This window comes from Streptomyces sp. NPDC001153 (assembly GCF_053598315.1).
Genome location: NZ_JBSFJZ010000039.1, coordinates 60,651 through 101,392, shown reverse-complemented (window position 1 = coordinate 101,392; position 40,742 = coordinate 60,651). Strand labels below are relative to the sequence as shown.

The 40,742-nt window shown below is 72.1% G+C and carries 37 protein-coding genes and 2 pseudogenes; 21 read left to right on the top strand and 18 right to left on the bottom strand.

Going from position 1 to position 40,742, the window contains the following annotated elements; all coding sequences use genetic code 11:
* Positions 1-140 precede the first annotated feature (140 nt).
* Positions 141-2,120: a Xaa-Pro dipeptidyl-peptidase gene (locus tag ACWDEN_RS35480; RefSeq protein WP_450862017.1), complete on the bottom strand. Its 1,980-nt coding sequence runs from the start codon at positions 2,118-2,120 to the stop codon at positions 141-143.
* A gap of 199 nt (positions 2,121-2,319) precedes the next feature.
* On the opposite strand from ACWDEN_RS35480, the gene ACWDEN_RS35475 reads away from it, so the two are divergent.
* On the top strand, positions 2,320-3,822 hold the full coding sequence (locus ACWDEN_RS35475; protein ID WP_450862015.1) for a M1 family metallopeptidase: 1,503 nt from the start codon (positions 2,320-2,322) through the stop codon (positions 3,820-3,822).
* A 267-nt stretch (positions 3,823-4,089) separates the two neighbouring features.
* On the opposite strand, the gene ACWDEN_RS35470 is transcribed toward ACWDEN_RS35475, so the two are convergent.
* From ACWDEN_RS35470 to ACWDEN_RS35460, 3 genes are read right to left on the bottom strand one after another with little or no spacing between them, the layout of a single operon-like run.
* Positions 4,090-5,007 (bottom strand): PfkB family carbohydrate kinase, encoded by a 918-nt coding sequence (locus ACWDEN_RS35470; RefSeq protein WP_351622038.1) that lies wholly within the window; start codon positions 5,005-5,007, stop codon positions 4,090-4,092.
* Entirely contained in the window at positions 5,004-5,492 is a 489-nt protein-coding gene (locus tag ACWDEN_RS35465; protein WP_450862013.1) for a macro domain-containing protein, read from the bottom strand. The genes ACWDEN_RS35470 and ACWDEN_RS35465 overlap by 4 nt, the downstream gene beginning before the upstream one ends.
* Positions 5,493-5,534: 42 nt before the next feature.
* A complete protein-coding gene (locus ACWDEN_RS35460; RefSeq protein ID WP_351622033.1) occupies positions 5,535-7,010 on the bottom strand; it encodes an amino acid permease in 1,476 nt (491 codons plus the stop codon).
* A gap of 233 nt (positions 7,011-7,243) precedes the next feature.
* On the opposite strand from ACWDEN_RS35460, the gene ACWDEN_RS35455 reads away from it, so the two are divergent.
* A complete protein-coding gene (locus ACWDEN_RS35455) occupies positions 7,244-7,960 on the top strand; it encodes a MerR family transcriptional regulator (RefSeq protein ID WP_351622030.1) in 717 nt (238 codons plus the stop codon).
* Here ACWDEN_RS35455 and ACWDEN_RS35450 read toward each other — a convergent pair.
* From ACWDEN_RS35450 to ACWDEN_RS35440, 3 genes are read right to left on the bottom strand one after another with little or no spacing between them, the layout of a single operon-like run.
* The gene (locus ACWDEN_RS35450) at positions 7,946-10,129 is read right to left on the bottom strand and encodes a 3-hydroxyacyl-CoA dehydrogenase NAD-binding domain-containing protein (RefSeq protein WP_450862010.1); all 2,184 of its coding nucleotides are present in this window, start codon (positions 10,127-10,129) and stop codon (positions 7,946-7,948) included. The two genes, ACWDEN_RS35455 and ACWDEN_RS35450, sit on opposite strands and share 15 nt — an antisense overlap.
* 50 nt (positions 10,130-10,179) lie before the next feature.
* Positions 10,180-11,394: an acetyl-CoA C-acetyltransferase gene (locus ACWDEN_RS35445; RefSeq protein WP_450862008.1), complete on the bottom strand. Its 1,215-nt coding sequence runs from the start codon at positions 11,392-11,394 to the stop codon at positions 10,180-10,182.
* A 43-nt stretch (positions 11,395-11,437) separates the two neighbouring features.
* Positions 11,438-12,598 carry a CaiB/BaiF CoA transferase family protein gene (locus ACWDEN_RS35440; RefSeq protein ID WP_450862006.1) on the bottom strand — a complete coding sequence of 387 codons (1,161 nt, stop codon included), beginning with the start codon at positions 12,596-12,598 and terminating at the stop codon, positions 11,438-11,440.
* Positions 12,599-12,968: 370 nt separating this feature from the next.
* Between ACWDEN_RS35440 and ACWDEN_RS35435 the strand changes: the two genes are divergently transcribed.
* Together ACWDEN_RS35435 and ACWDEN_RS35430 are read left to right on the top strand one after the other, a co-directional pair.
* Positions 12,969-14,168 (top strand): saccharopine dehydrogenase family protein, encoded by a 1,200-nt coding sequence (locus tag ACWDEN_RS35435; protein ID WP_450862004.1) that lies wholly within the window; start codon positions 12,969-12,971, stop codon positions 14,166-14,168.
* A 115-nt stretch (positions 14,169-14,283) separates the two neighbouring features.
* Positions 14,284-14,472: a hypothetical protein gene (locus ACWDEN_RS35430; RefSeq protein WP_351603316.1), complete on the top strand. Its 189-nt coding sequence runs from the start codon at positions 14,284-14,286 to the stop codon at positions 14,470-14,472.
* On the opposite strand, the gene ACWDEN_RS35425 is transcribed toward ACWDEN_RS35430, so the two are convergent.
* Positions 14,436-15,176, bottom strand: coding sequence for an endonuclease V (locus tag ACWDEN_RS35425; RefSeq protein ID WP_450862002.1), 741 nt, complete (start codon positions 15,174-15,176; stop codon positions 14,436-14,438). The genes ACWDEN_RS35430 and ACWDEN_RS35425 overlap by 37 nt on opposite strands.
* A 59-nt stretch (positions 15,177-15,235) precedes the next feature.
* On the opposite strand from ACWDEN_RS35425, the gene ACWDEN_RS35420 reads away from it, so the two are divergent.
* On the top strand, positions 15,236-15,532 hold the full coding sequence (locus ACWDEN_RS35420) for a YciI family protein (protein ID WP_351603312.1): 297 nt from the start codon (positions 15,236-15,238) through the stop codon (positions 15,530-15,532).
* Between the two features lie 10 nt (positions 15,533-15,542).
* Here ACWDEN_RS35420 and ACWDEN_RS35415 read toward each other — a convergent pair whose 3' ends face one another.
* Both ACWDEN_RS35415 and ACWDEN_RS35410 read right to left on the bottom strand, forming a co-directional pair.
* Positions 15,543-15,881, bottom strand: coding sequence for a plasmid stabilization protein (locus ACWDEN_RS35415; RefSeq protein ID WP_450862000.1), 339 nt, complete (start codon positions 15,879-15,881; stop codon positions 15,543-15,545).
* 59 nt (positions 15,882-15,940) lie between these two features.
* Entirely contained in the window at positions 15,941-17,044 is a 1,104-nt protein-coding gene (locus tag ACWDEN_RS35410; RefSeq protein ID WP_450861998.1) for a WD40/YVTN/BNR-like repeat-containing protein, read from the bottom strand.
* Positions 17,045-17,251: 207 nt separating this feature from the next.
* On the opposite strand from ACWDEN_RS35410, the gene ACWDEN_RS35405 reads away from it, so the two are divergent.
* The gene (locus ACWDEN_RS35405) at positions 17,252-17,668 is read left to right on the top strand and encodes a spore wall synthesis regulator SsgD (protein ID WP_351603307.1); all 417 of its coding nucleotides are present in this window, start codon (positions 17,252-17,254) and stop codon (positions 17,666-17,668) included.
* 59 nt (positions 17,669-17,727) lie between these two features.
* Here the strand turns inward: ACWDEN_RS35405 and ACWDEN_RS35400 are convergent, their stop codons facing one another.
* Complete coding sequence (locus tag ACWDEN_RS35400) at positions 17,728-17,961, bottom strand: hypothetical protein (RefSeq protein WP_450861996.1); 234 nt, start codon at positions 17,959-17,961, stop codon at positions 17,728-17,730.
* Positions 17,962-18,321: 360 nt separating this feature from the next.
* Here ACWDEN_RS35400 and ACWDEN_RS35395 point away from each other — a divergent pair, with 360 nt between their 5' ends.
* The 3 genes from ACWDEN_RS35395 to ACWDEN_RS35385 all read left to right on the top strand — a co-directional run bounded on the left by ACWDEN_RS35395 (position 18,322) and on the right by ACWDEN_RS35385 (position 22,023).
* Positions 18,322-19,947: an ABC-F family ATP-binding cassette domain-containing protein gene (locus ACWDEN_RS35395; RefSeq protein ID WP_450861995.1), complete on the top strand. Its 1,626-nt coding sequence runs from the start codon at positions 18,322-18,324 to the stop codon at positions 19,945-19,947.
* 131 nt (positions 19,948-20,078) lie between these two features.
* Positions 20,079-20,855: a dimethylargininase gene (gene ddaH, locus ACWDEN_RS35390; RefSeq protein WP_351603301.1), complete on the top strand. Its 777-nt coding sequence runs from the start codon at positions 20,079-20,081 to the stop codon at positions 20,853-20,855.
* 193 nt (positions 20,856-21,048) lie between these two features.
* Positions 21,049-22,023 carry an acyl-ACP desaturase gene (locus tag ACWDEN_RS35385; protein ID WP_351603299.1) on the top strand — a complete coding sequence of 325 codons (975 nt, stop codon included), beginning with the start codon at positions 21,049-21,051 and terminating at the stop codon, positions 22,021-22,023.
* Between the two features lie 91 nt (positions 22,024-22,114).
* Here the strand turns inward: ACWDEN_RS35385 and ACWDEN_RS35380 are convergent, their stop codons facing one another.
* Positions 22,115-22,360: a WhiB family transcriptional regulator gene (locus ACWDEN_RS35380; RefSeq protein WP_055709873.1), complete on the bottom strand. Its 246-nt coding sequence runs from the start codon at positions 22,358-22,360 to the stop codon at positions 22,115-22,117.
* Positions 22,361-22,629: 269 nt separating this feature from the next.
* Between ACWDEN_RS35380 and ACWDEN_RS35375 the strand changes: the two genes are divergently transcribed.
* Entirely contained in the window at positions 22,630-23,421 is a 792-nt protein-coding gene (locus ACWDEN_RS35375) for a VOC family protein (protein WP_450861992.1), read from the top strand.
* A gap of 41 nt (positions 23,422-23,462) precedes the next feature.
* Here the strand turns inward: ACWDEN_RS35375 and ACWDEN_RS35370 are convergent, their stop codons facing one another.
* Both ACWDEN_RS35370 and ACWDEN_RS35365 read right to left on the bottom strand, forming a co-directional pair.
* Positions 23,463-24,575, bottom strand: coding sequence for a LacI family DNA-binding transcriptional regulator (locus tag ACWDEN_RS35370; RefSeq protein ID WP_351603294.1), 1,113 nt, complete (start codon positions 24,573-24,575; stop codon positions 23,463-23,465).
* Between the two features lie 247 nt (positions 24,576-24,822).
* Positions 24,823-25,761: an ornithine cyclodeaminase family protein gene (locus ACWDEN_RS35365; RefSeq protein ID WP_351603292.1), complete on the bottom strand. Its 939-nt coding sequence runs from the start codon at positions 25,759-25,761 to the stop codon at positions 24,823-24,825.
* A 95-nt stretch (positions 25,762-25,856) separates the two neighbouring features.
* On the opposite strand from ACWDEN_RS35365, the gene ACWDEN_RS35360 reads away from it, so the two are divergent.
* Entirely contained in the window at positions 25,857-27,971 is a 2,115-nt protein-coding gene (locus ACWDEN_RS35360) for a HEAT repeat domain-containing protein (protein WP_450861990.1), read from the top strand.
* Between the two features lie 48 nt (positions 27,972-28,019).
* Here ACWDEN_RS35360 and ligD read toward each other — a convergent pair whose 3' ends face one another.
* Positions 28,020-29,039, bottom strand: coding sequence for a non-homologous end-joining DNA ligase (gene ligD, locus ACWDEN_RS35355; protein ID WP_450861988.1), 1,020 nt, complete (start codon positions 29,037-29,039; stop codon positions 28,020-28,022).
* 74 nt (positions 29,040-29,113) lie between these two features.
* Here ligD and ACWDEN_RS35350 point away from each other — a divergent pair, with 74 nt between their 5' ends.
* Entirely contained in the window at positions 29,114-30,190 is a 1,077-nt protein-coding gene (locus ACWDEN_RS35350) for an ATP-dependent DNA ligase (protein ID WP_351603286.1), read from the top strand.
* Positions 30,191-30,198: 8 nt separating this feature from the next.
* On the opposite strand, the gene ACWDEN_RS35345 is transcribed toward ACWDEN_RS35350, so the two are convergent.
* Entirely contained in the window at positions 30,199-31,389 is a 1,191-nt protein-coding gene (locus ACWDEN_RS35345; protein ID WP_351603284.1) for a zinc-dependent alcohol dehydrogenase, read from the bottom strand.
* A 233-nt stretch (positions 31,390-31,622) separates the two neighbouring features.
* On the opposite strand from ACWDEN_RS35345, the gene ACWDEN_RS35340 reads away from it, so the two are divergent.
* Positions 31,623-32,618, top strand: a complete 996-nt coding sequence (locus ACWDEN_RS35340; protein WP_450861986.1) for a DUF3048 domain-containing protein — start codon at positions 31,623-31,625, stop codon at positions 32,616-32,618.
* 39 nt (positions 32,619-32,657) lie between these two features.
* Here the strand turns inward: ACWDEN_RS35340 and ACWDEN_RS35335 are convergent, their stop codons facing one another.
* Positions 32,658-33,122, bottom strand: a complete 465-nt coding sequence (locus ACWDEN_RS35335; RefSeq protein ID WP_450861984.1) for a MarR family winged helix-turn-helix transcriptional regulator — start codon at positions 33,120-33,122, stop codon at positions 32,658-32,660.
* 182 nt (positions 33,123-33,304) lie between these two features.
* On the opposite strand from ACWDEN_RS35335, the gene ACWDEN_RS35330 reads away from it, so the two are divergent.
* The 8 genes and pseudogenes from ACWDEN_RS35330 to ACWDEN_RS35295 all read left to right on the top strand — a co-directional run bounded on the left by ACWDEN_RS35330 (position 33,305) and on the right by ACWDEN_RS35295 (position 39,608).
* Complete coding sequence (locus ACWDEN_RS35330) at positions 33,305-34,060, top strand: CoA transferase subunit A (protein WP_351603278.1); 756 nt, start codon at positions 33,305-33,307, stop codon at positions 34,058-34,060.
* On the top strand, positions 34,060-34,704 hold the full coding sequence (locus tag ACWDEN_RS35325) for a CoA transferase subunit B (protein ID WP_450861982.1): 645 nt from the start codon (positions 34,060-34,062) through the stop codon (positions 34,702-34,704). The genes ACWDEN_RS35330 and ACWDEN_RS35325 overlap by 1 nt, the downstream gene beginning before the upstream one ends.
* Positions 34,701-34,871 (top strand): annotated as a pseudogene (locus ACWDEN_RS35320) (3-oxoadipyl-CoA thiolase); the annotation flags it as partial. The gene ACWDEN_RS35325 and the pseudogene ACWDEN_RS35320, both read left to right, overlap by 4 nt.
* Positions 34,872-34,885: 14 nt before the next feature.
* Complete coding sequence (gene pcaH, locus ACWDEN_RS35315) at positions 34,886-35,659, top strand: protocatechuate 3,4-dioxygenase subunit beta (RefSeq protein WP_351603274.1); 774 nt, start codon at positions 34,886-34,888, stop codon at positions 35,657-35,659.
* Positions 35,660-35,664: 5 nt separating this feature from the next.
* On the top strand, positions 35,665-36,267 hold the full coding sequence (gene pcaG, locus ACWDEN_RS35310) for a protocatechuate 3,4-dioxygenase subunit alpha (protein WP_351603272.1): 603 nt from the start codon (positions 35,665-35,667) through the stop codon (positions 36,265-36,267).
* On the top strand, positions 36,264-37,604 hold the full coding sequence (pcaB, locus tag ACWDEN_RS35305) for a 3-carboxy-cis,cis-muconate cycloisomerase (RefSeq protein ID WP_450861980.1): 1,341 nt from the start codon (positions 36,264-36,266) through the stop codon (positions 37,602-37,604). Before pcaG ends, pcaB begins: the two co-directional genes overlap by 4 nt.
* Positions 37,601-38,752, top strand: coding sequence for a bifunctional 3-oxoadipate enol-lactonase/4-carboxymuconolactone decarboxylase PcaDC (gene pcaDC, locus ACWDEN_RS35300; protein WP_450861978.1), 1,152 nt, complete (start codon positions 37,601-37,603; stop codon positions 38,750-38,752). The genes pcaB and pcaDC overlap by 4 nt, the downstream gene beginning before the upstream one ends.
* A gap of 64 nt (positions 38,753-38,816) precedes the next feature.
* Positions 38,817-39,608 carry an SDR family NAD(P)-dependent oxidoreductase gene (locus ACWDEN_RS35295; protein ID WP_450861976.1) on the top strand — a complete coding sequence of 264 codons (792 nt, stop codon included), beginning with the start codon at positions 38,817-38,819 and terminating at the stop codon, positions 39,606-39,608.
* Between the two features lie 15 nt (positions 39,609-39,623).
* Here the strand turns inward: ACWDEN_RS35295 and ACWDEN_RS35290 are convergent.
* Positions 39,624-40,742, bottom strand: a pseudogene (locus ACWDEN_RS35290) (tetratricopeptide repeat protein); the annotation flags it as partial.

The following is a 40,742-nucleotide window of genomic DNA, read 5'->3' as shown; positions in this document are numbered from 1 at the left end:
ACCCAGCCGCGGGCCGCCGCCCCCGCCCCCCTGCGGCCGGGGGCCCCCGCGGCGATATGCGGCTCCGCCGCGTGGGCGCGACCGGCCACGACGGAGCCGCGGCCGCCGGACGGCCCAAGCCACGCAGTGACCGGGGTCGGTCAGTTCGCCGGAACGTGCTGGGCGGCGTGCGGTGCGCGGACGCCGATCAGCCGTGCCGGGGCGGGGGCCATGGCCGTCGTACCACCGGTGGCCCGGGCGAACGCCGCCGCCCCACCGACCAGCGGGAGCCCGGCCGTCGTACCCGACAGGGACACCGTGAGCGTCGGTTTCGTGGCGGGCGGGTCGATGAGGTCCTTGTCCGTGCCCGCGATGATCAGGGCCAGCCGGTGGCCCGCGGGAACGACGTGGTCGGTCGCGGCGAGGCGGAGAGTCATCGTGTACGCCTTGCCCGGGGTGAGCGGGACGCCCTTGTCGAGCGAGGCGTAGTGGCCGAGGTCGGCCCAGCCGCGGCTGAACACGGTGTAGTCGACCTTGGCCGTCCTGGCCGCCGTCTCCTTGAAACAGGCGCTGTCCCCGGCCGTGCTCTCGCCCCAGCAGGTGCGGTTGGTGAGGGTGGTGATGCCCTCGGCGGCGTCGGCGTAGTCGCGGATGGTGTCCGGGCCGAGGTCGACCAGGACGGCGGACAGGTGGGCCGAGGTGGTGGTCGGTGTCGCGGTCACCGTCACGGTGGACGAGCCGGACAGGCGCAGATCATGGCTGAGCGGCGCGGTGAGGAAGCCGGCCTTCTCCGGGGTCGGCGTGGTGAGGTGCGCCGCCCAGTCGGTCTCGCTCAGCTTCGGGTCGTCGGTGAGGGTCTCGGTGCCGGTGGCCGGGCGCAGGCCGAGCGTGCCGACGCCCGCCTGGGTGCCGGGAGCCGGGTGCAGAACGGTGATGCGGGTGGTCTGCGGGGGCCATACGCGGGAGGTGACCCACTGGTCGGGGTGGCGTTCGATGTCGGCCATCGGCTCGCGGTCGATGCCGTTGTCGTAGCCGAGGAGTTCATGGTCGAACCAGCGGTGCAGGGTGTCCACCCAGGCGCCGCGCCGGTAGTCGAAGGGGTCGACATGGCCGGTCTGGGACAGCCAGATCTTGCGCTCGACGCCGTGCTTCGCCAGCGCGTCCCACCACTGGCCGAAGTGCTTGGTGCGGACGTTGAGGTCCTGCATGCCGTGCACCAGGAACACGCTGGCGCGCACCTTGGCCGCGTCCTGGACGTAGTCCCGCTCGGTCCACAGCGGTGTCCAGTCGCCGCTGCGCGGGCTGCCGTCGGCGAGTTTCTTCTGTACGGCGGCGCAGTGGGCGTGCGCGGCGTCGCTCTCGACGTAACCGGCCAGTTCGCCGGGGCCGCCGTCGTACAGCGGGGCGCCCTGCGCGAAGTAGTAGTCGTACCAGGAGGAGATGCCGCTGATCGGGACGATGGTCTTCAGGCCGTTCACGCCGGTGGCGGCGACGCCGTTGGCGATCGTGGCGTCCCAGCTCTTGCCGATCATGCCGGTGCGGCCGTTGGTCCAGGTCGCTCGGACGGTCTTGGTCCCGGTCCGGCTGGTGTACGCCTTGGCGCGGCCGTTCAGCCAGTCGATGACGGCCTTCGCGGACTGGATGTCGGAGCGGCCGCCGACGTCGACGCAGCCGTCGGAGCGGTTGGTGCCGGCGAGGTCGACGCCGACGAACGCGTAGCCGCGGGGCACGAAGTAGTTGTCGTAGAACAGCGGCATCTGCACGACGTGGCCCTGCGCGTCGTACGTCTTGACCTGGCTCTCGTTGCCGCGTCCGCAGCAGGAGTAGTAGGGGCTGGCGTCCATGATGACGGGCACCTTGCGGCCCTGGCGGGCTGGTTCGGCGGGCCGGACGATGTCGGCGGCGACGCGGTCGGTGTGGCCGTCGCCGTCCCCGTCGAGCCCCGTGTCCACCCAGACGGACTCGCGGACGGCATGGGCGTAGGAGTAGACGGGCCGGCTCTCGCGCGGGGCCCGGCTCGCGCCGGTGGCGGCGTGTGCGGCGGACGGGGTGAGGAAGGCGGCCGTCAGGATGGCGACGACCGCGGTCGCGAGCGCTCTCCAGATCGTGAAGCGCGTGCGGAGGAGGGTGCGTATCGGCATGCACGGACGCTACTCCGGTGAACTCCCGTCGCAGAAGAGGGCTTTGCGGCACTCCGTGGGCACGTGACGGCTGAATGGCGATCGTGTGACAGCGGGGGCCATGGACAGGGCAGGGGCCACAGGGACTGAATAGGCTCCGAACAGTGATCCCTGACGGATTTCCCCAACGGACTTGCAGTCCAGACGACTTGGAGCTGACGTGCACCGCAGAATCATCGCGCCGGGCGCACTCGCGGCGGCCTCCCTCCTGCTGGCGATCCCGGCATCGGCCGCGAGCTTCTCCCCCGGCGCGCCGGGCATCGGCGACCCCTACTACCCCGACTACGGCAACGGCGGCTACGACGTCTCGCACTACGACCTGAGGCTGCAGTACCAGCCGAAGACGGACGCGCTGCAGGGCACGGCGACGATCCTGGCGCGGACCACCCAGGACCTGTCCAGCTTCGACCTGGACTTCCTGCTGGACGTGAGCGAGGTACGGGTCAACGGAGCGAAGGCCGCCTTCACCACCTCGGGGCAGCACGAGCTGGTGATCACGCCGAAGACGCCGCTGGCCAAGGGCACGCCGATCACGGTGGTGGTCCGCTACAGCGGGGTGCCGTCGACGAAGAGCGCCTACGGCTTCAACACCTGGCACCGCACGCCCGACGGCGCCGTCGCGGCCGACGAGCCCGAGGCCGCCTGGTGGTGGTTCCCGAGCAACGACCACCCGAGCGACAAGGCCACCTACGACGTGTCGGTGGCCGTGCCGGACGGCACCCAGGTCCTCTCCAACGGCACCCTCCAGTCGACCAGTTCGAAACTGGGCTGGACCCGCTACAACTGGCGGCAGAACAAGCCGCAGGCGACTTATCTGGCCACCCTCGCCATCGGCAAGTTCGACATCACGACCAGCACCTCCGACGGCGGAGTGCCGGTCATCAACGCCTACAGCCAGGACCTCGGCGACAACGACGGGGCCGCACGGGCGAGCGTGGAGCGCACCGGGGAGATCGTCGACTGGCTCAGCGGCTATTTCGGGCCGTATCCGTTCAGCACGGCCGGCGGATACGTGCCGAACACCACCACCGGGTACGCGCTGGAGACCCAGACCCGCGTCTACTACAGCCCGAAGCAGTTCGCGAACGGCTCCAACACCTCCGTGGTCGTGCACGAGCTGGCCCACCAGTGGTACGGCGACGACGTGTCGCTGAAGGGCTGGAAGGACATCTGGATCAACGAGGGATTCGCCCGGTACGCGCAGTGGCTGTGGTCGGAGCACGAGGGCGAGGGCACCACGCAGGAACTCGCCGACTATGTGTACGCCTCCCATCCGGCCACCGACGCGTTCTGGACGGTCAAGCCCGGCGACCCCGGCCCGGACGACCAGTTCGACATCGCCGTGTACGACCGTGGAGCGCTCGCCATCCAGGCGCTGCGCGACGCGATCGGTGACGACGCGTTCTTCCGCATCCTCAAGGGCTGGCCGCAGGAGCACGCGTACGGCAACGCCTCGGTGGCCGACTTCCAGAAGTACGCCGAGCAGGTGTCCGGCAAGCCCCTCGCGGCACTGTTCGACACCTGGCTGTTCCAGCCGTCGAAACCGGCCGCGCCGGCGGCAGGCGGCGCCTCCCCGGCGAAGGCGGGCACGGCGGTGGCCCAGCCGAAGTCGTGGAAGAAGATCGAGGCGACGAACGACATCCACGACACGCGCGGGCACTGACCCGGACCGGGCCGGTGCCGCCTCGGCTCTGCCGTCGGGCCGGCGCACGGCGCAGGGGCTCGGTTCCGCCGCCGGGCTGGTGCAGGGTCCCGATTCCGCCGTCCGGCGGGCACAGGGGCTCGGCTCTGACATCCGGGTGGCGCAGTGAACTGACACTGACCCGCTGTGCGGCCGGTTCGGGGGCTGGGCCCTGGCACTCCGGCCGATGCCGGAGCCCGGCCCTGCTGTCCGGCTGCTGCAGGCGCCCGGCCCTGTTGTCCGGTCGGTTCAGGGTCTCGGTTCCGCCGCCCGTTTGAGCAGTTCGGCCCGGTCCATCGACTCCGCTCGGGAGGCCGGGACCGTGCAGGCGTACGCACCCGCGACCGCGCCGTAGCGGGCGCAGGTCTCGGGCGGCTCGCCGGCGAGGCGGCCGTAGAGGAACGCGGCGGCGAAGGCGTCGCCCGCGCCGTTGGAGTCCACCACCGGCGCGGGCGGCGACTCCGCGGGCACGCGGATCAGCTCGCCGTCGGCCAGCAGAAGGGAGCCCTCCGCTCCGGCGGTGGCGACGACCACGACGGCCCTCCCCCGCTCGGCGATGCGCCGCATCGTCCGCTCGGGGTCGGTCAGCGCGGCGGCCGACAGGAAGACGACGTCCGCCGTGTGAGCGAAGGGCTCGTGGTACGGGTTCTCCCCGTCCCAGTCGTGCAGGTCCGTGGACAGGGGCACGCCCGTCGCGGTCAGCACCGGCAGCGCCTCGGCGCAGGGCTGGGTGATGGTCACGTGCACATGGCGGCTCGCCCCGGCCAGCGTGTGCAGCAGCTCCGGCGGGAAGCGGTCGCCGGGGCGGGCTCGGCTGGTGTCGTACAGGGACAGGCGGCGGCCGTCCGGGCCGACGAGATTCACGGCCCGTCTGGTGCCGGCGGGCTGCGGCAGCGCGGTCAGTCCGATGCCGTGCTCGCGGTGCAGGGCGCGCACGAGGTCGCCCTCGGGGTCGTCGCCGAGCAGGTCGAGGTGGTGGGTGCGCAGGCCGAGTGCGGCGAGGCCCAGCGCGACGAAGTCGCCGGTCTGCCCGGCGCGGGTGCGGATCCCGGAGTCGATCATGTAGCTGTCGGCGTACGGAAGGGGCAGCTCGGGGACGTGGATGATCGTGTCCACGCCGGCCCCGCCCAGCACCAGGACGTCCGTCGCAGGAGTGTGTGAGCTCATCCGCCGCCCTCTCCATGGTCGTACACCGTGACCGCGATGCCGCGTTTCACCAGCCGCTCGGTGATGAGCGGCTCTATGCGGGACCAGGTGCCGCCCGCCAGGCCGCAGCCTATGCGTGGCATGTGCACGGACGCGCCCAGTTCGGTCACTTCGCCGGCGAGCCGGTCGAGGGCGGTGTCGATCGCCTCGTAGCGGACGGGGACGCCCTTGCTGCCCCTCCTGATGCCGCGCTGGCCGATCATGTTGGCCACCCACACATAAGGCTCGACCCGGACCAGCTGGACCGCGCCCAGCCCGAAGTCGCTGTGTGCGCGGTCCCGGTGCCAGGCGCGGTACGCGGCCTCCGGCTCCGGCCAGCGTCGCGAGAGTGCGAGCACGAAGCCCTTCCCCCAGCCGCCGATGTCGTTGCAGACATGGGCGATCACCTTGACGCCCTTGACCGACGGCACGGTGGCGTCACCCCGGACATACGTGATCTCCGACATGACGCCACCGTAGGCGATGCCACTGACAGTGGCGCTGAGCTGCTACTTTGTGAGCTCGGAGAGCTCCCGGTCGGTGTTCTTCGACACCCGGCGGCGTACGCCGAACCAGCCGGCGACCAGCATGACGGCGATCACCGGAATCAGCAGGATGGTCTTCCGGCCGACGTCGGGGTCGTTCCACATCATGCCGAGGCAGATCAGCAGGAACACGATCGTCGCGATCTCGGTGACCGGGCTGAACTTCAACTGGAAGTGCGGGCGGGTCGCGAGGCCGGCGCGGGCGCGGCGGACGAAGATCATGTGGCAGAGCATGATGATCACCCAGGTGCTGATGATGCCGAGGGAGGCGACGTTCAGCACGATCTCGAAGGCCTGGCTGGGCATCAGGTAGTTCAGGCCGACGCCCAGCACGCAGACCGCGCAGGTCAGCAGGATGCCGCCGTAGGGGACCTGGCGGCGGTTCATGCGGGCGGTGAACTTCGGGGCGGAGCCCGCCATGGCCATGGAGCGCAGGATGCGGCCGGTGGAGTACAGGCCGGAGTTCAGCGAGGACATGGCGGCGGTCAGGACGACCAGGTTCATCACGTCACCGGCCGCCGGAACGCCGATCTTCGACAGGACGGTGACGAACGGGCTCTCGCCGGCGGAGTACACCGAGCCGGGCAGCAGCAGAGCGAGCAGCACGACCGAACCGACGTAGAACAGGCCCACACGCCACATGATCGAGTTCACGGCGCGGGGGACGACCTTCTCCGGCTCGGCGGTCTCGCCGGCGGCGACACCGACCAGTTCCAGGGCGGCGTAGGCGAAGATCACGCCCTGCATGACCAGGACGACCGGCATCGCGCCGTGCGGGAAGAGTCCGCCGTGGTCGGTGATGACGCTCAGGCCGGGGGTGTGCCCGCCGACCTTGTGCTGGGTGGCGAGCAGGAAAATGCTGATCAGCATGAAGCCGACGATGGTGGCGACCTTGATGATCGCGAACCAGAACTCCATCTCGCCGAAGATCTTCACCGAGATCAGGTTCACGGCCAGGACCACCGCGAGGGCGATCAGGGCGAGCACCCACTGGGGAATGCTGGTGAACATGCTCCAGTAGTGCGTGTAGAGCGCGATCGCGGTGATGTCGGCGATGCCGGTGGTCGACCAGTTCAGGAAGTACATCCAGCCGGCGACGTAGGCGCCCTTCTCGCCGAGGAACTCACGCGCGTAGGACACGAAGGACCCGGAGGACGGCCGGTACAGGACCAGCTCGCCCAGGGCCCGGACGACGAAGAAGGCGAAGACGCCGCAGACCAGGTAGGCCAGGGCGAGTGCCGGGCCCGCGTTGTGCAGGCGGCCGCCGGCGCCCAGGAGGAGTCCGGTGCCGATGGCGCCGCCGATGGCGATCATGTTGACGTGGCGGGCCTTGAGGTCCTTGCTGTAACCGGCGTCGCCCGCGTCCGCGGGCGTCTGGGCCGCATGGGCCGCATGGGTACGGGCGGCGGCCGGTGCCGATTCCACGGCGTCCTTGCTCACGGGTGGTTCACTTCCTGGTGCGCCCGGACCTCGTGGGCCGGGGGACGTGCAGGGCTTGGTCCGCACCACCCTGTTGAGTCGCGGCACAGACCAAGCCAGCAGCTTCCCAGAAAGAATCACCTCTACGCGGTGGCCCATGTCACACAGCGTTACTTCTCACATGATCAACCCATGGTTCACCTGCCGTTCACCCGAGGTTTCACACCATTGGTGAGACAGCGATACTGCTGCACATGACGACCGATGCCGGGGACACGCCCCTCACCATCGACGAGCTGGCCGCCCGCGCGGGCGTCACGGTGCGTACCGTCCGCTTCTACGGCAGCAAGGGTCTGTTGCCGCCGCCGGTGATCGGCCCGCGCCGGGTGGGGCACTACGGGCCGCAGCACCTGGCCCGGCTGGCCCTGATCGAGGAGTTGCAGCAGCAGGGCATGACCCTGTCGGCGATCGAGCGCTACCTCCGGCAGCTGCCCGCCGACCTCTCCCCGCACGACCTGGCCATCCACCGTGCGGTGGTCGCGTCCTGGGCGCCGGACGCGGTCGACACGGTGTCGCGGGAGGAGCTGGAGCGGCGGGCCGGACGGCCGCTCACCGCCGAGGACGTGGAGCGGCTGGCGGCGATGAACGTCGTCATGGCGGCGGAGGGCGCGGAGGGTGACGTCTTCCGGGTGGACTCCGGGCTGCTGCGGCTCGGGGTGCAGCTGCTCGACGTACCGCTGTCGCAGGAGGTGATCCTCGCGGCGCGCAAGGTGCTCATCGAGCACTCGCGCGCCGCGGCCCATGAACTCTCCCAGCTTTTCCGCGGCGAGGTGGCCGAGCGTGACGCCCGGGACGTGAAGTCCCTGTCGGCGCACATGCACCCTCTGGTGGTGCAGGCGCTGCTGACGACGTTCCAGCGCTCGCTGCGGGAAGAGCTGAGCGAGTGGGTCACCGGGTCAGGAACGGACTGAGTCGCTGAACGGCTCCCCCTGCTCGGCCTTCTCCACGAGCAGCGCGGGCGGGGTGAAACGCTCGCCGTAACGCTCTGCCAGCTCACGCGCGCGTGCCACGAATCCGGGCAGGCCCCCTTCGTAGCCGTTGATGTACTGGAGCACACCGCCGGTCCAGCCCGGGAAGCCGATGCCGAAGATCGAGCCGATGTTGGCGTCGGCGACCGAGGTCAGGACGCCCTCCTCCAGGAGGCGTACGGTGTCCAGCGCCTCGGAGAAGAGCATCCGCTCCTGCATGTCCCGGAACGGGATCTCGTACCCGGACTTGCCGAAGTGCTCGCGCAGACCCGGCCAGAGTCCGGCCCGCTTGCCGTCCTCGGTGTAGTCGTAGAAGCCGGCGCCGCCGCTGCGTCCGGTGCGGCCGAACTCGTCGACCATGCGGTCGATGACCGCCTCGGCCGGGTGCGCGGTCCAGGTGCCGCCCGCCTCCTCCACGGCCCGCCTGGTCTCGTTGCGGATCTTGCGCGGGAGGGTGAGGGTCAGCTCGTCCATGAGGGAGAGCACCTTGGCCGGGTAGCCGGCCTGGGCGGCGGCCTGCTCCACGGAGGCGGGCTCGATGCCCTCGCCGACCATGGCGACGCCCTCGTTGATGAAGTGGCCGATCACGCGGGAGGTGAAGAAGCCGCGCGAGTCGTTCACCACGATCGGCGTCTTGTTGATCTGCCGGACCAGGTCGAAGGCCCGGGCCAGGGCCTCGTCGCCGGTGCGCTCGCCCTTGATGATCTCCACCAGCGGCATCTTGTCGACCGGGGAGAAGAAGTGCAGCCCGATGAAGTCGGCCTGGCGCTCCACGCCCTCGGCGAGCGTGGTGATGGGCAGGGTGGAGGTGTTGGAGCACAGCAGCGCGTCGGGCGCGACCATGGACTCGATCTCCTGGAACACCTTGTGCTTGAGCGCGGTGTCCTCGAAGACGGCCTCGATCACGGCGTCGCAGCCCGCGAGGTCGGCGGCCTCGGCGGTGGGCGTGATCAGGGCGAGCAGCGCGTCCGCCTTCTCCTGGCTGGTACGGCCCTTGGCGACGGCCTTGGCGCACAGCTTCTCGGAGTAGGCCTTGCCCTTGGCCGCCGCCTCCAGGGAGACGTCCTTCAGGACGACGTCGATGCCGGCGCGGGCACAGGAGTAGGCGATGCCGGCGCCCATCATGCCGGCGCCGAGGACGGCGACCTTGCGGACCTTGCGGGCCTCGATGCCCTTCGGGCGGTTGGCGCCGGAGTTGACCGCCTGGAGGTCGAAGAAGAACGCCTGGATCATGTTCTTGGCGGTCTGCCCGGTGACCAGCTCGGTGAAGTAGCGGGTCTCGATGGTGATCGCGGTCTCGAAGTCGACCTGGGACCCCTCGACGGCGGCGGCCATGATGTTGCGCGGCGCCGGGTAGGGGGCGCCGTTCGTCTGCTTGCGCAGACTGGCCGGGAACGCGGGCAGGTTCGCGGCGAACTTCGGGTTGGCGGGGGTGCCACCCGGGATCTTGTAGCCGGGGACGTCCCAGGGCTGGCGCGACTCGGGGTGGGCGTCGATGAAGGCGCGGGCCTTGGCCAGCATCTCCTCCTCGGTGGCGGCCACCTCGTGGACCAGGCCGTTCTCCAGGGCGCGGCGGGGGTTGTACTGGGTGCCCTGCAGCAGCACCTTCAGCAGCGCGTCGGTGATGCCCATCAGGCGCACCGTGCGGGTGACGCCGCCGCCCGCGGGCAGCAGGCCGAGCGTGACCTCGGGCAGGCCGATCTTGGAGCCGGGGGCGTCCAGGGCGATGCGGTGGTGGGAGGCGAGCGCGATCTCGTAACCGCCGCCCAGGGCCGCGCCGTTGACGGCGGCGACGACCGGCTTGCCGAGGGTCTCGATGCGACGCAGCGCGTTCTTGATCTCGGTGGCGGTGTCGAAGACCTGCTGGGCGTCCTCGGGACCGGCCTTGATCATGTCCTTGAGGTCGCCGCCCGCGAAGAAGGTCTTCTTGGCGGAGGTGTAGATGATGCCGCGGATGGAGTCCTTCTCGGCCTCGGCACGCGCGGCGATCGCCGTGATGGAGGCGCGGAACGCCTGGTTCATGGTGTTCGCGGACTGGTTGGGGTCGTCCAGGACGAGGGTGACGACACCGGTGTCGTCCTGCTCCCAGCGGATGGTGGTGCTCTCGGTCATGACAGTCGTCTCCGTTGAGGTCTCGGAAGTCTCGTGATTCCGCGGGGAGTTCAGATGCGCTCGACGATGGTGGCGATGCCCATGCCGCCGCCGACGCACAGGGTGGCGAGGCCGTAGCGCTTGTCCTGGCGCTCCAGCTCGTCGATGAGCGAGCCGAGGATCATCGCGCCGGTCGCGCCGAGCGGGTGGCCGAGGGCGATGGCGCCGCCGTTGACGTTGACCTTGTCCAGGGACAGGCCCATGTCCTTGACGAAGCGCAGCACGACCGCGGCGAACGCCTCGTTGATCTCGACCAGGTCGATGTCGTCGATGGTGAGGCCGGCCTTGGCCAGGGCCTTGCGGGTGGCGGGGGCGGGTCCGGTGAGCATGATGGTGGGCTCGGAGCCGGACACGGCGGCGGAGACGATCCGCGCGCGCGGGGTGAGGCCGTAGCGCTCGCCGACCTCCTTGGAGCCGATCGCGACGAGCGAGGCGCCGTCCACGATGCCGGAGGAGTTGCCCGCGTGGTGGACGTGGTCGATCTTCTCCACCCAGTGGTACTTCTGCAGGGCGACGGCGTCGAAGCCGCCCAGTTCGCCGATGTCCGCGAAGGACGGCTTGAGCCTGGCGAGGGAGTCGGCGGTGGTGCCGGGACGCAGATGCTCGTCGTGGTCGAGGACGACCAGGCCGCTGCGGTCCTTGACGGGGACGACGGAGCGGTCGAAGCGGCCCTCCTTCCAGGCCGTGGCGGCACGCTCCTGGGACAGGGCCGCGTACTCGTCGACGTCGCGGCGGGAGAAGCCCTCGATGGTGGCGATCAGGTCGGCGCCGATGCCCTGTGGCACGAAGTTGACGGCGAGGTTGGTCATCGGGTCGTTGAACCAGGCGCCGCCGTCGGAGGCCATCGGCACCCGGGACATGGACTCCACACCGCCCGCGAGAACCAGGTCCTCCCAGCCGGAACGGACCTTGGCGGCGGCCAGGTTGACGGCCTCCAGGCCCGAGGCACAGAAGCGGTTCTCCTGCAGGCCGGCGACCGTGTCCGGCAGTCCGGCGGCGATCGCGGCGATCCGGGCGATGTCGGAACCCTGGTCGCCGACCGGTCCGACGACACCGAGCACGATGTCGTCGACCGCGGCCGGGTCGAGGCCGGGGAAGCGGTCGCGGATCTCGTGGATGAGGCCGACGACCAGGTCGATGGGCTTCGTGCCGTGCAGGGCGCCGTTCGCCTTGCCGCGGCCGCGCGGGGTGCGGATCGCGTCGTACACGTACGCTTCGGTGCTCACTGGTGTGCCTTTCGGGAGGGTGGGCCGAGCGGGGTGGGCCGGGTCATTCGGCGTCGGTGACCGGGGCGTCGTTCAGGGGTGCGGGTATCCCCCAGTCCCGCGCCACCGCCTCCGTGTCGGCGCCCGGCAGGGCGGGGCCGGTACGGACGGACGTCGGGGTGGCGGAGAAGCGGGGGGCGGGGGCCGGCTGGGTGATGCCGGCGTGGTCGGTGAAGGTGCCGCGGGCGGCCAGGTGCGGGTGGTGCGGGGCCTCGCGCAGGGACAGCACGGGGGCCACACAGGCGTCGGTTCCCTCGAAGAGTGCCGTCCACTCGTCCCGGGTGCGGGATTTGAAGCGGGCGGCGACGCGCTCGCGCAGCTCGCCCCAGCGGGTGAGGTCCTTGTGGGCCGGTGCCAGGTCGTCCAGGCCGAGCAGCCGCAGGAACTCCGCGTAGAACTGCCCCTCCAGGGCGCCGACCGCCATGTACTTGCCGTCGGCCGTCTCATAGGTGCCGTAGTAGGGGCAGCCGCCGTCGAGGAGGTTGGCGGCGCGCCGGTCCTGCCAGCCTCCGGCCGCGAGCATGCCGTGGATCATCGCCGAGAGGTGGGCCGTGCCGTCCACGATGGCGGCGTCGACGACCTGTCCGGTGCCGGTCACGCGCGCGTGGTGCAGCGCGGCGAGGACGCCGACGACCAGGTAGAGGGAGCCGCCCGCGTAGTCGCCGAGCAGGTTGGCGGGAAAGACCGGGGGCTCGTCCGGGCGGCCGGTCATGCCGAGGGTGCCGGTCAGCGCGATGTAGGCCACGTCGTGGCCCGCGCGGTCGGCGAGCGGGCCGTCCTGCCCCCAGCCCGTCATGCGGCCGTAGACCAGCCGGGGGTTCCGGGCGTGGCAGTCCTCGGGGCCGACGCCGAGGCGCTCGGCGACGCCCGGGCGGTAGCCCTCGATGAGGATGTCGGCCCGCTCGGCGAGGTCCAGTACGCGCGCGGGGCCGTCCGGTGCCTTCAGGTCGACCACGGTCGACCGCTTGTTGCGGTTGGTGACGTCGTACGCGGGGTCGATGCCGAGGCGGGGGCCGCCCGGCCGGTCCACCCGGACCACGTCCGCGCCCAGGTCCGCGAGGAGCATGGCCGCGAACGGGCCCGGCCCGATGCCGGCCAGCTCGAGCACGCGCACGCCGGAGAGCGGCCCGCCGCCCGGCGCCGCCGGCGTCCCTGCCGTCGTCATGCGTCCAGCCCCCAAAGCGTGTGTGACACAACTGATGTAACACCGGTGATGCTAAGAACGCGTTCCACCGGACACAAGACCTAACGAGCAAGCGCTTAGTCAAGTGCCCGGCTGCTCGCCGATCACCCGGGAGAGTGAGAGGCGGCTGCGCCGGAGTCCGTGGCCACGGCCTGGCACCCGGAGCCCGGCGGTGAGGCGCAGCGGGGTGATCGCCGCCGTCCGCGCCGAGGTACTCGCACACTTTCTCCGGCTTTATCAGGGCGTTCCTGGCTGCGGCCACCGCTGTCTCCGGGCTGGTCGTCGTCGCTCACTTCCCTCACGCTAGCCTCGGCCACCGACAGCGGCGCGGGCTGCGGGACCAAGGGGTGTCATGAGCAGGCTGAACAGGACGGATCGTCCCTACGACCTCGTGCTCTTCGGAGCCACCGGCTTCGTCGGCACCCTCACGGCGGAGTATCTCGCCGCCCACGCGCCGAAGGACCTGCGCTGGGCCGTGGCCGGTCGCGACGAGGGCAAGCTGGAACGCCTGCGCGGGCGTCTGCCCGGCGGGGCGGACGTCGGGGTCCTGCGGGCCGACGTGGCCGAGCCCGCGACCCTGCGCGGCCTCGCCGAGCACGCGCGCGTGGTCGCCACGAGCGTCGGGCCGTACGTGCTCTACGGCGAGGAACTGGTCGCGGCATGCGCGGACGCCGGAACCGACTACCTGGACCTGACCGGCGAGCCGGAGTTCGTGGACCTGATGTACGTCCGGCACGACACACGCGCGCGGGAGACGGGCGCACGCCTGGTGCACGCGTGCGGATTCGACTCCGTACCCCACGACCTGGGCGTGTACTTCACCGTCCGGCAGCTGCCGGAGGGCGTTCCGCTGACCGTGGACGGATATGTGACCGCCGACGCGGCCTTCTCCGGCGGCACCCTGGCCTCGGCGCTGAACCAGTTCGCCCGCGGCCGGCAGCTGCTGGCCGCGGCGCGCGAACGCGGCCGGCACGAGCCGCGGCTGATGGGGCGCCGGGTCGCGGCGCCGACGGGCGCGCCCCGGTTCGCCAAGGAGGTCGGCGCGTGGGCACTGCCGCTGCCGACCGTCGACCCGCAGATCGTGCGCCGCTCGGCGAAGGCGCTCGACCGGTACGGCCCCGACTTCCGCTACCGGCACTACGCGGCGGTGCGGCACCTGCCGGTCGCCCTCGGCGGGGTCGCCGCCGTCGGCGCGGCGCTGGCCGCCGTCCAACTGCCGCCCGCGCGGCGCTGGTTGTCGGGCCGGCTGCAGCCGGGGGACGGTCCGAGCGCGGAGCGGCGGGCGCGGAGCCGGTTCGCGGTGCGCTTCGTCGGCGAGGGCGGCGGGCGGCGCGTGTTCACGGAGGTCTCGGGCGGCGACCCCGGCTACGACGAGACGGCGAAGATGTTCGCCGAGGCGGCCCTCAGCCTGGCCTTCGACGACCTCCCGCCGACGGCCGGGCAGGTCACCACGGCGCAGGCGATGGGTCACGCCCTGACCGAGCGGCTGCGCGCCGCCGGGATCACCTTCCGGGTCGCGGCCACCGGTCCGGGCGCCCCCTCCCCCGTTTGAGACTTTTGCAGCCGACTTCCCCGGCCTCCTGCGGCCGTCGCCGCGAAAGTCTCACAGGACGGTTCAATGAAACGATGGAGGCATGGGCCGCAGGGCCGAAGGAGGCGGGAGAGACATGAAGTTCGTGCTCGAAGTGACCGTGGACGAGGCCGCGCCGGCGCGGGACCGCGCCGGTGAGCTGGGGCGCATCCTGCGCTACTGGGGCGGGAACCTCCACCACTACGCCCTCGAACCCGGAGACGGCTCTGCCGTCTACGACTCGGCGTATCAGGAGGTGGGCGCCTGGCGCGTCGTCGCCTCCTGAGCGTCGCCTCCGGCGCTCTGCGCCGCCTCCCGCAGCGCACGGCGGCACAGGGCGTCCGCCCGGCGCGTGGTCTCCGGCAGCCGGTAGCGCGGGGTCAGGGCCAGCGTGTGGGCCACGGCGTTGTCCAGGCTCACCCGGTGGCCGACGGAGACGAAGACCGGTTTGACGCCCTCCCGGGTGCGCAGCGCGCGCCCGACCTCCTCGTCCCCGGCGAGCAGCGGAGCCACAGCGCCCCGCGCCGGGTCCGGATCGTCGTACGTGAAGGTGAACGGGTTCTTGGCGACGCCGATGACCGGCAGGCCGGTGAGCACGCCGAGGTGGCTCGCGAGGCCGAAGCGCCGCGGATGGGCCAGGCCGTAGCCGTCGCACACGACCAGGCCGGGCGGGCACGGCAGCCGGTCGAGGGCGGCCCGGACGGTCGGGATCTCGCGGAAGGCGAGGAGGCCGGGCACATACGGGAAGGAGACCCGGCCGACGGCCGTCGCCTCGGCCACCACGTCCAGGGTGGCGGCATCCAGCACGACGGCCGCCGCGGCGACGAGGTCGAGCTCGTCGTCGTAGGCGACGTCGACCCCGGTGACCCGGCCCGTGCCGGGCTCGGGTCCGCGCTCGTCGAGCACCACCCGCCCGCGCAGCTCGTCCTGCACCGCGCGGGCCTCTTCCTCGGTCGCGGGCCAGCCCGCGGGTACGCCAACGGTCGTCATGTGACCTGAACTGTACGGTCCCGGGGCCCGTTGCCGGAGCCGGGGGTACGCTCGCGATCATGTTCGTACTGGAGCTGACCTACACCGCACCTCTCGACGCCGTGGACGCGCTGCTGCCGGACCATGTGGCGTGGCTCGAGGAACAGTACGAGAAGGGCTTCTTCCTGGCCTCCGGGCGCAAGGACCCCCGCGACGGCGGGGTGATCCTCGCCGTCGCCGAGGACCGCGCCCGCATCGAGGAGCTCGTGGCGGGCGACCCGTTCGCCGTCGGTGGCGTGTGCACGTATCGCATCACGGAGTTCATCGCCACCAAGACCGCCCCGGAGCTGGCCCGCCACCGGCAGACACTGGGCTGACTGCCGCCGGTCATCCCTTCTTGGCGTTCAGCGCGCGCTGCAGCTGGTCCTTGTTCATGTGCGAACGGCCCTCGATGCCGCGCTGCTTCGCCTCGTTGTACAGCTGGTCGCGGGTCGGGCCCTGGGAGCCGGCCCGGTTGCCCGACCGCTGACCGCCACGCCTGCTGGACGACATGTCCTGCGTCGAGCTGCGGCTCGCAGTCCTGGACTCGCCGGAGCGGGCGCGTTCCTTGTTCACGGTCCGCGCGGCGATCTCCTTGGCGCGCCCGGTGCTCTCGCCCCGGTCCTGCGCGCTCTTCTTGATGTGCTCGTACTGACGTTCGCGCTTGGAGCTGGAACCGGCGGGCATGATGGCTCCCTTCGTCGCGGTTCCCGTGCGACCCGAGTACCCGGTTCCGGCCGCCCATTTCAGCGTTCCAGCCGCGCGACCCTCCCCTGCTCACCGGCCGCCCAGCAGCTGAGGTCGGGCGTGCAGTCCACGGTGTCGTAGGAGCCGGTGTCGATCGTGCGCCAGGTGCGGCCCGCGTCGGTGGTGAGGTCGGTCCCGGTGGGGCCGACGGCGAGTGCGGCGGTGCGGCTGTGCGGCAGCCAGGCGGCCCCGGAGCGGTAGGCGGGCGGGGGCGTGGCGGCCGGGGTCCAGGTGCGGCCGCCGTCGGCGGTGACCGCGGCGGCCTGTGGCGAGGCCTGGTCGGGGCGGTAGTCGCCGCCGACGGCGAGACCGTGGCCGCGGTCGCGGAAGGCCAGCGCGAAGACGCCCTTGGCGGGGTCTCCGGCCGGCACCGGCGTCTCGGCGGCCGTCCAGGTCAGCCCGCGGTCGGCGGAGTGCAGCACGCGCGCGTGGGCGCCACCGCCGGTGGCCAGCCAGACGTCCTTCGGGCCCGAGGTGACCAGGCACTGACCGCTCGCGGCGAAGCCCGCCTCACCGTCCAGGGCGGGCGGCATGCCCGCGGAGGGCAGCACCCGCCAGGAGCGGCCTCCGTCGCTCGTGGACAGGATGCGGAACCTTCCGTCGACGGGGTCGCTCATCGCGAGGCCGTGCCGGCGGTCGAAGAAGGCCAGGCAGTCGTAGAACGCCTTCGGGTCGGTGTTGCGGAAGGACTCCGTCCAGGTCGCCCCGCCGTCCTCGGTGCGGTACACGCGTGACGCCTCGCCGTCGCCGATGGCCAGCACCACGGCGCGCCGCGCGTCGAACGCCTCGACGTCCCGGAACTGCAGATCGGCCGCGCCCTGCGGAGAGACGTTCCGCCAGTTCGCTCCGCCGTCGGTGGTGCGCAGCACCGTGCCGCCGGTACCGGCCAGCCAGGCGGTGCGCCGGTCGACGGCCGCGAGGCCCCGGAAGCGGACCTGCGGGGTGCCCGGATCCTTCGGCGCCCAGTGGAGACTCCCCTGCCCGAGGGGCCCTGCCTCGGCGGCGGGCACGGTCAGCGCGGCCAACGCCGCCCCGCACGCCACCCCCGCCGCCACCAGCCTGCTCGTACGTCCTCTGCGTCGCGTGCTCCCCAAGCGCCTCATGGCGGGCGAAGCTAGCCCACCGGTCCGACGCCGTCCAGAGGCCAACTGCCCTTCGCCGCAGGCGGAAACGAACGGGCCCGCGCCGTGCATGAACGCGGTGACCGAGGTCACTCGTGATTCCTGTGCACGGATCGGCCGGATCCGTCGTCTCTTCCGGTGCCGGGTGCACACCCGGGCGCAGTCCAGCCGTCACGAGGGAGCAAGGCGTTGTCCACCGTCATCGAGCAGCCCGTAGAGGCCCGTCTCGTCGCCGCCGCACCGCGCATGCCGAGCATTCCCGCCACGCTGCGCTACGACCGAGGCGATCCGTTCGCCGTCGTCATGACCTTCCCGGCCCCGGCCACCCTCGAAGGGGTCGAGGTGTGCTGGACCTTCTCCCGCGAGCTGCTCACGGCCGGGCTGCAGCAGCCCGAGGGGCACGGGGACGTCCGGGTGCGGCCGTACGGCTACGACCGCACCGTGCTGGAGTTCCACGCCCCCGAGGGCACCGCGATCGTGCACGTCCGCTCGGGCGAGATCCGGCGCTTCCTGGAGGCGACCAACGCGCTCGTGCCCGTCGGCCTCGAGCACCTCCAGCTCGACCTGGACCACGACCTGGCCGAACTGATGCGGGACGCCTGCTGAGCGCTCCGCGCGCGTGAGGCCGAGCGCCACGCGCGCGTGAAGCGTGAGCAGGGTGTTCATCACCGTGGTCGTACCCTCCCGCCAGGGCCCCCGTACGTCCCCGCCTCCAGCGCCTCCAACAGCTCCCGGGCGACGCGGCGGACCGGGGCGTGGGCGGCCTGGGCGAGTCCGGCGCCCGTGCCGATCCCGGCGACATCGAGGGCGGCCTGCCCGACGCCCGCGACCAGCTCCTTCACCGTCCCCGGGTCGACGGCCCCGGGGACGAACAGGGTGGCACGGCACTTCCCCGGCACCGCGCAGGAACGTGTCGATCCGCGCGTTGACGAACAACGGCACGCCCACCTCGTGCCGGGCGTCCTCGTTGTGCCAGGCCGGGGCCGTCCGTAATTGCGTTGACAGCCCTCAGGCCCCCTCCTACCGTGTACATCGGTCCTGTTGCCGTCGATTGGAGAAGGACGTTGCTCGTCTGAGGTCCTGAGGCATCGCGTCGCACCGGTTGAGGTGTGTGCGCGGCGTACGACCTCGGCGTCCGAGCCGTCCTCGGGCACAGGCCCTTTTTCGTGGCCTCTTCGTGCCCCACGACCATTCGGTTCCCGCCTCGCGGTGTCTCGACATGCGCCCACCGATCGCACCGAATCCCTCGCGAGGCCCTCATGTCATCTTCCCTCACCTGTACGTCCCTGTCCTTCACCTGGGCCGACGGCACCGCCGTCTTCGACGGCCTCGACATCGCCTTCGGGCCCGGCCGGACCGGTCTCGTAGGCGTGAACGGATCGGGGAAGACAACCCTGTTGAAGCTGCTCGCCGGTGAACTCACCCCGGCCGACGGCACCGTCAAGGTGTCCGGAGAGGTCGGTCACCTCCCGCAGAACGTCACCCTCGACACCACGCTCCGCGTCGACCAGGCCCTCGGCATCGCCGAACGGCGGGCCGCGCTGCACGCCATCGAGGCGGGCGACGTCGCCGACGGGCACTTCGAGACGCTCGGCGACGACTGGGACGTCGAGGAACGCGCCCTCGTCACGCTCGGCGAACTCGGTCTCGGCCACATCGGCCTGGACCGCACGGTCGGCGAGGTCTCCGGTGGCGAGTCGGTGCTGTTGCGGCTGGCCGCGCTGCTGCTGCGCCGCCCCGACGTGCTGCTGCTGGACGAGCCCACCAACAACCTCGACCTGTATGCGCGCCGACGGCTGTACCAGGCCGTCTCCGCATGGCCGGGCGTACTGGTCGTGGTCAGCCACGACCGGGAACTGCTCGACCTGGTCGACCAGATCGCGGAACTGCGCTCCGGGGAGGTCACCTGGTACGGCGGCAACTTCTCGGCATACGAAGAGGCTCTGGCCGTCGAACAGGAGGCGGCGGAGCGGATGGTGCGCGTCGCCGAGGCCGACGTGCGCAAGCAGAAGCGCGAACTGGCCGACGCCCACGTGAAACTGGCCCGGCGCAAGCGGTACGGGCAGAAGATGTGGGACTCCAAGCGCGAGCCGAAGATCGTCATGGGCGCCCGCAAACGCGCCGCCCAGGAGTCGGCGGGCAAGCACCGCATCATGCACGAGGAGCGGCTCGCCGAGGCCCGGGAGCGCCTGGACGAGGCGGTGGAGGCGGTACGGGACGACGACGAGATCCGCGTCGACCTGCCGTACACCGCCGTACCGCCCGGCCGGCAGGTGCTCACCCTGGAGAACCTGGAAACGGCCTTCCACGCGCGCGTGGAGGGCGTCCTCGATCTGCGCGGCCCGGAGCGCATCGCGCTGGTCGGCCGCAACGGCTCCGGCAAGACGACGCTGCTGCGGACCGTCGCAGGGGAGCTGGCACCGGTGGCCGGCGAGGCGCGGGTGCATGTCCCGCTGCGTTTCCTGCCCCAGCGGCTGGACGTGCTGGACGACGCGCTGACGGTCGCCGAGAACGTGGCCCGGTTCGCACCGGACACCACGAACAACCGGATCCGGGCGCGGCTCGCCCGCTTCCTGTTCCGGGGCGCGCGGGCCGACCAGAAGGCGGCCACCCTGTCGGGCGGCGAGCGGTTCCGGGCGGCCCTGGCCGCGCTGATGCTCGCCGAGCCGGCACCCCAGCTGCTGCTGCTCGACGAGCCGACCAACAACCTCGACATGGCGAGCGTGCGGCAGCTGACCTCGGCTCTGGAGTCGTACGAGGGCGCACTGCTCGTGGCCAGCCACGACCTGCCGTTCCTCGAGTCGATCGGCATCACCCGCTGGCTGCTGATGGAGGAGGGAGAGTTGAGGGAGATCGCGCCGGAGGACATCGGCGCCTCGGCCTAGGACCCGACGTCTCAGGAGGGCCACAGCCTGACACCGAGGGTTTTGTGCAGGCCGGAGCGCCCTGCATGATGGCGGACCGGTGCCCTCTCACGGGCACCGGACAACCGCACCATCGATTCGAAAGGTCCCTCGTGCCCAGCAAGAAGGCCCTCGTCCGCCGCCCCAGCCCCCGCCTCGCCGAAGGCCTGGTGACGCACGTCGAGCGGGAGAAGGTCGATGTCGGGCTCGCCGTCGAGCAGTGGGAGGCCTACGTCGAGGCCCTGGGCACGCACGGCTGGGAGACGATCGAGGTCGACCCGGAGGACGACTGCCCGGACTCGGTGTTCGTCGAGGACACCGTCGTCATGTACAAGAACGTGGCGTTGATCACCCGGCCCGGCGCGGAGTCCCGGCGCGCGGAGACCGTCGGTGTGGAGGAGGCGGTGGCCCGCCTGGGCTGCTCGGTGAACTGGATCTGGGAGCCGGGCACGCTGGACGGCGGCGACGTCCTGAAGGTCGGCGACACGGTGTACGTCGGCCGCGGCGGGCGCACCAACGCGGCCGGGGTGCAACAGGTGCGGGCCGCGTTCGAGCCGCTGGGCGCGCGGGTGGTGGCCGTTCCCGTGAGCAAGGTGCTGCACCTGAAGTCCGCGGTGACCGCGCTGCCCGACGGCACGGTGATCGGGCACATACCGAAGGTCGACCGGCCGTCGCTGTTCCCCGGCTTCCTGTCGGTACCGGAGGAGTCCGGCTCGCACGTGGTGCTGCTCGGCGGGCACAAGCTGCTGATGGCGGCGAGCGCGCCGAAGACCGCGGAGCTGCTGACCGATCTCGGCCACGAGGTGGTCACGGTGGACATCAGCGAGTTCGAGAAGCTCGAGGGCTGTGTGACGTGCCTCTCGGTACGGCTCCGGGAGCTGTACGTCTGACCGCCGCGCCCGGAACATGCCCAACACGGCGGGAGGGTCAGTCCGGCCCTACTGATCAGCGATCTTTACAGCGGCCTTAACCTACGGCTTCGTAACCTACGGCTTCGTAGCCTACGATCTCGTAGGTTTCCGGCACCGCTCGCCGGACCGCCCAGTTCGTCTCCCCCGTTGTTCGGCGTCCCCTGGAGTTCTCGTGACGATCACCTCCCCTCACCTCGGCAGCCCGTCCGCATGGACCGACGCGCGGCTGCTGTTCGCGCTGGAGGAAGTGGTCGAGCAGGAACTGAACCGGCATCTGAAGGTCGCCAAGGACTGGATGCCGCACGAGTACGTGCCGTGGAGCGACGCCCGCAACTTCCCCGGCCTGTTCGAGGACGGGGAGGCCTGGGACAAGGAGCAGTCCAAGGTGACCGAGATCGGCCGCATCGCCCTCGTGGTCAACCTGCTCACCGAGGACAACCTGCCGAGCTACCACCACGAGATCGCCACGCTCTTCGGCCGCGACGGCGCCTGGGGCACCTGGGTGCACCGCTGGACGGCCGAGGAGGGGCGGCACGGCATCGTGATGCGCGACTATCTGCTCGCCTCGCGCGCGGTGGACCCCGACAAGCTGGAACAGTTCCGCATGGCGCACATGAGCGAGGGCTTCGAGTCCGACAACCGGCACTCGATGCTGCACTCGATCGCCTACGTCGCCTTCCAGGAGCTGGCCACCCGGATCTCGCACCGCAACACCGGCCACCAGTCGGGCGACCCGGTCTGCGACCGCATGCTGTCCCGCATCGCGACCGACGAGAACCTGCACATGGTCTTCTACCGCAACCTGCTGAAGGCCGCCTTCGAGCTGGCCCCCGACCTGACCATGCAGGCGGTCCGGGACGTCGTGGTGAACTTCCGCATGCCCGGCCACGGCATGCCCGGCTTCGAGCGGGCCGCCGCGCAGATGGCCATCGGCGAGGTCTACAACCTGCGCATCCACCACGACGACGTGCTGCAGCCCGTACTGCGCTTCCTGAAGGTCCTGGACATCGACGGCCTCGGCCCGGAGGGACGCAGGGCGCAGGAGGAACTCGGCCTGTTCATGGGCGGCCTGGACGCGGAGGCCGCCAAGTTCGACGAGAAGCTGGCCGCCCGCAAGGCCCGGATGGCGGCACGGGCCGCAGTCTGACGCACGCCGGTCACTGACCGCGCACTGGTGCCCGACGCTGGCCGGCGCCGCCCGGGAGGACGGCGCACCAGGCGGGCGTCGGCGGACGGCGTCAGTGGGACGTGCGGCGCAGGGCGAGGCGCTCTTTCTCGGACAGTCCGCCCCAGACACCGAAGCGCTCGTCGTTGGCCAGCGCGTAGTCCAGACAGGCCGGGCGCAGCTCGCACATGGCGCAGATGCGCTTCGCCTCGCGTACCGAGCTGCCGGGCTCGGGGAAGAAGAAGTCCGGCCCGGTCTGCGCGCACAGGGCCTGCGCCTGCCAGGTGTCGTCGGCCGGAGTGATTGTTTCGAAGGGCATGACCAGGATCGTGCCGCGCGGCGAAAAACGTTCGATCAACGCCGGGTCAACGCCTCCGGCAGGGCCTCCGGCCACCCTGATGATGGTCTCCCGGACCGCACCGGCGCACGGCGGCGCGCGGGGCGCGGCGAAAACCCGCAGAGCGCGCGCCACCACCCGGGGTGAGCGCGGATCCGCCCGGCGCGTCGCGGCGCTCCGGCGGCGATTGTCAGTGAGGGGTGCCAGACTCTGCAGTGCAGAGGACGGGACCCCTTTCGAGGAGGGCGAAGATGCTCACCACCCGTTTCGTCGACGGCGCCCCGAACTGGCTCGACATCAGCACCCCCGACATCGACGGCGCCGTGTCCTTCTACGGCGGTCTCTTCGGCTGGCAGTTCCAGTCGGCGGGGCCGGACGCGGGAGGCTACGGCTTCTTCCAGCTGGGCGGCAGGACCGTCGCGGGCGGCATGCAGTCCGGCCCCGATCAGGGCCCGCCGGCCTGGACGGTGTACTTCCAGAGCGCGGACGCACAGGCCACCGCCAAGGCGGCCGAACAGCACCACGGCAGCGTGCTGTTCCAGCCGATGGACGTCATGGGCGAGGGACACATGGCGGTCCTCGCCGACCAGGCGCACGTGCCCTTCGGGATCTGGCAGCCGGGTCGGACCAAGGGCGTCGACATGGCGAGCGAGCCGGGCTCGCTGTGCTGGGTCGAGCTGTACACCCCGGACATCGCGGCGGCCGCCGCCTTCTACCACCAGGTGCTGGGCCTCGAGACCTCCGCCGTGCCCTTCCCCGGCGGGACGTACACGTGCGTCAATCCGGCCGACGGCGGGGAGGACGCGATGTTCGGCGGGATCGTGCCCCTGGCCGACGACCCGGCCGAGGCCCCGGGCAGCCCGTACTGGCTGCCGTACTTCGAGGTCGAGGACACCGACGCGGTGGTCGAGAAGGCGCAGCAGCTCGGCGGAGAGGTGCTCGTGCCGGCGACGACCATGGAGGGCGTCGGCCGCATGGCCAGGCTCACCGACCCGTACGGCGCCCGCTTCGCGGTGATCAAGAGCGAGTCGCCTCAGGAGTGATTCCGGTCGGCCGACCGGGCCGGGGCCGCCTCGCGCGGCGGCTAGGCGGACGCCCGTCGTATCAGCGTGGTCGGGAGGATCACGCCGCCGGCGTGCGGCCCGTCCACCGTGGTTCCGGCCCGGTCTCGGTCGTCCGTCCGGTCGCGGCCGTCTGAGAGTCCGCGCAGCAGCAGGCGGGCCATCAGGCGGCCCATTCCCTCGATGTCCTGACGGACCGTCGTCAGCGGTGGGTCGGCCTCCTCGGCGACGGGCAGCATGTCGTCGAAGCCGATGACGGCCACGTCCTCCGGCACCCGCCGGCCGCTCGCGCGCAGCACGCGCAGGGCACCGAGGGCGGTCAGGTCGTTGGCGGCGAACACGGCGTCCACGTCCGGGCAGCGGCCGAGGAGTTCGCGCATGGCGCGTTCGCCGCCGGCCGGGGTGAAGTCGCTCTCCACCACCAGCCGGGGATCGTTCCCGCCCGGCACCTCGCCCATGACGTCCCGGTAGCCGTCGAGCCGGTCCACCGCCGACGTCTGGTCCAGGACGCCGGTGAGATGCGCGATGCGTCTGCGGCCGAGACCCACGAGATGCCGTACGGCGGCGCGTGCCCCGCCCCGGTTGTCGCAGTCGACGTAGACCACGCCCGGGGCTTTCGGCACAGGACGAGCGGGGCCGGCCGCGCGGGCTCCGTCGTCCCAGCCGGGCCGCCCGCCGAACACGGTGGGCACGCCGGCGTCCTGGATGAGGCCGGGCAGCGGGTCGTCGAGGTGCAGGGAGAAGACGAGCGCACCGTCGACATGGCCTCCGGAGAGGTACCGGGCCACGCGCGCGTGATCGTCACGGCCCTCGGTGAGCAGCAGCACCAACTGGTTGTCGTGCGCGGTCAGTTCCTTGCTGATGCCGCGCAGCTGCAGCGCGAAGAAGGGGTCGGCGAAGACCCGGGTCTCGGGCTCGGCGATGACGACCGCCACGGCGTCGTGCCGCTTGGTGACGAGGCTGCGCGCCGCCTGGTTGGGTACGTAACCCAGCTCTGCCACGGCCTGCCGGACCCGCTCGGCCAAGGGTGCGCGCACCCCGTCGCCGCCGTTGACCACCCGGGACACGGTGGCCCGGGACACACCGGCCCGCGCGGCCACGGCCTCCAGCGTGGGACGCGACACTGCCTCGGTCACTGCGGGACTCCTCATCGGCGGCTGCCGGTCAGGATAACCGCGCGGTCCGGGCCCCGCCGGTGCCGCGACGGAGGCATGGCCTTGCCGGGCCCGAGCCGGACGAACGGCTTGCGTCCGGAGCGGCGGGCCCGGCGACGGTCACCGTGCGACGGCCGGATGTGACGACGCCCAGGACGGGGCCTGCACCGAGCGGTGGGTTCTCGGCCGCTTGTGACCCCGGGGCGTCGCCCGGCGCGGGCACCGTGGCTCACTTCAGCAGGTCGATCCTGGTGCCCACGCCCCGGCGTTCCGCCTCCCGCCAGGCGAGCCAGGTGAGGGCGAGATCCTGCCAGGGCAGTCCGACGGGGGCGTACACCGTGCGCTGCCGGGCCGAGGCGCGGCCGGGGTGTGTGCCGCGCAGGACGTCCGTGAGGGTGGCGTCTGCGGTGGTCCGGGCGAGCCCGGGTGCCGCCAACGCGCCCATGCGCGCGGCCAGTTCCCTGTCGTCGACGACGAGGAGCGCGGCATCCAGCAGGTCCGGGGCGAGTTCCCGCTTGCCGGGCTCGTCGGTGCCCAGGCTCGTGAAGTGCTGTCCGGCACGAGTGTCCGCGAGGGCGAGCAGCGGGGCCCGGGACCAGGTCGCGAGCAGGACGGTGTCCGCCGCTTCGGCCACCGCGCCGGCCGAGTCCAGCACGCGTCCGCCGTACCGGGCGGCGAACGCGGCGGCACGGTCGGGGTCGGTGTCGTGCACCACGAGTCGACCGGGCGGGCGCTCGCTCGCCAGGCCGCGCAGCGTCAACTCGGCCTGCGCCCCGGCTCCGATCACGCCGAGCACCTCGTACCCGGCCGGGGCCAGGAGCGCGGTGCCGAGGGCGGCGGCCAGGCCCGTCCGCCAGGCCGTGACGGTCGCCGAGTCCAGCAGGGCGAGCAGTTCGCCGTCCGCGCCGCCGTGCAGGCAGATCACTCCGCGCAGGGCGGGCCGGGCTCCGGGGAACTTGGCGTTGACCTTCACGGTGTACGCCTCGATGCCGGGCAGCAGGCCGGGAATGAGCGCGGTGGCGGTGCCGGGGAACGGCAGGTCGGTACGGACCCGTTGGCCGGGTACGGCGGCGGTGCCGGCCGCGCGGAAGCCTTCGCGGAGGGCGGCGAGACAGGCCGCGGGCTCCAGCACGGCCTCGAGGTCGCTTCGGGTCAGGACACGGGTCATCCCGGCATGATCCCCTGGCGCGGGGCCGTTGTCAGTGCCGTGGTGCATGCTGTGATCAGTGGCGGACGGGCGCCATGCACCAGGGGGAGGACAGTGTGTTCAGGGGGATCGAGGACGTCGACTGGGCGTCTTTGGGACATGCGTACACGGAGTCGGCGACGGATGTGCCGGATCTGCTGTGGGGGCTGGCGTCGGACGACTCGGAGCGCCGTGAGATCGCCCTCGACGGCATGTACGGCGCGGTGCTCCACCAGGGCACGGTGTACGACAGCACGGTGGCGTGCGTGCCGTTCCTCTTCGAACTGGCGGCGAACCGTGCGGTGGCCGGTCGGGGTGCCGTCGTCGGCCTGCTGCACAGCATCGCCGATCCCTTCTCGGACGAGGACCCGGGAGACCCGGAGGACACGGAGTACTGGTCCGGGTTCGACGAGGAGCTGCACGAGGACTGGGAGCGGCACTTCTTCGTCGCCCGGGATCTGATCCGCGTCCGGGCCGGGGATTTCCTGGACCTGTTGGGCGATCCGGATCCCGGGGTGCGTGCGGCGGCGTCCACGGCGCTGGCCCGGTTGCACCCGGACCCGGTACGGGCGTTCGCCGCCCTGCGCGACCGCCTGCCCGCCGAGAGCGACCCGTCGGCAGCACGGTCCGTGGTCGGTGCCCTGGCGACGGCAGCCGTACGGGAGCCGAGCCGGCTGGAGGCCGCCGCAGCGCAGTTGCTGCGATCGGTCCTCTCCGAGACCACGGACCCGGGGCTGCGCATGACGGCCCTCGCCCATCTGGCGCGGTGCGCGCCCGGCGCACTGCCGGAGGACACGGCCCGGACGGCGCTGGACGTGATGCGCGTCTCGCAGGAGGCGGCCCGGGCGGAGGAGCCCCCGAAGGTCCCGGCCCCGCGCACCGACACCATGATCTCCTACCGGCGAGAGCTGAAGGAAGAGCACCGTCGTGCCCTGGGCCTCGAGGAGGCCGACGAGCTCCTGGAGGAGTTGCACACTCAGCTGGGCGACCGCATCGACATCCGCCTCCCGCTCCTCGTCGGCATGCTGGACAGCCCCGACCGCAACCGGCGCTCCCATGCGGTGACGATGGCCGGAATGCTGCTGAGCGGCTGGCGGGTGCCGGACGACGAACCGGTGATGGCGTTGGCCCGGTTGCTGCGCGACGACGAGCTGAGTCTGCAGAAGAGCGTGCTGTCCGAGCTGTGCCACCTCGGGCCGGCCGCCCGGTGTGCCTCCGAGGAGGTCGTGGCGTACATCCAGAGCTGGGACGACCGCCCCCTCGAAGAGGACACCCCCTTCCGGCGCATGGCCCTCGGCATGGCCTATGAGCTGCTGACACTTCAGGGCGACAGCCGGATCGTGCCCGCGCTCGGCCATCTGCTGACGGTGGTGGCGATCCCCGAGCAACTGGTCCGCTGGATCGAGGCGCTGGGCCCGGAGGCGGCAGCCCCGCTGGCCCCGGTGCTCCACGACCGGCTCGCCGCGCTGGACCCCGGCTCCCAGGACGAGGACGCGGACCGGCTCGCCGCCGCCCTGGGCGTGCTGCGGCACACCCCGTCGCTGCCCCTGCTCGCCCGGCTGCTGGACCACGCGGAGTACGGCCGCACGCGGGCAGCCGTGCTGGGTGCCTTCGCCCATTGCGGTCCCGCGGCGGCCGAGGCGCTGCCGGTGGTGCGGCGGATGTGGGAGGACGGCACGCTGCGGGACCAGGACCGCGTCCTCGTCGCCCGGGCGCTGTGGTCGCTGACCGGGGACGCCGAGGCGGTGCTGCCGGTGATCCGGGAGAACCTGCGGTCGGACCACTGGCTGCGGTGGCGGCCGGCGCTGGAGCTGGCCGGTGCGCTCGGCCGCTCCGGTGCCGTACTCGCACCGGACCTGCGCGCCGCGATCGCCGAAGGCCACACCGGGTTCCAGGCCGCCGCCGCCCTGTGGCAGGTCACCGGCGAAACGGAGGAGGCACTTCCCGTCCTGCTCGAACAGTGGCGGACCACTCCGGCACGGCGCCCCGACATGGCCGCGTGCCTGGCCGGGATGGGTCCGGCGGCGGCCCCCGCCCTGCCGCTGATACGCGCGGAACTGTCCTCTCCCCGCCGCCACTCCAACGACCGCCCCCGCCGGGGGAACATCCGCTACGACGTCGCCTCGGACGAGGACCTGCTCGCCGACTGCCGGCGCGTCCTGGCCGCGTGCGGCGAGCGGTCGTCGGGCTGAACGTGCGGCGGCCGTGGTCCGGCCGACACGGTCGTCCGCCGGCTGTCCTCAGGACGTCTGCTCCCGTCGGGCCCGGCTCGGCTGGACGCGTTTGGGTTCGCCGGGCATCTTCGGGTACTCCGGCGGGTACGGCAGATCGCCCAGGCCGTGGTCGTGTTCGTCACGGCGGGCCAGCTCGAGCAGCGCGTCCAGGGAGTAGGCGTGGTCGTCCATGTCGGCGTGTACGTCGCCGAGTTCGGCGAAGCGGGCCGGCATGGTGGCGAGGTCGAAGTCGGCGGGGTGGGCCGCGCCGAGCTCCCCCCAGCGAAGGGGTGCCGAGACGGTGGCGTTCGGGCTTGGGCGTACGGAGTATGCGGAGGCGATGGTGCGGTCGCGGGCCGTCTGGTTGTAGTCCAGGAAAATACGGCTGCCCCGCTCCTCCTTCCACCACTTGATCGTCACCTGCTCGGGCATCCGGCGTTCCATCTCCCGGCCGATGGCGATCGCGGCGCGGCGCACCTGGGTGAAGGTCCAGCGCGGTTCGATCGGGACGAAGACGTGCAGGCCCCGGCCGCCGGAGGTCTTGGGCCAGCCGCCCAGTCCGCCGAACTCGTCCAGGACCGCGCGCAGTTCATGGGCGGCGCGGACCGCGTCGCCGTAGTCGGTGCCGGGCTGCGGGTCGAGGTCGATGCGGAGTTCGTCGGGGCGGTCGACGTCCGTGGCGCGCACCGGCCACGGGTGGAAGGTGAGCGTGCCGTACTGGGCGGCCCAGACGACGGCGGCCTGCTCCGTGGGGCACATCTCGTCGGCGCTGCGGCCGCTCGGGAAGGTGATGTGGGCGGTCGGGATCCAGTCGGGCATGCCCTTCGGGGCCCGCTTCTGGAAGAACCACTCGCCGCCCACGCCGTCGGGGTGGCGTTCCAGGGTGGTGGGGCGGTTGCGCAGCGCGCGCAGGATGCCGGGGCCGACGGCGACGTAGTACTGCGCGAGGTCCAGCTTGGTGAAGCCCCGCTCCGGGAAGAAGACCTTGTCCGGGCTGGACAGCCGTACGGTCCGGCCGTCCACCTCCAGTTCCACCGCAGCACCCATGCGGCCACGGTAGGCGCACCCCGTACAGCGCGCATACCGGGCGGTGCGGGAGGTGTGCGAGCAGAATCGGTTGCATGGATCTGCCCGTCATGCCGCCTGTGAAGCCCATGCTCGCCAAGTCGGTGGCGAAGATCCCGCCGGGGATGCACTACGAGGCGAAGTGGGACGGGTTTCGTTCGATCGTGTTCCGGGACGGCGCGGACGTCGAGTTGGGCAGTCGTACCGGCAAGCCGTTGACCAGGTATTTTCCCGAGCTGGTGGCGGCGCTGAAGGAGCGGGTGCCCGAGCGGTGCGTGCTGGACGGGGAGATCGTGATCGCGCGGGAGGGGCATCTCGACTTCGACGCGCTGACCGAGCGCATCCATCCGGCCGACTCCCGGGTGCGGATGCTGGCGGAGAAGACCCCGGCGTCCTTCGTGGCCTTCGATCTGCTCGCCCTGGACGACGAGTCCCTGCTGGACGTCCCGCTGACCGACCGCCGGGCCCTGCTGGAACGGGCGCTGGCCGACGCCACACCGCCGGTGCACGTGGCGCCCGCGACGACCGACGTGGAGGTGGCGCGGCACTGGTTCGAGCAGTACGAGGGCGCCGGCCTCGACGGAGTCGTCGCCAAGCCGCTCGACCTGCGATACCGGCAGGACGAGCGGGTCATGTTCAAGATCAAGCACGAGCGGACGGCTGATGTCGTCGTGGCCGGGTACCGGTTCCACAAGAGCGGCCCGGTGGTCGGCTCGCTGCTGCTGGGTCTGCACGACGACCGGGGGCGGCTCCAGCACGTGGGGGTGTCGGCCGCCTTCCCCATGAAGAAGCGGGCCGAACTGGTCGAGGAGCTGGAGCCGCTGCGCATGGACGACGTCGCCGGGCACCCGTGGGCGGCCTGGTCGGACGAGGCCGCCCATGAGACGGCCCGGCTGCCGGGCGCGCCGAGCCGCTGGTCCGGCAAGAAGGACCTGTCCTGGGTGCCGCTGCGGCCGGAGCGGGTCGCCGAGGTGGCCTACGACCACATGGAGAACGGGCAGCGCTTCCGGCACACCGCCCGCTTCCGCCGTTGGCGTCCGGACCGTACACCGGAGAGCTGCACCTACGCCCAGCTGGAGGAGCCGGTGCGCTACGACCTGGCGGAGATCCTGGGCGAGAGGGACCGGGACTGACGGCCGGTCTACGGCTTCATGAGGATCTTGATGGCGCCGTCCTGCTTGTGCTGGAACATGTCGTAGGCGTGCGGTGCCTCGGTGAGCGGGAGCCGGTGGGTGGCGAAGTCGTCGACACCGAGGGGGTCCTCGTCCGTCAGATACGGCATGATCCGGTCGGCCCAGCGGCGGACGTTGGCCTGGCCCATGCGCAGCTGGATCTGCTTGTCGAACAGGGTGAGCATCGGCATCGGGTCGGCCATGCCGCCGTACACGCCGCTCAGCGAGAGGGTGCCGCCGCGCCGCACCAGGTCGATCGCCATGTGGAGGGCGCCGAGCCGGTCGACGCTGAAGCGTTCCGCGAGGGGCACGCCGAGTTTGCGGGGCAGCAGCCCGGTGGCCGTCTGCGCGAGCCTGGCGGCGGCGCTGCCGTGGGCCTCGGTGCCGACGGCGTCGATCACGGCGTCCGGCCCCCGGCCCCCGGTCTCGTCGCGGATGGCGTTGACCAGCGCCTTCTCGTCGTCGAAGGCCCTGAGGTCGTATGTCTGGACGCCGTCCCGGTCGGCGCGCGCCAGCCGTTCCGGCACCAGGTCGATACCGAACACGCGCTCCGCGCCCCGTGCCCTGGCGATCCGGCAGGCCATGTCGCCGATCGGGCCGAGGCCGAGGACGGCGAGGGTGCCGCCGGGCGGGACGGCGGCGTACTCGACGGCCTGCCAGGCGGTGGGCAGCACGTCGGAGAGGTAGACGAAGCGGTCGTCCGGCGGGCCCTCGGGCACCTTCATCGGCCCGAACTGCGCCTGCGGCACCCGCAGGTACTCGGCCTGGGCGCCGGGCACGGCCCCGTACAGGCGGGTGTAGCCGAACAGGGCGGCGCCCATTCCCTCGCCGGTGACCTGGGTCGTCTCGCACTGGGTCGGCAGCCCGGTCAGGCACATCCAGCAGTTGCCGCAGGCGATCTGGAACGGCACCACGACCCGGTCCCCGGCCTTGAGGTCCGGCACGCCGGGGCCGACCTCCTCGACGATGCCCATCGGCTCGTGCCCGAGGATGTCCCCCGGTGTCATGAACGGGGTGAGCACCTCGTACAGATGCAGGTCCGAGCCGCACAGTCCGGTGGACGTGATGCGGATGACGGCGTCGGTGGGCTCTTCGATCCGCGGGTCGGGGACGTCCTCGACCCGGACGTCCCGCCTGCCCTGCCAGGTGACTGCCTTCATGGGGTCGCGCTCCCTCGGTCGCGTGGGCGATTCGCGGTGGCGCCCGGGTACCCGCGCCCACCAGCACCGAATCCCTCGCTGGGGCCCGGCCTGCCACCCTCCTCCCCCCGCCAGGGTCGTTTCCGGAGCCCGAACGGCCCACGCACCGCGCATGACCGTAAGCGTTCGGGTATGGCCAGCGATGACCCTATGAACGCACAATCGGACAAATGAACGGGGTGGCCACAGTGGGCATGAGATCCAGAGCGCACAGGCGACGCGGGACGGTGACGGCGGCCGCGCTGGCGGTCTCACTGACCGCGTCCCTCACGGCCGGCTGCACCCATCACGGCCGGGACGACGACCGCTCCCCGCAGCACACCCCGGCACCCACGGCACCGTCGGCCCCGACACCCAAGCCCTCGGACACGGCGGCCGGTTCACCACTCGCCGTGAAGATCGACAACGTGCCCGCGGCCCGCCCCCAGACCGGGCTCGACGCGGCGGACGTGGTGTACGCCGAGCAGGTGGAGGGCGGTCTGAGCCGGCTGATGGCGCTGTACGCGACCAGGCTCCCGCAGGCCGTCGGACCGGTGCGCAGCGCCCGCGAATCCGATCTGGAGCTGCTCGGCCAGTTCCACCGGCCGACGCTGGCCTTCTCCGGCGCCCAGCACAAGCTGCTCCCGCTGATCGACAGGGCGCCGCTGCGGCCGGAGTCCCCCGACCAGGCCCCCGCCGCCTACTACCGGGGCACCACCAAGGCCGCCCCGCACAACCTCTTTCTGCGCCCCGCCAAGCTGCTGCCGTCCGCCCCGGGCAAGGCCGCGCTGACGACCGGCTTCAGCTACGGCCCGGCCCCGTCCGGCGGCACCCCCACGGCCACACGCACCGTCCGCTACCCGGCCGCCCGCTTCACCTTCACCTGGTCCGCCGGGCGGCACCGCTGGCTGCTCGCGACGGACGGCACGCCCACGGTGACGGCGGACGGCGCGCAGGTGGCACCGGCGACGGTCGTCGTGCAGTACGTGAAGATCCGGACCTCCCGTTATCACGACCGGCTCGGCAACCACACGCCCTACACCGAGACGGTCGGCTCGGGAAAGGCACAGGTGCTGCGCGACGGCCGGTCCTTCGACGCCTCCTGGTCACGGCCGAGCGCGGCGGACGGTACGACGTTCACCGCGGCGGACGGCGGCCGGATGGACTTCGCCGACGGCCAGGTGTGGGTCGTGTTCGCACCGGCGCCGTGAACGCCCGCACCAACCCGGTCGACGCCCGTACCGGCCCGGTCAGCCCCGCGCGGCCAGCTGTTCGGCCGGGTTGCGCAGGCCCTCCGCCGCGTCCGTGACCCGGCGGATCAGGTCGAACAACACGGTCTGCTCCTCGGCGGACAGCGGCGCCAGGAAGACCTGGTTCATCCGGGCGGTGCGCACGGTCAGCTTGCGGTGGGTGCGCCGGCCCTCGTCGGTCAGGCGGAGCAGGAAGCGCCGGCCGTCCTCCGGGTCGCGCACCTTGGTCAGCAACTCCCGGCGGCCGAGCCGGCTGATGACCTCGGCGATGGTCGAGCGGTCCAGGCCCACCCGCTCCCCCACGGTCCGCTGGTCGAGGCCCGGCTCGGCGACGAGCGCGTTCATGACCGCGAACTGCGGCGAGGTGATCTCCTCGGAGACCATCGTGTTCCACAGCAGGTAGTGCGCCTGCTGCAGCCGCCGGGCCAGGTGCCCGGGATGGGTGGTGAGGTCCACCGCGGCCATGTGCGCTCCCTGATCATTTCGTTGGTGCACTGAACAATACCCGGCGACCGGACCACCTGTCTCCCGCCCGGTAGTGCAGCTGACCCGTATCTTGACGGACATCGCCTCCGGTGGCAGCGTGTGGCACACCTCGCTGAAATACTCAGTGCGCTGATTAATAGCGAAGAGATGAGGCTTCACGGATGGACAAGGTGGTCGCCACGGCTCTGGAGGCGGTGGCCGATGTACCGGACGGCGCGTCCCTCGCGGTCGGCGGGTTCGGGCTGAGCGGTGTGCCGAACGTGCTGATCCAGGCGTTGTACGAGCGCGGGGTAGGCGGTCTCTCGGTCGTCTCCAACAACTGCGGGGCGATGGAGTCCGGTCTCGCGGTACTGCTGGCCGCAGGGCGGATCGGCCGGGTGACCGGCTCCTACATCGGCGGCAACAAGGAGTTCGCCCGCCAGTACCTGGGCGGTGAGCTGGAGCTGGAGCTGATTCCGCAGGGCACCCTCGCCGAGCGGCTGCGCGCGGGCGGGGCCGGCATCCCCGCCTTCTACACCCCGGCCGGGGTCGGTACCCAGGTCGCCGAGGGCGGACTGCCCTGGCGCTACGACGGCGAGGGCGGGGTCGCGCTGGCCTCGCCGCCCAAGGAGGTGCGGGAGTTCGACGGCGCGGCGTACGTCCTGGAGCGCGCCATCCGCACCGACTTCGCGCTGGTCAGGGCCGCGAAGGGCGACCGGCACGGAAACCTGGTCTTCAACAGGTCCTCCCGCAACTTCAACCCCCTCGCGGCCATGGCGGGGAAGGTCGCCATCGCCGAGGTGGAGGAGCTGGTCGAGCCAGGCGAGATCGAGCCGGACGCCGTGCACCTGCCGGGCGTCTTCGTGCAGCGGGTCGTGGCCCTGACCCCGGAGCAGGCGGCGGACAAGAGGATCGAGCGGCGGACGGTGAGCAGCTGATGGCCTGGACACGCGAGGAGGTCGCCGCGCGGGCGGCGCGGGAGCTGCGCGACGGCCAGTACGTCAATCTCGGCATCGGTCTGCCGACGCTGATCCCGAACCACCTCCCCCCGGGCGTCGAGGTCGTCCTGGAGTCGGAGAACGGCATTCTGGGCACGGGCCCGTACCCGACCGACGACCAGGTCGACCCGGATCTGATCAACGCGGGCAAGGAGACCGTGACGGTCCTGCCGGGCGCCTCCTTCTTCGACTCGGCGCTGTCCTTCGCGATGATCCGCGGCGGGCACATCGACGTGGCCGTGCTCGGCGCGATGCAGGTCTCCGCCCGGGGCGACCTGGCCAACTGGGCCGTGCCGGGCAAGCTGGTCACCGGGATCGGCGGCGCGATGGACCTGGTGCACGGCGCCCGTCAGGTGATCGTGGTGATGACCCACACCGCGAAGGACGGCTCCCCGAAGATCCTCAAGGAGTGCACGCTGCCACTCACCGGCAAGTCCTGTGTGAACCGAGTCATCACCGACCTCGCGGTGTTGGACGTCACCGAGCAGGGCCTGGCCCTCGTGGAGACCGCGCCCGGTGTGACCGTTGAGGACGTCGTCGCCCGGACCGACGCCGAACTCACCATCGCGGACAACCTGTTGTGAACGCCGTCAACAGCCTCGCTTCGGTTTACCTCGTCGAGGCCGTCCGCACGCCCATCGGCCGCTACAACGGCGCCCTGACCTCCGTACGCCCGGACGACCGCGCCGCCCACACGATCCGGGCGGTCCTCGGCCGGCCACCGGAGCTGGACCGGTCCTCGAACTCTGACCCCTTGGACGCCCCATGACTCTCAGCCAAGCCGACATCGACCTCGAAATCGCCGCCGAGCACGCCGCGTACGAGAAACGCGTCGCCGACGGCGCCCCCGTAGAACACCACCCGCGCCGCGCCTACGCGCCCTACCGCTCCTCCGTGCTCCGCCACCCCAAGCAGCCCCTGGTCGCCATCGACACCGCCCAGGACCCGGAACTGGTGGAACTGCACTCCCCCGCCTTCGGGGAGCGCGACATCACCGAGACCGACAACGACCTCACCCGGCACCACCGGGGCGAGCCGATCGGTGAGCGGATCACTGTCTCCGGGCGGCTGCTGGACCGGGCCGGACGCCCCGTGCGCGGCCAGCTCGTCGAGATCTGGCAGGCCAACTCGGCCGGCCGCTACGCCCACCGGCGCGAACAGCACGACGCCCCGCTCGACCCGAACTTCACCGGCGTCGGCCGCACCCTCACCGACGGCGAGGGCCGCTACCACTTCACCACCATCCAGCCCGGCCCCTACCCCTGGCGCAACCACGTGGGCGCCTGGCGCCCGGCCCACATCCACTTCTCGGTGTTCGGCACGGCGTTCGCCCAGCGGCTGGTGACACAGATGTACTTCCCGAACGACCCGCTGTTCCCGTACGACCCGATCCTGCAGTCGGTGACGGACGACGCGGCCCGGCAGCGGCTGGTCGCCACCTACGACCACAGCCTGTCGGTGCCGGAGTTCTCGCTCGGCTACCACTGGGACATCGTGCTGGACGGCCCGGCCGCCACCTGGATCGAGGAAGGGCGCTGACCGCCATGACGAAGATCGACACGAGCCGCCCGGAGCAGGTGCTGCCCACCCCGTCCCACACGGTCGGCCCCTTCTACGGCTATGCCCTGCCCTTCCGTGGCGGCGAGGAGATCGCCCCGCTCGGCCACCCGGATGCGATCACCGTGCACGGCCACGTCCTCGACGGCGCGGGCAGGCCGCTGCCGGACGCGCTCGTCGAGTTGTGGGGACCGCACCCCGACGGAACGGTGCCGCGGGTGGACGGCTCCATCCGGCGCGACCCGGCCACCGGCGGTCATCTGGGCCGTAACGGCGTGGAGTTCACCGGCTGGGGGCGCATCCAGACCGACGCGAACGGCCACTGGTACGCGCGCACGCTGCGTCCCGGCGCACGCGGCGGCAACGCGCCCTGCCTGAGCGTCTGCGTCTTCGCGCGTGGCCTGCTCGTGCACCTGTTCACCCGGATCTACCTGCCGGGCGACGAGGCCGCGCTCGCCGCCGACCCGCTGCTCACCCGGGTGGGCGACCGGCGCGACACGCTGATCGCCGCCGAGGAGGGCCCGGGGACCTACCGTTTCGACATCCGCCTTCAGGGCGAAGGCGAGACGGTCTTCCTGGAGTTCCAGTGACATCTGCGTCCCCTCCCTACGCCGACACCGGCCTGCTCGCACCCGGACGGGGTCTGTCGGGCGCCGCGTCCGAGACCAGTGACCACGCCTATCTGCGGGCGCTGCTCGACGCCGAGGCCGCGCTGACCCGGGCGCAGGCCGCGCTGGGACTCGCCCCGGCCGAGGCAGCGGCGGCGGTGACCGAGGCGGCGGTGCCGGAGCGGTTCGGCATCCGTGACCTGGCCGAGCGGGCCCAGGCCGGCGGCAACCCGGTCATCCCGCTGGTCGCCGACCTGACCAGGGAGGTCGGCGGGCAGTACGGCTCCTGTGTCCACCGGGGCGCCACCAGCCAGGACATCATGGACACGGCGACGATGCTGGTCGCCGTGCGCACCCTCGGCCCGGTCCTGGCCGACCTGGGCCGCACCGAGCGGGCGCTGGCCGGGCTCGCCGCCGAGCACCGGGACACGGCGATGCCGGGACGGACGCTCACCCAGCACGCGGTACCGACCACGTTCGGGCTGAAGGCGGCCGGCTGGCGCTCGCTGGTCCTGGACGCAACGGACCGCGTCACCCGGGTGCGGGACTCGCTCCCCGCCCAACTCGGCGGCGCGGCCGGTACCTTGGCGGCCTTCGAGGCGTACGGCGCCCTGGACGCCACCGCGCTGACGGCGGCCTACGCCCGCGAGGTAGGCCTTGCCGTACCGGCCTTGCCCTGGCACACGCTGCGCACGCCGATCGCCGACCTGGCGGGATGTCTGGCCTTCACGGCAGGTGCCCTGGGCAAGCTCGCCGTGGACGTGCTGACGCTGTCGCGCACCGAGATCGGCGAGGTGAGCGAGGGCAGCGGCGGCGGCTCGTCGGCCATGCCGCACAAGGCCAATCCGGTGCGTTCCACGCTCGTTCTGGCCGCCGCCCGGCGTGCCCCCCAGCTCGCGGCCACGCTGTACGGCTCCGTCGCCGCCGAGGACGAGCGGCCGTCCGGCGCCTGGCATGCCGAGTGGGAGCCGCTGCGCGACCTGCTCCGGCTGGTGGGCGGCTCGGCAGCCCACGCGGCCGAGCTGGCGGAGGGGCTGCGCGTGCACCCCGCCGCAATGCGCCGGAACCTCGGCCTCACGCGGGGCCTGATCGTGTCCGAGCGGCTGTCCGCCGCCCTCAGCCCCGTTCTCGGTCGTGCGCGCGCCAAGGAGCTGCTGACCGAACTGGCCCGCCGCGCCCACACCGAGAACCGCTCACTACGTGAACTCCTCGAAGAACAGGAGGAGTTGATGTCCATCGACCTGGACGATCTCTGCGCCCCCGCCCACTACACCGGCTACGCCGGAACTCTCACCGACCGTGCCCTGGAGCGACGTTGACCGAGCAACTCCTCAACCACCTGGCTGAAGGCCCGGCCTCGGCGCCCCCGCTGCTGCTGGGGCCCTCGCTCGGCACCTCGTACGCCCTGTGGGACGAGGTCGCGCCCGAGCTGTCGGCCGCCCACCGCGTGGTGCGCTGGGACCTCCCCGGCCACGGCGGGTCGGCGCCGGAGCTCATCGGGCCGGGGACGACCGTCGGCGACCTCGCCGCGCTGGTGCTGGCCCTCGCCGACGCGCTCGGCATCGACCGGTTCGCCTACGCGGGCGTCTCCCTCGGCGGCGCCGTCGGCCTCCACCTGGCCGTGCACCATCCCGAACGGCTGGCCTCCCTGGCCGTGCTGTGCTCCTCCGCCCACTTCGGCGACGGCACGGCCTGGCGGGAGCGGGCGCAGCGGGTGCGCCGCGAGGGCTTGGAGTGGCTGGTGGAGAGCGCCGACGCGCGCTGGTTCACTCCGGGCTTCACGGTCCCGAGGCTCCTCCAGGACCACCGGGCGGCCGATCGGGAGGCGTACGCCGCCTGCTGCGACGCGCTCGCCGCGTTCGACCTGCGCGACCGGCTCGGCGACATCGCCGTACCGACACTCCTGGTGGCGGGCCGGCAGGACCCCGCGACGCCGCCCGCGCATCTGCGCGAGATCGCCGACGCGGTGCCCGGCTCGACGCTGGTGGAGCTGCCGGGCGCCTCCCATCTGGCGCCCGCGCAGGTCCCGCGGGCCGTGCTGACGGCGCTGCGCACCCACCTCGACGGGCCGCCGCAGAGCGGCATGGCGGTGCGCCGGGAAGTGCTTGGCGATGCGCACGTGGACCGGGCGCAGGCCCGGCAGAGCCCGTTCAGCGCCCGGTTCCAGGACTTCATCTCCCGGTATGCCTGGGGCGAGATCTGGACGGATCCGACGCTGTCCCGGCGCGAGCGCAGCATGATCACACTGACCGCGCTGGTCGCCCACGGTCACCACGACGAGCTGGCGATGCACGTCCGGGCGGCGCGCCGCAACGGGCTGACGCCTCAGGAGATCGCCGCGGTGCTGCTGCAGACCGCCGTGTACTGCGGGGTGCCGGCCGCCAACTCCGCGTTCGCGACCGCCCAGCGCGTCCTCGCCGAGGAGGACGACGGGGAGGACGACGGGGAGGGCCAGGGGCGAGGGTGATCCTGCCGGTCGTAGCTTCGACAGCACCTCCCTCGCGGCGCCGGACCGTGCCTAGGGTGGAAGCATGTCCACCATTCTGATCACCGGCGCCACCTCCGGACTCGGCCGGTACGTGGCCTTCGAACTGGTCCGCTCCGGCCATGTCGTCCTCGCCCACGGCCGCGACCGGGACCGCACCGCGCACCTGGTGGCGGAGCTGCGCGCCGAGGGCGAGGCCGAGGGCTTCGTCGCCGACCTGGCCCGCCTCTGCGAGGTGCGGGAGCTGGGCGCCCGGGTCGCCGAGGCGCATCCGGGCCTCGACGTGCTGATCAACAACGCGGGGGCGGGCGGCGGCACACCCGGCTCCGGGCGGGAGCTGAGCGCCGACGGGCACGAGCTGCGGCTCGCCGTGAACTATCTCGCGCCCGTCGTCCTCACCCGGTCCCTGCTGCCGGTGCTGCGGGCCAACGCGCCGGCCCGGATCGTGAACGTCGGCTCGGCCGGCCAGGAACCCCTCGACTTCACCGACCCGGAACTCACCCGCGACTACAGCGGGATGTCGGCGTACTGCCGCAGCAAGTTCGCCCTCGCCGCGCACACCTTCACACTCGCCGAGGAACTCACCGGCAGCGGGGTGTCGGTGAACGTCCTGCACCCCGCCACCTTCATGGACACGGCGATGGTCCGCGAGAGCGACATCACCCCGTGGAACTCGGTCGCCGACGGTGCTCCGGGCGTACTGGCCCTGGCCACGCAGGAGTTGGGCAGCGGCGGCTACTTCGACGGCACCCGGCGGGCCCGGGCCCACGAGAAGACGTACGACCCGGAGGTACGCAAGCGTCTGGCGGCGGTCACGGAGCAGTTGCTCACGGTGTGAGGCTGCCGAAGGGCGCTACCGCAACCCCCGTCCCGACTCCAGCACCTCCCTCGCCTGGGCCACGAGTCCTTCCGCGCCGCAGGCCCGGGCGAGGTCCAGACCCCGGTTCAGTTCCGCGACGGAGCGGGCGCCGATGCCGTACTCGACGCGGGCCGCCGCGTGTTCGTACTGGCAGGGTGAGGCTTCCAGGTAGGTGACGGCCTGGGCGGCGAGCTGCACCGCACGCCCGCCCGTCTCCAGGGCGGCGGCGCAGCGCAGGGCCTCGCCGATGGCGGTGTCCGTGCCGAAGCGTTCGGCCTGCCGGCGGGCGTCGGCGGCGAGCTGAGCGGCGCGTGCCGGGTCCTGGTCGGCGAGGGCCTTGGCGAGGTCGATGGACCAGGGCGAGAGGACCGGGTTGTGTCCGCCGCGCGAGGCGGCGATCTTCTCGGCGGCCTCCAGTTCGTGGACGCCCTCCTCGCTGCGGCCGACGGCGAGCAGCAGCCGGCCGCGGACGCAGCGGATGTCGGGCAGCACGATCGTGGAAGGGTAGGGCGGCGCGAAGCCGTACTGCTCGGCGATCGACCAGGCCTCGTCGACGCGGCCGCGGGCCAGCAGGGTGTCGACCAGTCCGCAGGTCGCCGACCAGTACAGCGGCAGGCGGCGGCCGACGCGTTCGGCGAGGACGAGGGCCTCGCGCAGGGTGGACTCGGCGTCGCGCAGCCGGCCCTGCCTGCGGTAGGCCAGCCCGAGGAAGGCGTTGGCCAGGGAGAGGTGACCGCCGCGCCAGCCGGCCCCGGTGTAGACGCGCAGGGCCTCGGCGAACAGGCTCTCGGCGCGGTCGAGCCGGTCGGCGTAGGCGTACGCGCTGCCGAGCATCATCAGCAGTTCGATGCCCCACTCGGGGTCGGTCCAGCCGAGGCCGGGGGCGAGGCGGCCGTTGACGAGGGCGCGGTCGCACAGTTCGAGCACCTCGTCGGCGCTCTCGCCGTGGGTCATGGCGTCGAAGCCGCGCAGGATGAGCAGGGCCCGTTCGGCGTTGTCGCGGCCGGTACAGGTGCTGCGAGTCCGGCTAGGCGCCGGGAGCGGGCCGGGGAGACGGTCTCGCCGTGGATGCCCTCCCACATGAACTGCACGGCCTGCAGCCGCATCTTCACG

Bases quoted from the DNA above. Each gene is read 5' to 3' on its own strand.
- ACWDEN_RS35480 (WP_450862017.1), bottom strand. From the start codon at position 2,120: ATGCCGATACGCACCCTCCTCCGCACGCGCTTCACGATCTGGAGAGCG.
- ACWDEN_RS35470 (WP_351622038.1), bottom strand. From the start codon at position 5,007: ATGAGCTCACACACTCCTGCGACGGACGTCCTGGTGCTGGGCGGGGCC.
- ACWDEN_RS35465 (WP_450862013.1), bottom strand. From the start codon at position 5,492: ATGTCGGAGATCACGTATGTCCGGGGTGACGCCACCGTGCCGTCGGTC.
- ACWDEN_RS35455 (WP_351622030.1), top strand. From the start codon at position 7,244: ATGACGACCGATGCCGGGGACACGCCCCTCACCATCGACGAGCTGGCC.
- ACWDEN_RS35450 (WP_450862010.1), bottom strand. From the start codon at position 10,129: ATGACCGAGAGCACCACCATCCGCTGGGAGCAGGACGACACCGGTGTC.
- ACWDEN_RS35440 (WP_450862006.1), bottom strand. From the start codon at position 12,598: ATGACGACGGCAGGGACGCCGGCGGCGCCGGGCGGCGGGCCGCTCTCC.
- ACWDEN_RS35435 (WP_450862004.1), top strand. From the start codon at position 12,969: ATGAGCAGGCTGAACAGGACGGATCGTCCCTACGACCTCGTGCTCTTC.
- ACWDEN_RS35430 (WP_351603316.1), top strand. From the start codon at position 14,284: ATGAAGTTCGTGCTCGAAGTGACCGTGGACGAGGCCGCGCCGGCGCGG.
- ACWDEN_RS35425 (WP_450862002.1), bottom strand. From the start codon at position 15,176: ATGACGACCGTTGGCGTACCCGCGGGCTGGCCCGCGACCGAGGAAGAG.
- ACWDEN_RS35420 (WP_351603312.1), top strand. From the start codon at position 15,236: ATGTTCGTACTGGAGCTGACCTACACCGCACCTCTCGACGCCGTGGAC.
- ACWDEN_RS35415 (WP_450862000.1), bottom strand. From the start codon at position 15,881: ATGCCCGCCGGTTCCAGCTCCAAGCGCGAACGTCAGTACGAGCACATC.
- ACWDEN_RS35410 (WP_450861998.1), bottom strand. From the start codon at position 17,044: ATGAGGCGCTTGGGGAGCACGCGACGCAGAGGACGTACGAGCAGGCTG.
- ACWDEN_RS35395 (WP_450861995.1), top strand. From the start codon at position 18,322: ATGTCATCTTCCCTCACCTGTACGTCCCTGTCCTTCACCTGGGCCGAC.
- ACWDEN_RS35380 (WP_055709873.1), bottom strand. From the start codon at position 22,360: ATGCCCTTCGAAACAATCACTCCGGCCGACGACACCTGGCAGGCGCAG.
- ACWDEN_RS35375 (WP_450861992.1), top strand. From the start codon at position 22,630: ATGCTCACCACCCGTTTCGTCGACGGCGCCCCGAACTGGCTCGACATC.
- ACWDEN_RS35365 (WP_351603292.1), bottom strand. From the start codon at position 25,761: ATGACCCGTGTCCTGACCCGAAGCGACCTCGAGGCCGTGCTGGAGCCC.
- ligD (WP_450861988.1), bottom strand. From the start codon at position 29,039: ATGGGTGCTGCGGTGGAACTGGAGGTGGACGGCCGGACCGTACGGCTG.
- ACWDEN_RS35350 (WP_351603286.1), top strand. From the start codon at position 29,114: ATGGATCTGCCCGTCATGCCGCCTGTGAAGCCCATGCTCGCCAAGTCG.
- ACWDEN_RS35345 (WP_351603284.1), bottom strand. From the start codon at position 31,389: ATGAAGGCAGTCACCTGGCAGGGCAGGCGGGACGTCCGGGTCGAGGAC.
- ACWDEN_RS35340 (WP_450861986.1), top strand. From the start codon at position 31,623: ATGAGATCCAGAGCGCACAGGCGACGCGGGACGGTGACGGCGGCCGCG.
- ACWDEN_RS35335 (WP_450861984.1), bottom strand. From the start codon at position 33,122: ATGGCCGCGGTGGACCTCACCACCCATCCCGGGCACCTGGCCCGGCGG.
- ACWDEN_RS35330 (WP_351603278.1), top strand. From the start codon at position 33,305: ATGGACAAGGTGGTCGCCACGGCTCTGGAGGCGGTGGCCGATGTACCG.
- ACWDEN_RS35325 (WP_450861982.1), top strand. From the start codon at position 34,060: ATGGCCTGGACACGCGAGGAGGTCGCCGCGCGGGCGGCGCGGGAGCTG.
- pcaH (WP_351603274.1), top strand. From the start codon at position 34,886: ATGACTCTCAGCCAAGCCGACATCGACCTCGAAATCGCCGCCGAGCAC.
- pcaG (WP_351603272.1), top strand. From the start codon at position 35,665: ATGACGAAGATCGACACGAGCCGCCCGGAGCAGGTGCTGCCCACCCCG.
- ACWDEN_RS35295 (WP_450861976.1), top strand. From the start codon at position 38,817: ATGTCCACCATTCTGATCACCGGCGCCACCTCCGGACTCGGCCGGTAC.